48 protein-coding genes, 5 tRNA genes and 1 pseudogene (1 of these 54 cut by a window edge) are annotated in these 57,671 nt (G+C 55.3%); 31 read left to right on the top strand and 23 right to left on the bottom strand.

From position 1 onward, the window contains the following. Both LAO76_16290 and LAO76_16285 read left to right on the top strand, forming a co-directional pair. A protein-coding gene (locus tag LAO76_16290; protein ID MBZ5492484.1) for an enoyl-CoA hydratase/isomerase family protein crosses the window boundary here: on the top strand, positions 1-319 show its end. Its footprint begins 446 nt before the window's first position; only the last 319 of its 765 coding nucleotides appear in the window; its start codon lies off the left edge, out of view; the stop codon is at positions 317-319. A 295-nt stretch (positions 320-614) separates the two neighbouring features. Next, positions 615-1,019, top strand: coding sequence for a hypothetical protein (locus LAO76_16285; protein ID MBZ5492483.1), 405 nt, complete (start codon positions 615-617; stop codon positions 1,017-1,019). Here LAO76_16285 and LAO76_16280 read toward each other — a convergent pair. From LAO76_16280 to LAO76_16265, 4 genes are all read right to left on the bottom strand, one after another. Beyond that, the gene (locus tag LAO76_16280) at positions 922-1,671 is read right to left on the bottom strand and encodes a hypothetical protein (protein ID MBZ5492482.1); all 750 of its coding nucleotides are present in this window, start codon (positions 1,669-1,671) and stop codon (positions 922-924) included. The two genes, LAO76_16285 and LAO76_16280, sit on opposite strands and share 98 nt — an antisense overlap. 382 nt (positions 1,672-2,053) lie before the next feature. Next, on the bottom strand, positions 2,054-3,109 hold the full coding sequence (locus LAO76_16275; GenBank protein MBZ5492481.1) for a dihydrodipicolinate synthase family protein: 1,056 nt from the start codon (positions 3,107-3,109) through the stop codon (positions 2,054-2,056). Between the two features lie 225 nt (positions 3,110-3,334). Then, entirely contained in the window at positions 3,335-3,850 is a 516-nt protein-coding gene (locus tag LAO76_16270; GenBank protein ID MBZ5492480.1) for a hypothetical protein, read from the bottom strand. Then, complete coding sequence (locus LAO76_16265; GenBank protein ID MBZ5492479.1) at positions 3,847-4,587, bottom strand: hypothetical protein; 741 nt, start codon at positions 4,585-4,587, stop codon at positions 3,847-3,849. Before LAO76_16265 ends, LAO76_16270 begins: the two co-directional genes overlap by 4 nt. An 802-nt stretch (positions 4,588-5,389) precedes the next feature. On the opposite strand from LAO76_16265, the gene LAO76_16260 reads away from it, so the two are divergent. The 4 genes and pseudogenes from LAO76_16260 to LAO76_16245 all read left to right on the top strand — a co-directional run bounded on the left by LAO76_16260 (position 5,390) and on the right by LAO76_16245 (position 7,918). Continuing rightward, positions 5,390-5,466 (top strand) — tRNA-Pro (locus LAO76_16260). Between the two features lie 141 nt (positions 5,467-5,607). Next, positions 5,608-6,381, top strand: coding sequence for an ATP-binding cassette domain-containing protein (locus LAO76_16255; GenBank protein MBZ5492478.1), 774 nt, complete (start codon positions 5,608-5,610; stop codon positions 6,379-6,381). A 4-nt stretch (positions 6,382-6,385) separates the two neighbouring features. Further along, positions 6,386-7,040 (top strand): annotated as a pseudogene (locus LAO76_16250) (ABC transporter permease). Further along, complete coding sequence (locus tag LAO76_16245; GenBank protein MBZ5492477.1) at positions 7,040-7,918, top strand: ABC transporter substrate-binding protein; 879 nt, start codon at positions 7,040-7,042, stop codon at positions 7,916-7,918. Before LAO76_16250 ends, LAO76_16245 begins: the two are co-directional and overlap by 1 nt. Positions 7,919-7,945: 27 nt before the next feature. Here the strand turns inward: LAO76_16245 and LAO76_16240 are convergent, their stop codons facing one another. After that, positions 7,946-8,401: a hypothetical protein gene (locus LAO76_16240; GenBank protein ID MBZ5492476.1), complete on the bottom strand. Its 456-nt coding sequence runs from the start codon at positions 8,399-8,401 to the stop codon at positions 7,946-7,948. Positions 8,402-8,628: 227 nt separating this feature from the next. Between LAO76_16240 and LAO76_16235 the strand changes: the two genes are divergently transcribed. Beyond that, on the top strand, positions 8,629-9,186 hold the full coding sequence (locus tag LAO76_16235) for a TetR family transcriptional regulator (GenBank protein MBZ5492475.1): 558 nt from the start codon (positions 8,629-8,631) through the stop codon (positions 9,184-9,186). A 107-nt stretch (positions 9,187-9,293) separates the two neighbouring features. Here the strand turns inward: LAO76_16235 and LAO76_16230 are convergent. The 5 genes from LAO76_16230 to LAO76_16210 form a co-directional block, all read right to left on the bottom strand. Beyond that, positions 9,294-9,368, bottom strand: a tRNA-Cys gene (locus LAO76_16230). Positions 9,369-9,447: 79 nt separating this feature from the next. Then, positions 9,448-9,522: transfer RNA gene (locus LAO76_16225), tRNA-Gly, on the bottom strand. A gap of 279 nt (positions 9,523-9,801) precedes the next feature. Then, on the bottom strand, positions 9,802-10,506 hold the full coding sequence (locus tag LAO76_16220) for an ABC transporter ATP-binding protein (protein ID MBZ5492474.1): 705 nt from the start codon (positions 10,504-10,506) through the stop codon (positions 9,802-9,804). A gap of 303 nt (positions 10,507-10,809) precedes the next feature. Next, a complete protein-coding gene (locus LAO76_16215) occupies positions 10,810-11,226 on the bottom strand; it encodes a response regulator (GenBank protein ID MBZ5492473.1) in 417 nt (138 codons plus the stop codon). Positions 11,227-11,468: 242 nt separating this feature from the next. Continuing rightward, positions 11,469-12,389: a PhzF family phenazine biosynthesis protein gene (locus LAO76_16210; GenBank protein ID MBZ5492472.1), complete on the bottom strand. Its 921-nt coding sequence runs from the start codon at positions 12,387-12,389 to the stop codon at positions 11,469-11,471. Between the two features lie 262 nt (positions 12,390-12,651). On the opposite strand from LAO76_16210, the gene LAO76_16205 reads away from it, so the two are divergent. From LAO76_16205 to LAO76_16175, 7 genes are all read left to right on the top strand, one after another. Beyond that, entirely contained in the window at positions 12,652-13,278 is a 627-nt protein-coding gene (locus LAO76_16205; GenBank protein MBZ5492471.1) for a hypothetical protein, read from the top strand. A gap of 31 nt (positions 13,279-13,309) precedes the next feature. Then, positions 13,310-14,140, top strand: coding sequence for an ATP-binding cassette domain-containing protein (locus LAO76_16200; protein MBZ5492470.1), 831 nt, complete (start codon positions 13,310-13,312; stop codon positions 14,138-14,140). Then, a complete protein-coding gene (locus tag LAO76_16195) occupies positions 14,082-14,921 on the top strand; it encodes an ABC transporter permease (GenBank protein MBZ5492469.1) in 840 nt (279 codons plus the stop codon). The genes LAO76_16200 and LAO76_16195 overlap by 59 nt, the downstream gene beginning before the upstream one ends. 220 nt (positions 14,922-15,141) lie before the next feature. Next, positions 15,142-17,598: an ADOP family duplicated permease gene (locus tag LAO76_16190; GenBank protein ID MBZ5492468.1), complete on the top strand. Its 2,457-nt coding sequence runs from the start codon at positions 15,142-15,144 to the stop codon at positions 17,596-17,598. Between the two features lie 201 nt (positions 17,599-17,799). Further along, positions 17,800-17,896, top strand: a tRNA-Sec gene (locus LAO76_16185). Positions 17,897-18,232: 336 nt separating this feature from the next. After that, positions 18,233-18,631, top strand: a complete 399-nt coding sequence (locus tag LAO76_16180; GenBank protein MBZ5492467.1) for a hypothetical protein — start codon at positions 18,233-18,235, stop codon at positions 18,629-18,631. 154 nt (positions 18,632-18,785) lie between these two features. Beyond that, positions 18,786-19,676: a hypothetical protein gene (locus tag LAO76_16175; GenBank protein ID MBZ5492466.1), complete on the top strand. Its 891-nt coding sequence runs from the start codon at positions 18,786-18,788 to the stop codon at positions 19,674-19,676. 47 nt (positions 19,677-19,723) lie between these two features. Here LAO76_16175 and LAO76_16170 read toward each other — a convergent pair whose 3' ends face one another. Then, positions 19,724-20,158 (bottom strand): hypothetical protein, encoded by a 435-nt coding sequence (locus LAO76_16170; protein MBZ5492465.1) that lies wholly within the window; start codon positions 20,156-20,158, stop codon positions 19,724-19,726. A gap of 194 nt (positions 20,159-20,352) precedes the next feature. Between LAO76_16170 and LAO76_16165 the strand changes: the two genes are divergently transcribed. Beyond that, complete coding sequence (locus tag LAO76_16165; GenBank protein ID MBZ5492464.1) at positions 20,353-20,739, top strand: metallopeptidase family protein; 387 nt, start codon at positions 20,353-20,355, stop codon at positions 20,737-20,739. A gap of 33 nt (positions 20,740-20,772) precedes the next feature. Here LAO76_16165 and LAO76_16160 read toward each other — a convergent pair whose 3' ends face one another. Continuing rightward, positions 20,773-20,940 carry a hypothetical protein gene (locus LAO76_16160; GenBank protein MBZ5492463.1) on the bottom strand — a complete coding sequence of 56 codons (168 nt, stop codon included), beginning with the start codon at positions 20,938-20,940 and terminating at the stop codon, positions 20,773-20,775. A 360-nt stretch (positions 20,941-21,300) separates the two neighbouring features. After that, entirely contained in the window at positions 21,301-21,942 is a 642-nt protein-coding gene (locus LAO76_16155; GenBank protein ID MBZ5492462.1) for an ankyrin repeat domain-containing protein, read from the bottom strand. Between the two features lie 283 nt (positions 21,943-22,225). Between LAO76_16155 and LAO76_16150 the strand changes: the two genes are divergently transcribed. From LAO76_16150 to LAO76_16140, 3 genes are all read left to right on the top strand, one after another. Beyond that, positions 22,226-23,965: an amidase gene (locus tag LAO76_16150; GenBank protein ID MBZ5492461.1), complete on the top strand. Its 1,740-nt coding sequence runs from the start codon at positions 22,226-22,228 to the stop codon at positions 23,963-23,965. A gap of 217 nt (positions 23,966-24,182) precedes the next feature. Continuing rightward, complete coding sequence (locus tag LAO76_16145) at positions 24,183-25,322, top strand: M48 family metalloprotease (protein ID MBZ5492460.1); 1,140 nt, start codon at positions 24,183-24,185, stop codon at positions 25,320-25,322. Between the two features lie 198 nt (positions 25,323-25,520). Then, positions 25,521-25,760 (top strand): hypothetical protein, encoded by a 240-nt coding sequence (locus tag LAO76_16140; protein ID MBZ5492459.1) that lies wholly within the window; start codon positions 25,521-25,523, stop codon positions 25,758-25,760. Positions 25,761-25,864: 104 nt separating this feature from the next. Here LAO76_16140 and LAO76_16135 read toward each other — a convergent pair whose 3' ends face one another. Then, positions 25,865-26,407 (bottom strand): MmcB family DNA repair protein, encoded by a 543-nt coding sequence (locus tag LAO76_16135; protein ID MBZ5492458.1) that lies wholly within the window; start codon positions 26,405-26,407, stop codon positions 25,865-25,867. 250 nt (positions 26,408-26,657) lie between these two features. On the opposite strand from LAO76_16135, the gene LAO76_16130 reads away from it, so the two are divergent. Further along, positions 26,658-26,975 carry a hypothetical protein gene (locus LAO76_16130; protein MBZ5492457.1) on the top strand — a complete coding sequence of 106 codons (318 nt, stop codon included), beginning with the start codon at positions 26,658-26,660 and terminating at the stop codon, positions 26,973-26,975. A 235-nt stretch (positions 26,976-27,210) separates the two neighbouring features. Here LAO76_16130 and LAO76_16125 read toward each other — a convergent pair whose 3' ends face one another. Next, the gene (locus tag LAO76_16125) at positions 27,211-29,361 is read right to left on the bottom strand and encodes a cytochrome C peroxidase (protein MBZ5492456.1); all 2,151 of its coding nucleotides are present in this window, start codon (positions 29,359-29,361) and stop codon (positions 27,211-27,213) included. 716 nt (positions 29,362-30,077) lie between these two features. Further along, positions 30,078-30,254: a hypothetical protein gene (locus LAO76_16120; protein ID MBZ5492455.1), complete on the bottom strand. Its 177-nt coding sequence runs from the start codon at positions 30,252-30,254 to the stop codon at positions 30,078-30,080. A 354-nt stretch (positions 30,255-30,608) separates the two neighbouring features. Here LAO76_16120 and LAO76_16115 point away from each other — a divergent pair, with 354 nt between their 5' ends. From LAO76_16115 to LAO76_16095, 5 genes are all read left to right on the top strand, one after another. Next, positions 30,609-33,071, top strand: a complete 2,463-nt coding sequence (locus tag LAO76_16115; GenBank protein ID MBZ5492454.1) for a hypothetical protein — start codon at positions 30,609-30,611, stop codon at positions 33,069-33,071. Next, entirely contained in the window at positions 33,017-36,427 is a 3,411-nt protein-coding gene (locus LAO76_16110) for a hypothetical protein (GenBank protein MBZ5492453.1), read from the top strand. Before LAO76_16115 ends, LAO76_16110 begins: the two co-directional genes overlap by 55 nt. A gap of 107 nt (positions 36,428-36,534) precedes the next feature. Beyond that, on the top strand, positions 36,535-37,068 hold the full coding sequence (locus LAO76_16105) for an SMI1/KNR4 family protein (protein MBZ5492452.1): 534 nt from the start codon (positions 36,535-36,537) through the stop codon (positions 37,066-37,068). Between the two features lie 293 nt (positions 37,069-37,361). After that, entirely contained in the window at positions 37,362-38,030 is a 669-nt protein-coding gene (locus LAO76_16100; protein ID MBZ5492451.1) for a hypothetical protein, read from the top strand. A gap of 298 nt (positions 38,031-38,328) precedes the next feature. Further along, the gene (locus LAO76_16095; GenBank protein MBZ5492450.1) at positions 38,329-38,604 is read left to right on the top strand and encodes a hypothetical protein; all 276 of its coding nucleotides are present in this window, start codon (positions 38,329-38,331) and stop codon (positions 38,602-38,604) included. A 138-nt stretch (positions 38,605-38,742) separates the two neighbouring features. Here the strand turns inward: LAO76_16095 and LAO76_16090 are convergent, their stop codons facing one another. Then, complete coding sequence (locus LAO76_16090) at positions 38,743-39,645, bottom strand: glutaminyl-peptide cyclotransferase (GenBank protein MBZ5492449.1); 903 nt, start codon at positions 39,643-39,645, stop codon at positions 38,743-38,745. A gap of 174 nt (positions 39,646-39,819) precedes the next feature. On the opposite strand from LAO76_16090, the gene purH reads away from it, so the two are divergent. The 3 genes from purH (at position 39,820) to LAO76_16075 (ending at position 45,647) form a co-directional block, all read left to right on the top strand. Further along, positions 39,820-41,394, top strand: a complete 1,575-nt coding sequence (gene purH, locus LAO76_16085) for a bifunctional phosphoribosylaminoimidazolecarboxamide formyltransferase/IMP cyclohydrolase (GenBank protein ID MBZ5492448.1) — start codon at positions 39,820-39,822, stop codon at positions 41,392-41,394. A gap of 121 nt (positions 41,395-41,515) precedes the next feature. Then, on the top strand, positions 41,516-43,645 hold the full coding sequence (locus LAO76_16080; protein ID MBZ5492447.1) for a tetratricopeptide repeat protein: 2,130 nt from the start codon (positions 41,516-41,518) through the stop codon (positions 43,643-43,645). Positions 43,646-44,624: 979 nt separating this feature from the next. After that, positions 44,625-45,647 (top strand): hypothetical protein, encoded by a 1,023-nt coding sequence (locus tag LAO76_16075; GenBank protein MBZ5492446.1) that lies wholly within the window; start codon positions 44,625-44,627, stop codon positions 45,645-45,647. Positions 45,648-45,962: 315 nt separating this feature from the next. Here LAO76_16075 and LAO76_16070 read toward each other — a convergent pair whose 3' ends face one another. Further along, entirely contained in the window at positions 45,963-46,724 is a 762-nt protein-coding gene (locus tag LAO76_16070) for a S9 family peptidase (GenBank protein MBZ5492445.1), read from the bottom strand. After that, positions 46,721-47,116 carry a nuclear transport factor 2 family protein gene (locus tag LAO76_16065; GenBank protein ID MBZ5492444.1) on the bottom strand — a complete coding sequence of 132 codons (396 nt, stop codon included), beginning with the start codon at positions 47,114-47,116 and terminating at the stop codon, positions 46,721-46,723. Before LAO76_16065 ends, LAO76_16070 begins: the two co-directional genes overlap by 4 nt. A gap of 196 nt (positions 47,117-47,312) precedes the next feature. Here LAO76_16065 and LAO76_16060 point away from each other — a divergent pair, with 196 nt between their 5' ends. Together LAO76_16060 and LAO76_16055 are read left to right on the top strand one after the other, a co-directional pair. Next, positions 47,313-48,533, top strand: coding sequence for an NAD(P)/FAD-dependent oxidoreductase (locus LAO76_16060; GenBank protein MBZ5492443.1), 1,221 nt, complete (start codon positions 47,313-47,315; stop codon positions 48,531-48,533). A gap of 212 nt (positions 48,534-48,745) precedes the next feature. Continuing rightward, a complete protein-coding gene (locus tag LAO76_16055; protein MBZ5492442.1) occupies positions 48,746-51,082 on the top strand; it encodes an aminotransferase class I/II-fold pyridoxal phosphate-dependent enzyme in 2,337 nt (778 codons plus the stop codon). A 17-nt stretch (positions 51,083-51,099) separates the two neighbouring features. On the opposite strand, the gene LAO76_16050 is transcribed toward LAO76_16055, so the two are convergent. The 3 genes from LAO76_16050 to LAO76_16040 form a co-directional block, all read right to left on the bottom strand. Then, the gene (locus LAO76_16050) at positions 51,100-52,527 is read right to left on the bottom strand and encodes an NAD-dependent succinate-semialdehyde dehydrogenase (GenBank protein MBZ5492441.1); all 1,428 of its coding nucleotides are present in this window, start codon (positions 52,525-52,527) and stop codon (positions 51,100-51,102) included. A gap of 203 nt (positions 52,528-52,730) precedes the next feature. Further along, positions 52,731-54,773: a hypothetical protein gene (locus LAO76_16045; GenBank protein ID MBZ5492440.1), complete on the bottom strand. Its 2,043-nt coding sequence runs from the start codon at positions 54,771-54,773 to the stop codon at positions 52,731-52,733. Further along, positions 54,770-55,510, bottom strand: a complete 741-nt coding sequence (locus LAO76_16040; GenBank protein ID MBZ5492439.1) for a DUF305 domain-containing protein — start codon at positions 55,508-55,510, stop codon at positions 54,770-54,772. The genes LAO76_16045 and LAO76_16040 overlap by 4 nt, the downstream gene beginning before the upstream one ends. A 172-nt stretch (positions 55,511-55,682) precedes the next feature. On the opposite strand from LAO76_16040, the gene LAO76_16035 reads away from it, so the two are divergent. After that, positions 55,683-55,772, top strand: a tRNA-Ser gene (locus LAO76_16035). A 128-nt stretch (positions 55,773-55,900) separates the two neighbouring features. On the opposite strand, the gene LAO76_16030 is transcribed toward LAO76_16035, so the two are convergent. After that, positions 55,901-56,386, bottom strand: coding sequence for a hypothetical protein (locus tag LAO76_16030; GenBank protein ID MBZ5492438.1), 486 nt, complete (start codon positions 56,384-56,386; stop codon positions 55,901-55,903). An 846-nt stretch (positions 56,387-57,232) separates the two neighbouring features. Here LAO76_16030 and LAO76_16025 point away from each other — a divergent pair. Further along, complete coding sequence (locus tag LAO76_16025; protein ID MBZ5492437.1) at positions 57,233-57,592, top strand: hypothetical protein; 360 nt, start codon at positions 57,233-57,235, stop codon at positions 57,590-57,592. The last annotated feature ends 79 nt before the right edge of the window (positions 57,593-57,671 follow it).

Raw genomic sequence — 57,671 nt, 5'->3', positions numbered from 1 at the left:
GCGGCGATCGATTTCAGAGAAAGCGGCGTTTGAACTGGTAGTTATGGGCGAAACAATTTCCGCCGCGCGCGCACATGAGCTTGGCTTGGTGCATCGCGTTTTTGCCGACGACCATTTTTCAGCCGAGGTCCAAAGTTACCTCGCGAAGCTGACGGCAAAGTCGGCTTCAGCCGTCATGCTCTCCAAGCGGCTTCTCTATAACATGGACTCGATGTCCTTTGAATCGGCGTTGCAGGCCGGGGTTGAGATCAATGCGATTGCCCGCCAGACAGAAGATTGCCGCCATGGGGTTGAGAAATTTCTGAAAAAGAAAACCTGATTTTCAGGATTTCCGATGGCATTTCCTTGGATGGCAAAGGAAGGGCGATACCCTTCCAGCAGTAGAATCATAGATGATCGCGAAACGGTAGATTTTATAAGGGCTTCAGGACCGAAGGCGGGAAAAATCGCATACGCCCAGCAGATGGTTACCCAGCATCCCAATTCTTATTTTCAGAACAGAAGCTAAAAATGCTGCCGGAAGACGCCGCTTGTGCTATGTTTTTTATAACAACAATCCCCCGTTGCTGCAAAACCTTATATCGAACCGGGTAGTCATCAGGTGATTGCGCGCCATGATTTTTAAAGCTGCTGAAGATTTTAAAAAACGCACGTTAAGCGCACTGCCTTCGTTGCTGGAAAAAGTGGCCTATATCTGTTCGCTGCAGACCGGCGGCGGAAGTTATATGCACTGGGGCTTTACGCGCACCTATGGCAACCGTCCCACGCAGGACGCCATTTATGCCGCCCACTTGGAAACCGCGCAGGCCCTGAGCCACGTGCCTGTGCGTGAGATTTTCCAGGAATACCAGAAAGCCGTCGCCCGGTCCGGATCAGTGGCTGACATTCTTAACCCGGACTCATTCGTGCTGAAAGCGCCGGTTAACGGCGACGCAATTCTTTCGGCTCACTTGCGTTTACTTCAGGATTCTGTTGTTGCTCTCGCTCTTGAGGAGCGTACCACTCACCAAGTCGCATAGCCACGCCTATCACCTGGCCTACTACTTCAGCTTCCTGAGGGTGCTTGAGTATCCGCGCAGGCACTGGTGAAAGCGGATGGGACTGCAGCACAATCTCGCCCCGACGCACGGAGCACCAGCAGCACACGTGGCCATCGCGGGTTTCCACCAGGTAAATCGGGCGCTCCAGCTCTGAGCGCCATTTCTTTTCTTCCACGCGAGTGCGCTCCTCATCCACCTGAATAAATGAACCCGGCAGCAGCAGCGGATACATCGTGAGGTCTTCCGTGCCGATGTAAGCGTAGATAAATTTTTTCTTGGCGATTTCCTGCAGATATAACATGGGGATGGGCCCCCATTTCTGGATCATGCGGCCCAGGTCACTCGTGCGTAGAAGATCAAAGCCCGGATCGACCCGGATGGGAAGTTCCACGGTACCCTGGGCTTCAGCAATTTCCACGCGATGCGTCTTGCCGGGGCGGCAAATGGCAAAATCGGCCGCCGTGGAACTCAGGTCCACGCCATACAGGCGAAGCAACTCCGTGAAATCTGCGCGATAAATCACGGATAAAACATAGAGCCTGAAAATACTGGGGATCACGCCCTTGGTTTCAATATCAGATAGTCGGCTGGGATTGATGACGAATTCTTCAATGCCCCTGATTTCAGCCAAGGAAGTACTGGAGAGCTCCACATCCCGAAGGGTGAGGCCCATTTGCTCACGTAAGTCGCGTAACTTCTTGCCAGCTGACAACACTTTTGTATGTCCTCAAACTTGTTCCACTATTTGCCGGGCCCGACTTCTGCAAAAGTACAACAAGAGAAATTTCTAATCGTTCACGCCGGAAGATTATAAGTGTAGTGGCAATGCACCCTGAAGCTGCCCTCTAGTTTAACCCTAACAATGCCAACTTGGGTAAAGAAACCGCTTCGGGTTTAGGAATAGATGAAAGCACCCACCTATCAAATGGTTCTTTAAGCTGGTGACGATAACATTTTCCTTCGATAAATGCATGGAAATACGAATTGTGGCTGAATTTTCTTTTCCTCTTATGCTAATTCCTGAAGGAATTCATCATAGTTTCAATTTCCATCTTCTGCGCTTGTGTGGGAGGAAGCAACGGCAGCCGCGGCAGTCCACCATAATAGCCATTCAGGTCCATGGCATATTTAATTGCCGGGATTCCGAGTTCGGAAACCACGCGTTTTGTCGCCGGAGTCAGGCTGATCTGTTTTGACCGGGCAAGCTCAATATCGTTGTCCTTAAAAGCAGCATGGATTTCAAAACAAATTGTTGGCGCGGGTGCGGCAAATCCCAGCACGCCGCCGCTGGCGCCGGCCAGCAATGAGTCCAGCAATGTGTGCGCCGCTCCCACCAGCACCTGAAATCCAACTTCCTTGCCGCGTGTCTTGATCCTGGGCCGGGCGGCGACGGCAACGTCAGACCCGCCATTTAACTGGCTCACACTCACCATTTGGCCGCCATTATCGCCGGTAGCCGGGGCGGCCAGCATGCGCGCCGTAACCGCCTGTTGCACTTCTGTGACGGTGGCAGTGCGCTTGATGTGACGCGTGGCCTGCACCATGGCCGCCACTTTCTCCACGTTGCCGCTTGATTCCTTGATGCCAATAATGTTCGGATGCTCCGCCAGCGCCGTAATCACTTCCAGAGGCAGATCATAGGCCGTGAACGGCGGCACCGTATAGAGCAGCACGGGCAGCGGAGACTTGTCCGCCACGGTGCGATAAAAGGCCAGCATTGCTTCCGGCTTCATCTGGGGACGATAAAAATGCGGGGTGCGCACCAGCGCCACGTCATAGTTCAGTTTTGCCGCGAGCTCCGTAAGGCGCAGCGTTTCAATCACTGACTCAGCACCCGTACCGGCGATGAGCACTTTTTCCGGAGACGCTACCTCAGCCGTAATGCGCAGCACTTCGCGCCGCTCATCATCGCTCAGCATAACGGCTTCACCGGTGGAACCCAGCACCACCATACCCGCAATCGGCGTGCGGGAATAGCGGTCAATATTGTGTTCAATTTTCTTGTAGTAAACCGCTCCGTCAGGGTAGAACGGCGTGGTCACGGCGGGGAAAATGCCTTGGAGAAGCATGCGTCTATTCTAAATGTAAAGACCTAACCATCAACGGGCTAAGGAGCACTAGGGGACTTCATTTACGCGGAGCCGACAGAAGGCTCAGATCTATACTTCTTTTGTTTTTGGTTGTTGCAATTTCACGGAAATCACAGGGAACCTGGCCGGGTGTTCTTCCCTGCTTTTTCCGGTTACAGAAAAAAGCCCCGCGCTTGCCGCACAGGGCTTATTTTGCCGAAAAAGTTAAATAGCGTTGGCCAACGGGATGGCATTCTGCGTTTGCAGATCGCCGAGCCGGCGGACGTTCTCGCGCAAGGTCTGGTACTTGGGGACCAGCATTGCCGGAGTCAGCTGCAATGACGGCATGGCATATTCCAGAGACAGTTTGAACATAGCCAGCATGCACTGCACGCGGATCTGCGCTGCCAGGTCCATTACCTGCTCGGCCGTAGAGGCCACTTCAGGCGTGGGACTAAGGCGAGCGTTCTCACTCTCATGCAAGACCGTGGAAGCGTTGGACGCGATCCTGGCCACGTAGCGCACGGTCACCCGGATGCGATGACGCTTGAGACGGATAAATTTTGAGTGTGGCAGCTTTTCCTTGATGAAAAGCTCATCGTCGCGGTCCAGCAGGGTGTGAAACGCGGCTAAATCCACCGGGCGAAGCGATTGCACCGCCTGTTTTCTGCGGGTGCGCACCGCCATGTAAAACAACACGACGGCGCACAACGCAAGCGCAAGTACGATCACGGTTATCATCTATTAATTAACTCCGTCACTGCCTGATTCCACTGCTCCAACTGGGCCTTCTTGGGAAGCTCACCGCTGCCGGTGGCACGTTCCGGAAACATCAGGTAGCCAAGCCAGATAAGAAGGCTGAAGTTGAAAGAAAAACTGCGTACCACACTGAAAATCTGCGCTGCCGCGCCACTGTGATGTGTCATCAACGTCACGTTGATCAGCTCTACGGCTACACACGTTCCCAAGCCCAGGGCAATCCCGAATTCATTCTGGCGCCAATGCAATCCAAACGCACTGGAAGACAGGAACAGGAACATGATCAGGCCCAATTCAATAATGCGAGTCCCGTCCGTCGCCACCATCAGAACGCGAGCGATGCTTCTAGCGCTGAGTGACTGTTCGTAGATCGCCCCACAAGCCAATAGAACAAGGGCGACCACCGCCACGCGAAATATCAAGATAGCCAGCTTGCGCAAAGCCGCATGCGGCGCAAAAATATTCGTGAATATCTCGCGCACCACTGCTAGCCCCAGAATGATGCAAATCCCCTCACAAATCCAAAAGGTATAAAAATACACAATACCCGTTCCGTAAATCGAGAACGTCGCTCCGGTCCTTAATAAGTTAAAGAAAATGTAAGCAACAAAGACTGGGTACTTTTGCCATGCTCTCTTCACCAACAAGCCCCCTGCCAGGAGTAGTTGCAGAGCAATGCTTGCAATCCATAAATCGTGAATGAGCGACCCTAACGGCATAGTGCTTCCAAGAGCATACCGCGTTAGTAAGCCATGAAACAAGCTTTTCTTGCCGTTAGCGCCGACTGCCTACATTACTCTTGTTACCTCATGACGCCCACTGGACAAGGAGCAGGCATGCAACTGGCTGGGGGTACAGGTGGGTAAGGATCTGGGCCTTCAAATTGCCTGCTGGTGGCGATTGCGGTTAAGGGAGTTGCGCTCGCGGCGAACACGATGAGCGCGAAAGCTGCGAAGCGTGCGGTTTGTTTCAACATTTAAAGAAATCTCCTTAAAAGATTCAACTGAGTTTGCTAGAAAGCCGCTATCCACAACAATCTATTGGGTTTATTTAGGAATTTCCGAATCCGGAAAAGCTTGTTCCCAAATTGGGAATGTGAGGGGAGTGGTGGTATCCGTTCAATCATTAGAGTCCATTTAGCGGAAAAGAATGGGCTTACGGAGGGCCCATATGGGAAGGGGGCCCATGGCATCTTTACGGTGACTCATCCTAATAAACAGGAGAGTACGAATAGTGTTATGAACGAATGTGGAGCGAATTTAAACGACTCCCAAATAATGCAAGGAGCGTCCGCGAAAAGCAGTGCGTATCGCCGAGAAAAATGACGCTTGGCGCGGGCGCTTTCTGGTTTTCGTAACACGGGCGGCAAAAGCTTTGTAAGTTTGCCCGGAGATCGAACGAGAGAGTTTATTCCGGAAACCGGACGATGGAACTAAAAGCAAGAAACTTCTAGATCAAAATCGGGCAAATCCCGATATCAAGAAAATCGGTTAGAATGGAAATCTCCCTGCTTCATTCTGTCGGGGCGTAGCGCAGCCTGGTAGCGCACCTGCCTTGGGCGCAGGGGGTCACAGGTTCAAATCCTGTCGCCCCGACCAATTCCCATCTCTCATCTCTTCCGGAAATCATCCTCGGAGGCTCCCGGCAACCACTTCAATCCTTCAGCAAAGTGAACTCGGTGGCAGCTTGCCGCTTAACCGCGTAAATCCACGGCCAATCTGTTACGCTTTCCGCTGCCAATGAATGCTTCCCCGGCAGCGGCCATTGAATTCGTCAATGTCTCTTACCGCATTAACGGTAATCGCGCGCTTATCTCTAATCTCAATCTTTCCATCCGCCGCGGTGAAACGCTCATGCTGCTGGGGCGCAGCGGCTCCGGAAAAACGACAACGCTCAAGCTGATCAACCGCCTCTTAGAGCAAAGTGAAGGCAAGGTCCTTGTCGATGGCCGCTCCACCACCGATTGGGACGTGATTCGGCTTCGCCGTCACATTGGTTATGCCATCCAGGAAGCCGGGCTTTTCCCGCATTACACCGTAAAAGATAACGTCGGGCTGGTTCCCCGGCTGGAGCGCTGGGACGCTGCGCGCACTGACGCGCGTGTGCGTGAAGTATTGCAACTCGTGGGGCTGCCCTTTGGTGAATATTCAGATCGTTATCCTGAGCAGCTCTCCGGCGGGCAGCGACAGCGTGTTGGCTTGGCCCGGGCGCTCGCTGCGGATCCTGAAATCTTGCTGATGGATGAACCTTTTGGCGCTCTTGACCCCATCACGCGCGCGGAGTTGCAGCACGAATTCGTGCAGCTCAAAAAAACGCTGAGCAAAACCATTGTCTTTGTAACGCATGACGTTGCGGAAGCCTTGATGCTGGGTGACCGCATCGCCCTCATTGATTCCGGAAAGCTCAAAGGTGTTTTTGCGCCTGCTGATTTTTTGCACTCTCCAGACGAATCTGTTCAACCGTATGTCAATGCATTCCGGGCCACGCAGCAAATATTGAACTCCGGAGCCTAGCGCCATGTCGTCGCTTCCAGATTTCTTTGTCGCCCACAAGCGTGAAATGCTCACGCTTACCGGCGAGCATCTCTGGCTGGTTGGGATCTCCATGCTGCTGGCCGTGGCCATTGGCGTGCCGCTGGGAATCCTGCTGAGCCGGCGGCCGGCGTTGAAGTCTTTAATCCTGGGCGCCAACAACATCATGCAAACCATTCCCAGCCTGGCGCTCTTTGGACTTTTGCTGCCGGTGCCGTGGATCGGCGCACGCGCTGATAGGCTGGCGATCCTTGCGCTCACGCTCTATGCGCTGCTTCCCGTGGTACGCAACACTTATACCGGAATCGCCGGAGTTGATCCGCCGGTGGCGCGAAGCAGCCATTGCCATGGGACTTACGCCGCGGCAATTGCTCTGGCAGGTGGAGTTGCCGCTGGCTTCCAACGTAATCGTCGCGGGGATTCGCACTGCAACGGTCATCACGGTGGGCGTGGCGACGATTGCCGCCGCCATTGGCGCTGGCGGGCTGGGTGAATTTATTTTTCGCGGACTCGCCATGGTGGACAACAATGTGATCCTGGCCGGCGCAATTCCCGCCGCGCTCATGGCGCTATGCGCAGATTTTGTGCTCGGCCTTATCCAGCGGTCGTTAGTGCGGAGACCGGTCCGGACACACCACTAATGGACCGCCGCAGCTTTCTCGCCGCGCTTGCTCTGCTGCTGTCCGGCTGCGCGCCGAAAAATTCAACGCTCACGGTCGGCTCCAAGAATTTCACTGAGCAACTGGTCCTGGGCGAACTGCTGGCGCAATATCTTGCGCGCTTCTGCACGTTCCCTATCGATCGGCGCTTCTATCTGGCCGGAACTTATATCTGTCATCAGGCGCTGCTCGCCGGACGCATTGATATGTACGTTGAATACACCGGAACGGCGCTCGTCGCCATCTTGAAAGAAAAGCCGGTCTCCGATCACGCCGCGGTCTTCAATACCGTGAAAGAGCTTTACTCACGGCGATTCGGGCTGGAGGTCTTGCCCTCACTCGGTTTCGACAACACCTTTGCCATGGTCATGCGCGGCAATGACGCGCGCCGTCTGCGCCTGAAAACTCTTTCCGACGCTGCGGCCATCTCGTCTCAACTACGGCTGGGCGTCGGTTATGAATTTCTTGAGCGGCCCGATGGCTACAAAGGTCTGGCTGCCAAATATGGCTTGAAATTCGCAGAAGCGCCGCGCGTGATGGATTTAGGCTTGCTCTATCGCGCATTGCAGAACAATCAGGTGGATATTGTGGCGGGATCAAATACTGACGGCCTGATCGCCGCGCTGGATCTCGTTGTGCTGGAAGATGACCAACACTATTTTCCGCCCTATGACGCGGTGCCGATTGTGCGCAGAGAAACGCTTGAGCGTCATCCTGAAGTTGCGACGGCTCTACAAAAGCTGAGCGGACGAATCAGCGCTGAAGATATGCGCCGCATGAACTATGCGGTGGATGGAGAAAAGAAGGACGCGGCAGCAGTCGTAAAAGAATTTCTGGCCCAAAGCGCCCAGCTTTCCTGATCACTGGCCGCCGCTGAAGCTGACATCTCAGGCGAAGATCGCTTCTCCCTGCGCCAATTGATCGCACGCGGAACAAAAGCTGGCATACCATTCCCTGATAAATGCCCGCACAAAATCACTGTAATTATTTGCAGAGAACATGGGTACGACCCCAGTGATTTCCGCCCAGGTATGCACCCGGGTTCGTCCATCGGGCTGAGCTTCAAACCTAACCCACTGCTCCATTGTATGGCCCAGCGCGTGGTCAATCCAGGCAATCTGCTCCGGCGGTGTGCAGATCGTAATAACATGATCAATGGTCGTCTCGACCGGTCGCACAATATCGATCTTCATCCGGCTTCCCGGCGTCCATGGCCTGCCTTTGGTCCAGCGAATGTCACCGTAAATATTGGAAAACCGGGGCCAAAAGCGATAATCGCAAAACAAATTCCAGGCGAGCGCGGGACTTGCCTGGGTGAATCCTGTGTACTCCAGATACTCCATCTACTTCTTACTACCTCAAAGCGGGATTTAGAACACTAGACGAGGGCGCCGAACACGGCCGGCAGGAAACAGCTTGAGAACAACGCACGCGGCCCGTCCCGGAGCGTGCCGGAACGATTTGATAAGAACGGCGCCGTGGGCCAAATCCCACGGCCAGGGGGAATTGGACTGTTAATAGTACAGCGTTAGTGTAACATTGTGCAAGTTATTGAGCAGGGGTGAAACGAATGCCGCGCACGGCGGATCAGTCCCTAGAAGCGAAAATTATAAAAGCCGCCCACCGTCTCTGGCGGCTGCATGGGGCCAAGAGCCTTACGCTGCGGGCCGTTGCCGTTGCCGCTGGAACCACCACCACAACAGTTTACAAACGCTTCCGCAACAAAGAAGCGCTCTTGCTGGCCCTGGCTGAGCTGGTGCAGGCAAGGATCACCGAAAGGACTACCTCGGCGCCTACCATTGAAGAGTGCTACCGGCGTTTTCTTAAATTTGCTGACCAGCATCCGCACGAGTATCGCCTGCTATGGGGGCCAGCGTGGTCAGAGCTGCTGGGCCCGGGACGCCCGCGTCCGATCAAGGAATGGCTGCTGGAGAAATTCGCCGCGCGCTTCGGCGGCAAACCAAAAGATTATGTTCTGAGCTATTACGCGCTGTTTCTTTTGGTGCACGGGACGGCCAGCCTGCTCATCGTAACGCGCAACCGGCGGACCAAAAAGGAGATGATTGATAGCTGCCTGGCGATCTGTGACGCCCTGGTCGCGAATGTGGAAGTTTTGCGGCGCAAATAGGTGCAGCCAGATCCCCGCTGAAGCCAGCTTCACGAATTACAGCGAGATTGCCGGCAAATCCGCACAGACGCTCATGGTCAAAGGCAAAGCAAGTTCAATTGGGAGATTGGAGGCGCGGGTCGGAATCGAACCGACGCATAAAGGTTTTGCAGACCTCTCCCTTACCACTTGGGTACCGCGCCCTGAATTGAATGCCCGCTTATGCTGGCCCTGAGAGCATACCCCCTCTCTGGTGCGTGGGGCAACCGCGAGAAAAAATCATGGAGCGGGAGACGGGAGTTGAACCCGCGACTTCGACCTTGGCAAGGTCGCACTCTACCACTGAGTTACTCCCGCTCAGAGGATGAAGACATTATAACGTGCTGAAAAATCAGGGTCAATTAGTCATGTCGCTGCGCTCCAAACCGCTCGAGAGTTTCGTTTTCCGCGTTATTACCGTGCGCCTTTGGCTGGCGGCTCGGCGTGCACGGGCCTCGCCGCTGCAACCTTCGTCAATTGAGCGTCTACGGGCATGGGCGAACCGCGAGCCGGCTAGCGCGGCGAGCGGTGTATGGCAGGAGCAAACAGATTTGGAGGCAAACGAAATCGCAAGCGGGTTGGAGCGCACAGACAAAATCAATGCCTGCTTGCCCACTGCGGATCTTCCTGCTCGCTGACAATTAACCCATCGCGCATATGAATGATGCGGTCGCCGATTTCGGCTGCCTCGGGATTATGCGTGATCATCAGCACGGTCTGGCCGAATTGCTTGTTCGCGTCACGCAGCATCTTCAACACAATGTCAGAGTTCTTGGAATCCAGGTTGCCGGTAGGTTCGTCGGCCAGGATCAGGGCAGGCCCATTCACCACGGCCCGCGCCAGTGCCACCCGCTGCTGTTCTCCCCCGGAAAGCTCGGATGGACGATGGTCGAGCCGCCCGGCGATGCCCAGCATCTGCGTGACCTGGTCGAAGAGTTTTTTGTCCAAGCCGTTTTTGCCGGCGATCTCACGGGCAATCTCTATATTTCCCTTGGCGGAAAGAGTGGGCAACAGGTTGAATTTCTGGAAGACGAAGCCGATCTTCTGTTTGCGCATTTCCGTGCGCTGCGCGTCAGAAAGCTGGGCAAAATCCGCGCCATCAATTGTCACGCGGCCCGATGTCGCGCGCGTGAGGCCGCCCAGAATATAAAAGAGCGTTGATTTACCGCTGCCTGAAGGGCCGACGATAGTGACAAATTCACCCTTCTCCACGCTAAAGCTTACGCCTCTAAGCGCGGGCACATCGACTTTGCCGATGCGGTAAACCTTGGTTACGTTTTCAGCTTGGATGATCGGGGCCACTCAGTCGATATTACCAGACCGCGCACTGAGAGAAACGGAGCAAGCAGCGACAAAGCGCGACATTATATTCTGTCGCTGCGCTCCAAACCGCCGGTGAGTCGATCATCTGGTTGATTTTCTACCGCTCCCGACGCGAGCGGATCGGCGTGATCGGGCCTCGCCGCTTAATTCCACATAAGATTATCGCTGCGATCCAAACCGCTGGTGAGTCGATCATCTGGTTGATTTTCTACCGCTCCGACGCAAGCGGATCGGCGTGATCGGGCCTCGCCGCCCTTATTCCGAATGACATTCTCGTTTACGCTAACTTGCTGCCTGCATCCTGACGGGCTCAGGCGCTGGTCCGCGCTTGGGTCCACGCTTCTTCACTAGCATCAGGCGTATGCGTTCCAGCAGTTCAATGGGGGCGTACATGCCTTTAGGCAAAAACAGATCGGCGCGGGTATCTTTCTCATAGAAACGCGTCTTGCCGGAAAAAAGAATGGCCGGAGTGCAGGCGGAAAGCTCTTTGATCTTTGCCACCAGCTCCGCGCCATCCAGGCCAGGCATTTGCAGGTCACTCAGGACCAGGTCAACGCCGCCCTGCTTAAAGGCATCCAGCGCCTGTTGGCCATTGCTGCACGCCAGCACGCGGTAGCCCCGCGTCTCCAGCATCAATTTTCGAATGGAAAGCGCCTGCTCGTTGTCGTCCACACACAAGATCGTTCTTTTCGGTCGCATCTTTCTTCCCCCTGGAATTTTCCGTCGCTGACCGGCGTAAGGCGTTCACGGAAGTTTTTACGGCTGGGTGTTTGTTACTTTGGTTCAGGAACTGTACGGCATCCGAAATGGGAAAGGCAAGTAACCGAAACGCCAACAGGTGGAAAATTCTGTGGAGAACTTTTCTGAGTTTGAAATCGTGACCGAAAAGCGCGGAAAATAGACCGCTTGCTGCATGGATCGTCTGCAAAAATAAATTTTGCCTACAAAATAAATTCTCCGCGCGCCACTTCCGCAACGTGTCCGCCCACGCGCACGTTGACGATCTTGTCGCCATTTCGTCCAGCGCTGAAAAATATCCGGCTGCGGCGCTTCATTTCCACGCCTTGCTCCATCAGCACCTGTTGGTCGGCGGGGACTACGCCATATTGCACCGCCCATGCGGCACATGGGCCGGCAGCCGAGCCCGTCGCGGGATCTTCACCGTTATAAAAAATCATGCGCGATTGCAGCTTGGCTTCAGGGTTCAGGGTTTCACGCGAGACAAAATAAAAGAATTTTGCGTCGGACTTGTCCAGATAAGCTTTCATGCTGGCCCACGCGGGCGAGAGCTTTTGCAGGACTGCGAGAGATTTCAGCGGAACAATTGCGAATGCATTACCTGTGCTGACGGTCTGAATTGGCAGATCATCCGCAATATCATTGACGGAGAGCCCTGCGGCGCGGGCCACATCTTCACGCGAATGCTTGGTTTTGAATTCCGGGTCGCGTTGCGTCATCATGCCGAAGGGCAGGCCATCACGTGTGGAGAAGCGCACCGGAATGCGGCCAACGTTCAGGTCCAGCGCAATTTCTTCCGCGTTGCCATTCCCCCGCGATGCATCATTTCGAAGCGCTTCATTCCGCAAAACCATGGCCGTGCCCAGCGTGGGATGTCCTGCAAAAGGAAGCTCTTCACTTGTGGTGAAGATACGCACACGGATGCCGCGTTCCCGTTCTGTGGCGGCATCGCGCGGCAGGATAAAGGTGGTTTCAGAGAGATTGGTCTCTTTCGCGAGGGCTTGCATCTCCGCGTCGGAGAGACCACTGCCGTCGGCAAAGACGGCAAGCTGGTTACCCTCCAGCGGCACTGAGGTAAAAACATCCACCTGCACAAACGGCAAACGGCGTTTGGTATTTGACATTGGACTCATGCAACTCTACCCTCAGGATTCAAGATTTCAATATTAAGGACCGCTCATCGAGAACACAATTGCCGGAAATACACTCAGGAACAATTGCCAACAATGCCAAAACTGCCAAACAGTGAAAATTGAAAACCTGATTTGCGTATGTCTATCGTTAACAACGAACAGCGTTGTGCCGCCTGAACTTCAGTTTGGATTCTTTGGCGGTCTTGGCATTTTTGGCAATCGCTCAGCTCGGCCAGTTCTCCTTACTTAAACCATGAAGTCTCTCCGCAAATTGCTGGCTCGCACTCCTTTTTACGGCGTATACAAATCGCTGGGCCATTATCCTGACTACTGGTACTGGAAGCTGCGCGGCGAGCCGATCCGCTCTCCGCATCTGCTCAAGCAGCGCACTGTCCGCGAATATGCGCAGCGATACGGCCTGCGCGTGCTGGTTGAGACCGGCACTTACTACGGCGAGATGGTGGCTGCCATGAAAAATCGCTTTGCGGAAATCCATTCCGTGGAGTTTGATTCCGCGCTGGCGCAGCGCGCCGCAAAAAAGTTTTCCAGAGCGTCGCACGTGCATATTCATGAAGGCGACAGCCAAGAGGTGGTGCCGGAACTGCTGAAGTCGCTGAAGGAACCTGCGCTGTTCTGGCTGGACGCCGGCTATTATGGCTGGGCCGGCCTCCAGGGCGACAAGCAGCGGCTGACATCAGAGCTGGAGGCGATCCTGAGCGATCAGCGTTTCGGCCACGTGATCCTGATGGACGACGCGCGCGGCCTCAACGGACGGAACGGCTCACCCACCGTCCCGCAACTCAAGCAGCAGATTGAAGCAGAGTTTCCGGGACGAAGCGTAGAGGTGAAGTACGACATCCTGCGAATCACGCCGCGCTAGCCAGCCGCGGAGAATACAATTGTCAGGGTAGATGACTGACGACGGCACACCTCAAAAACCCGCGTCGATAACGGCGGTGGAGACAATCGGTCTCACACGGCATTTTGGTCCACTCACGGCCGTAGATAAACTGGATCTATCGGTTTCGCCCGGATGTATCTTCGGCCTGCTCGGTCCCAATGGCGCGGGAAAAACCACAACCATAAAAATGCTCACCACCATGCTCGCGCCCAGCGCCGGAAAGGCGCTGGTGGCTGGCTTTGACGTCGTCAAGAATCCAGTGCAGGTAAGAAGGGTGATCGGGTATGTCTCGCAGATGCTCTCCGCTGACGGAGCTCTCACCGGATATGAGAATCTGCTGCTATTTGCGCGGATCTATGGTATTCCCCAACGCGAGCGGAAGGCGCGAATCCTGGAAGCTCTGGACTTCATGGACCTGGCCGAGGCGGGCAACATGCTTGTTCGAAACTATTCCGGCGGCATGATCCGTCGCCTGGAGATTGCGCAGTCCATGCTGCACCGTCCGCCCGTGCTTTTTCTGGATGAACCCACGATTGGGCTTGATCCCGTGGCTCGCCATGCGGTGTGGCAGCATCTGCGTGACCTGCGCGACCGGTTTGGCACCACGATTCTCATGACCACTCACGACATGGAGGAAGCGGACCATCTCTGCGAGTTGATCGCCATCATGCATGGCGGGCGAGTGGTTGTGACCGGCTCTCCGGATTCCTTGAAGGCCAGGGTTGCGCCTGATGCGGACCTGGATGACGTGTTTCTCCATTTTGCAGGAGGTTTAGTCGAAGATGGCGGAGGCTATCGAGACAGCGCTCAAATCCGGCGAACAGCGCGCCGCCTGGGATAGACGCGCAACCATCGCCGATTTTCTGCGGGACACCATGGCGCTTGCCGACGTGGAGTTGCGCAAGTTGCGCCGCGATCCCGCAGAGTTGCTTACGCGGGCCATCCAGCCGGCATTATGGTTGTTGGTCTTCGGCCAGGTGTTTGGCCGGCTCAAAGCCATTCCTACCGGTTCTCTGGATTACCTGACATTTATGGCGCCCGGCATTCTGGCCCAGAGCGTCTTGTTTATTGCGATTTTCTATGGCATCAGCGTGATATGGGAAAGGGACCTCGGCATCCTGCAAAAACTGCTGGTGAGCCCCGCCCCGCGAACGGCCCTGGTGCTGGGCAAAGCGCTTTCTGCCGGCGTCAGAGGCTTGGCCCAGGGAATCATCATTTATATTCTGGCCCTGCTGCTTGGTATCCACCTGGACTTCTCTGTCTGGCACATCATGGGTGTTATTCTTTTCATTATTTTGGGGTCTGCACTGTTTTCCACTTTTTCTCTCGCCGTTGCCTGTCTCGTCAAGACGCGTGAACGATTCATGGGCATTGGCCAGGTCCTCACTATGCCTCTCTTTTTTGCCAGCAATGCCATCTATCCCATCGCCAGCATGCCTGCCTGGGTGCGGGCGGTCGCCCGCGTGAATCCTCTGAGTTACCAGGTTGATGGGCTGCGTTCGCTCATGGTCCGCGGAGGCCAGCCAATCTTCGGCGTCGGTCTGGATGCTGTGGTCCTTTTACTTGTCTTCAGCGCACTGGTTCTTATGACCGCACGTCTGTATCCGAATGTGGCCAGCTAAAATAGCACGGATCATTTTGGGCCGGCTTGCTGACGCAAATGGCCTCTCTGTCGTAGGCGCGATTGTGATGGATTTGTTCTGGCTTCCGTTCGAACGAACATGGATCTCAAACCTGTAAAATCGCTGCTTCTCTAGTGATCCCTTATACGTCTAACCTAAATCAGCAAGAGCGTTGCGCCGTTCAGGCGACATTGATAACCTGATCCATCAAGGGATTCCCATGTCTTTTCTTCGCGATTTGAAAGTTGCCATACGTTCTTTGGCGCATGCACGCGCATTGTGGTTCACCGTGGCCATCACTCTGGCTCTGGGCATCGGTGCGAACGCGGCGATATTCAGCGTTATTCGTGGCGTGCTGCTGCGGCCCTTGGCCAATCGCGACGAAGACCGCCTGCTTTACGTGCGCCAGAGCGCTCCGGGAATTGGCGCGGACAATACCACCTTCTCAGTGCCGGAAATCAATGACATAGGCAGTGGGCTGAAGAGCATCAAGGAACTCGGCACTTTTTCCGCGATCGATTTCACTATTGTTGGACTGGGTGAGCCGCGAGAGATCCGCGCTGGTGTGGTTGACGGAAATTATTTTGAGGTCATGGGACTGCGTCCGGTGCTTGGCCGCCTGCTCACTCCCAACGATGACGGTCCCAACGCGGCGGGGGCGGCTGTACTGACATACCGGTTCTGGGTGAACTCGCTGCACTCTGATCGTGGCGTGATCGGGAAAGTGGTCAAGCTTGGAGGCTTTGAAGGCAGCCGTTCCGCCACGATCGTGGGCGTTTTGGAGCCGTCAGTTCCTTATCCGGTTGAAACCGAGATGATTGCCAACATCGTGACCAGCCCGCATCATCTTTCGGCGACCATGGTGACCGGCCGCGAGCATCGCATGACCGAGGTATTTGCGCGCCTTGCTCCGGGCGCCGATCTGGACGCTGCGCGAGCGGAATTGCGTACAGTGCACGCGGCCATGGTGTCCGCGCATCCTGAAGTTTACAAGCCCGGCGACCATTATCAGATTGAAGTGACGCGCATGCATGACCAGATCAACTCACGCGCACGGACGATTCTCTGGGTGCTGTTCGCCGCATCCGGCCTGCTGTTTGTGATTGCATGCTCCAACGTGGCCAACCTTATTCTGGCGCGGGCCGTGCGTCGCGAACCGGAGATGGCGATTCGCGCCGCGCTGGGAGCAACCACCAGCGCGTTCAGACGGTCGCTGCTGGCGGAAGGAATTGTGCTGTGCGGCAGCGGCGCTCTGGCGGGGATGGCCATTGCCGCGCCGATGGTCGCCGTGCTGGCTAAATATGCTTCAAGGTTTTCAGTGCGCGCCCTCGATCTTACCCTTGACTTCAGCATGGTTTGGATTGGCGTTGCGCTTGCGATGATTGCCGCAGTTTTCCTGGCGTTTGTGCCTCGCCTGCCTTCGCCGGATACTTCTGCAGGATTCAGCTTGGCAAGCAGTGTGCGCGTGAGCGGAGGAAGCAGCCGGCGGCTCGGCATTTTTGCCGTAACACAAATTACGGCATCATTTCTTTTGCTGGCAGGAGCGGGCGCGCTGGTAAAAACTCTTCTGGTGTTGGAGAAAACGCAGCCTCCGTTTGAAACAGCTCACGTCCTGGCGGTGAATCTGCCCGTGATGGCGGAAGGCAAAACACCGGACCAGGTGCGGGATTTTTACCGTGAAGTGTCACGACGCGTGAGCACGCTGCCGGGAGTGCAACATGTTTCTTCAGGCTTCGGTGTTCCCTGGCGCGATGGCCGCGCTCTGAGCATCAGCTTCACCTTCTCTGTCGAAGGCGCGCGACGCGACAACAGCGAGGACCTGCGTGCACGCTTCCGGTCGATTTCGCCAGGATTCTTTGAAACATTGGGCGTGCCGGTCGTGGAAGGCCGCGACTTCAGGGACACAGACCGTGACGGCGCAGAGCGCGTGGTGATCATCAGTCGCAGTGTCGCTCAGCGGCTCTTTCCCGGGCGCGAGGCCGTGGACCGTCATCTGCAATGGACGGACGGCGTGATGAAGTTTATCGGCATCAGCACGGAGCCGCGGCGAATCATCGGCGTGGTGCCTGACGTGGACGATGAAAACATCATCCCGCAACCGGCCATGACGGTCTATCAACCGTCAGCGCAGGAAGGCTTTAATGGGCGTCTCTTTGTGCGCGCGCAAAATGATCCCTATGCGCTCGTTCCAACCATCACGCGGACAATCCATGACATGTCAGCAGATCAGCCCGTGGAGCGAGCCAGCTCGCTCGAAGACGTGCGCGCGGAAGTGCTGACGCCAGACCGCCTCAATGCCATTGTATTCGGCGGATTTGCCACGCTGGCGCTGTTGATTTCCGTTGTGGGCGTGGCGGGCGTTCTCGCTTTTTCTGTAAGCGGCCGCACGCGCGAGTTCGGAATCCGTCAGGCGCTGGGCGCGCAGCCGCGCAGCATTCTCGCCAAGGTGCTCTCCGAGGGGCTGGTGATTGCCAGCGCGGGCGTAGTCGCGGGAGTTGTAGTTGGCTTTGCCCTGGAACGAACCATCGGTAAGTACATTGGCGTGGTGCAATTGCCAGGTGTGCTGCCATTGATCGCGTCCGCTGCGGTGATTCTGGCTGCAGCCGTAATCGCATCTGCGTTGCCGGCTGCTCGCGCTGCACGAGTTGATCCGGCGGAGGCACTGCGATCAGAGTAATTTGCGGTCAGCAGTCAGTACTCAGCCAAGACGGTTTTACCGCAAAAAACGCAAAGTACGCAAAGTGCGCTGGGGGGATCGGTAGGTCTTGGTTTTCCGATCATTCGATCACCAGATCACGCGCGATCCCCCCGATGTTTCTTTCCGTGTCCTCGTGCCTCCGTGGTGGATGGAAATCTTTCCTGTACACTGATGCAACGCGGAAGCGCATGGGGTCCGGTGACCCTTCCGGTCTTCAAAACCGGCGAGAGTTAGCTTTGCTGGCTCTGGTGAGTTCGACTCTCACACGCTTCCGCCAAACCAACATCCTTATCTAAGAGATCCTTCGGCTCGCGTTGCTAGCTCAGGATTTCGCCTGCGGACTCTCCCCTTCGCAAATAACGCTCAGAGTCACGCCCGCAACCCGGCTCAAGTTCGACTCTCACACGCTTCCGCCATACTTTGTTTTCAATGGCTTAAGATCAACGCACGCCGCTCGCCAACCAGCGGTGCGGACATTTGCCAGCCGACCGTGCCTGAATGGCCATATTCTGCCATGTCCTTCGGTGGCAAGAAAGCGCACTTCATCGTTCCTTTCATTTGGGTAGATTGCTACCATTCAGCTTTAAACAAGTCAGGCCGGAGCAATATAAGGATGAAGAATCAGAGACGCGTTCGTTCACCCAGGTTTGTTGTGCCCAATAACGAGCAGGCGATTGTTTCAGTTGGCGCTGAAAAACTCAAAGGCACTCTTCATATGCTGTCCCTTACTGGTGGTACGGTTCGCATGGACAAGCGATTCGCTTCCGGCACATTCGCTGACATCGGGATACAAACTGCTTCCGGAACTTTCTCCGCTGCGATTGAGCTTTTGCCTATGGCGCGCAACAATGCGCAAGCTTTCCGCTTCATCGCCATGGGTCCTGTAGCTCGCAGCCGGTTAAATGACGGCCTGAGCAAAATGCGCGCGCAAGGATTCGCAGTAGAGAAAACTCCCTTGGACCAATTCCGTAGCCTGGCGCGACGCGTGCTCTCTGTTCGTTCCGCCAAATAAATTCTGCATCGTTACTTTCTCACGACGCCGTTAGTCTTCATCGGATAACGGAACCATCTACCACGCATTGAGTGCGCCTCGTCCCGCCTTTTCTCGCTTCGTTCGACGACCGGGATATAATCTCTGCCGCAGCGCCGTTGCAAAAGAGGTCCTGATGCTTTCATCACCAAATTTCTGGATGTGTTTTGCCGGGCTCCTCTATCTTGCCGCCGGAGTTTTCATCCTTCGCAAAGAACTCGGCGCGGCGCGCGGATGGGACAAGCTCATCGCACTGAGCCCGGTCTTCATCGCCGTTTCGCTTGCCGTATTTGCGCCGGAGCATTTCCGCGGCCCACAGTTTGTCCAGAATATGGTCCCACGCTGGATGCCGGGGCCGCACCGGCCCTGGGTGTATTTAGTGGGATGCGCGCTGCTCGCCGCGGCCACCAGCCTTACCGTGCGCAAGTTCATGCGCTTGTCGTCCACGCTGCTCGGGTTGATGTTCTTTCTTTTTGTCTGCATGCTTTATCTGCCGTCCGCCCTCAGGCATCCTACAAGTCGATTCGCGTGGATCTTCGTCTTCAGAGATCTCTCATTTTGTGCGGGCGCATGGGCGCTTGCCGGACTGCTTAGCCGCGCGTCTTCGCCGCAAGTAGCAAAATGTAAGATCATATTTTCGCGCCTCGTCCTGGCGATTGCCGCAGTCTTCTATGCCGTGCAACATTTTCTTTATCCACGGTCCGTGCCAGATATTCCTTTGGAAAAACTCACGCCTTCCTGGGTCCCCTTCCCCAGCGCTTGGGGATATCTTGGAGGAGCGGTTCTGCTGGCCGCCGGAATCGCCCTCGCCCTGAACATAAAACCTCGCACCGCGGCAATCTCAATTGGCGCATGGATGGCCGCCGTTACTTTGTTCCTGTATCTCCCTACTCTGATTCTCGCCGTCATTGGTTCGACGCAGGAGATCAATGAAGCATTAAATTACTTCGCGGACACATTGCTCTACGCCGGAGCGGCCCTCGCACTGGCATCGGCCTTGCCGCGCGATGGCAAAAGAGCGGCCTGACAAAGCGCCCGTACTTGACCAGTGCAGCGCCAGGTTTTCAAGATCCCCTACGCCGCGCGGGAAGTGTTCCACATTACGTTCACGATCCACCAGCGAGCCCCGTCATCGAGCAGTTGGATACTGTTCACGCCGTGTTCAAAAGGTGGTCCGTCCGGGCTGCGGAGAGAGTCATAGAAGCTCAGCACGTGGGCGAAGTGGCCAATTGTTTCAGTCTGGCGGCTCGTTTCCCTCTCCCAGAAATCTTCCCGCGCAAATATGGGATCCACGCGGCGAATAAAATCTTCAGTACTCAGCAAACGCACGCTGGCCTTTTCTCCCGCAATGGAGACAACCGGCATCAACTGCCCGCCCGGCAGGATAAGTGACCGAAAGCGGTCCCAGTCTCGCGGCTGTCCCACCGCTCCGGAAACAGTTTCATAGAAGGCGTGCAGAATGGCATCGAGCGTAGCAACGTCGGACGGGCGGGGTGCAGGAGTGGACATATTCTTCCTTTGTATCAGACTGAATGACGCATGGCGGAATAAGTGTTGAGAGAATCTCTTTGTTCTTCATTTTCCTTATCGTCGATTCCCAATCCGCGTTTATCCGCAGTAAGGTTTTTACGAATCTTCGCGCCTCCGCGGTAAGGTTTTGCCTTTACGCGCCTTGCCGCTTGTCCTGGTGGTAAAGTTAGCTCATGGTCGGCGACACAAATCCTGAAAGCTTTGAGCAGATTGTAGAGTGGGCATACACCACCCTGCCCCAGAAGATCAGGCGTCTGCCGGATTTTCCAGGTATTCAAGTGGTTGACGAGCCTCCTCCGGAGGTATTCAAGGAGATGGCGGACCGGGAGAAATGGCGCCACGGAACTGAGTTGTTGGGCCTGTACAGCGGCATCTTCAGGACAAAACGGTCATTCGCCCAGTTGCAGTATGCCCCGGAACTGATCTTTGTTTTTCGCGGCCCCATTCTGCGCTGTTCAAAAGGAGATCTGCGGGCGGAAGTAAAACAGGTGGTCTGGCATGAAGTTGCGCACTGGCTCGGCTATGAAACCGAAGAACAAGTGGAAGCTCTGGGGTTATGAGATGTTTCGACAGTTATCTGCCCTGACCAACGGCTAGGGATCGTTCCGGTGGACCATTCCGAGAATTCCGCCGACGATCAGACCTAGCGTCCCGACCATCAACACGACAAAGAGGTTCCCCGACACAAGCGATAGCAGCCACCCCAGAGCTACTCCGACCACAATTCCGGTGACTACAAACTTAAAGATATTCTTCGCCACGGACTCTCCGGTTGGACAATGATAAAACTGAGAAAAAACAACGCTATTCTGGCAAATAAATGAATCCTCGCGCTGGCATTTTGTCCACGGACTGTACTCGCCCATCGCAGCCGTACAAGACCACTTTGGCCCCATAAACGTCGCCAGGGGCCGAACACATTCGGAGATCGGACAACCCAGGGTCTGACTGTGGCACTTTTGGCTGCATTCCTCTTCCTGAGGGTGGTCCACAATGAAGGAAAATGTCCTTTTCTGTCCAACCAGGTCCCCCCCGCAGGTCGAGCTCACATGTGTTAACGAAATATGAATTTTGATTTTCCTGGCATGCTGCAAATTCCCGGACTGGGCATGGCTGGACGCTTAAGGCGTCCCGGCCCGCAGCGCGGCAAGCATCGCCGTATCGGCGCGCACCTGCTCGGATTCCAGCCACTCGGGCTCAACCGTTGCCCCGGCTGAGACGAGAAGCGCGGCCACCTCGCACTGCTTCCCTTGGTTTCCTGCCGGTGGGTTGTAGCGGCCATAGACTGCCCATCCCAGCGGCGTCGAATTATATTTTTCGTCCTTGAGGTCTAGATCGGAGCCACTGATCAGCCTTTCCGCCAGCCGATGCTCACCCAGCAGCGCCGCCCAATGAAGAGCGGTCTCCCCAAAGAGTCCGCGTAGTTCAGGCCTTGCTCCCGCATCCAGCAACCTCAGGCCTACCTCTTCCGCCGCAAGGCTCGCGGCCCCGATAAGAGGAGTATCGCTCTTCTTGCCATCCTCACGGTCTCTCTGAAAGTCGAGGTCCGCTCCGGCCTGGATGAGCGCTTCAACCAGTGGCAGCTCCTTGCCCTTTTGCAGCGCGCCCTCAAACAGCATGTCTGAGACATAGTGGAGCGGATGCGTAAGGATGCAATCGTTCTCTCCCCAGCGGATAAGTTCATTGCCACGCGAGGGATCCTCGATAAGCAGACGCCGCAAGGTGTCAGCGTCTCCGTTTCGGATGGCTGTCTTCATGTCCATGGCATTCGCCATTATATTGCGGCTTGCCCGATCTTTTTCAGTCTGATGCCTGTTGAAACCTTTCCTAAACGTACTCGGCAGCCTTGATAAAGCCGACCGCTTTTTCCAAGTAATCCTCGGAGTTAGATTCTTCAGTGAAGTTGATGTACCCGGGAATCAATACAGCAGTATGCCCCACACGACGCCCGAATGTCATTAGTCCAAACCTGTACCGTTTCCGCGCCATTCGCGTGCTTCCGCATTAGACAAACTCACTCCGCCAGTGCAGAATGTTTCCCTCATCATGAACCTCACCACTGATCGCCGTTCGTTCCTCGCGTATTTTTCCTCGCTTGGGTTGACCTCAACGCTTTTTCCCGGCGTCTTATGGGCGCGTCTCTCTGAAGCAAAGCCGTCTGACGCAACGCTTTCGGAAACGCCTGCGCCCCCACTGACCAAAGACATGCTGCGCGATGCCGCAGCAGTCGCCGGACTTGAGTTCACTGACGAGCAGTTGGACAAGATGCTCAAGGGCACCAGCGAGAACACGGTGAAGCTGCGCGACTTGCGCAAGATCGAAATCGACAACAGCGTTGCTCCGCCGCTCTACTTCAACCCGGTGCTTCCGGGAATGAAGATTGATCGCACGCGCCGTCCGTTCCGCGCAAGCGCGCCGCCTCGCGTGCAGCGGCCACCCAACTTGGAAGACGTGGCCTTCTGGCCGGTGACGAGCCTGAGCGAGCTGGTCCGCACGCGGCAGGTGACTTCCGTAGAGCTCACTGAGATGTATCTGGCCCGCGCCAAGCGCTACACCCCGAAGCTCAAATGTTTTGTCACCATCACGGATGATCTGGCGCTGCGCGAAGCGCGCGAGGCCGATAAGGAAATTGCCGCGGGCAAATATCGCGGGCCGCTACACGGCATCCCCTATGGAATCAAAGACCTGTTCGCGGTGAAAGGATATCCCACAACCTGGGGAGCGGCGCCGTTCAAAGACCGCATCATTGATATGGACGCGACCGTGGTCGCGCGGCTGCGCGAAGCCGGCGCCGTGCTCCTTGGCAAGCTTGCCACTGGAGAATTGGCGCTCGATGACATCTGGTTCGCGGGACAGACGATGAACCCGTGGGACACATCGATGGGATCGCAAGGTTCGTCCGCTGGGCCGGGATCGGCAACCGCCGGCGGATTAGTGGGCTTTTCCATTGGCACGGAAACATTGGGCTCGATCCTTGCGCCGTCGGCCATTTGCGGCGTGACGGGGCTGCGCCCGACGTTTGGACGTGTCAGCCGGTACGGCGCGATGGCGCTGAGCTGGAGCATGGACAAGACCGGCCCCATGTGCCGCTCAGTGGAAGATTGCGCGCTGGTGCTCAACGCCATTCAAGGCGCGGACAATCTTGACCTTGCCGCCGTGGACGTGCCCTTTAACTGGGACGCCACGCTCGATGTTCGCAAGCTGCGCGTTGCATACCTGAAGGCCGCGTTTGAAAATACGCGCCAGACGCCGCAAGTTGAGGCCAATGATCACGCCGCGCTGGATAAGATTCGCAGCCTGGGAATCGAACTGGCGGAGTTCAAGCTTCCTGAAAATCCAAAGCTTGATCCTTCGGCCATCCTCAACGCTGAAGGAATTTCCGCATTGCGTGATCCTGTGGAGACGCATCCAGATCAGCTCGCGCGCCCGGATCGCATCGCCGGCCAAAATGCTTATCGCCTTTATCCCGCGGCGGACTACGTGAACGCAAATCGCGCACGCATGCTGCTGATGCAGGAGATGGACAAGCTCATGGCAAAGATTGACGTCTATCTGCTGCCTTATGACTACGCCGACTACACGCCCAATCCCGTGGCCGACCGCAGCACGGGCATCACCAATCTCACCGGACACCCGAGCGTCACACTGCCACACGGCTTTGATGAGAAGGGCCATCCGACTGGGCTGACGTTTATCGGGAGGCTGTTTGGCGAAGCGCAGATGCTGGCGGTGGCCAAAGCCTATCAGGATTCAACCGGCTGGCATCTCAAACATCCAAAGCTCTGAGAAAGCCAGGGCTTGGAGCCGAAGCTCGATTCATCGCTAGCGCGATGAACGTCTGCCTAAAGGCACGCAATTCGCCAACGAATCGCTACACGCTGATACTGCCAGTGGGCCAGTTCTTCAAACTGACCCACAATCGGGGTTTCGCCCGCTCACGCCCGCTTATCGCCTCGCGGTATAATCATCTTCTCCAATGCTTGGCCGTCGAGGGAGGCAAATCGTGTTCCGCAGAAGATTTTTCCTGGGTTGGGCGCTCCTTCTATCCACCGGCTTTCTATCCGCCATGGCCTTTGCTGCACCGCAAGAGCAGAAGGACCAGAATAAGCAAACTAAAGCCAAGCAAAGCGAAGACAAGCAGGCCGAAGACAAGCAAACGCAAGAAAAGCAAGTCGGAGACGATGACAAGTTCTACCACGGCAAAGGAATCAATGACCTGAATGCCATTGGCAGCCGCAATGTAGGCTGCAATCGCGGACTGGGAAATTGGTACACGCTGGACAGCCAGGTAAGAATGGGCCAGGAGTTTGCCCAGCAGGTGGAACAGACGCAACACCTGATTACCGACCCCGTGGTGAATGAATACGTAAACCGCCTGGGGCAAAACCTTGTGCGCAACTCCGATTCAAAGCTGCCTTTCACCATCAAGGTGCTGGACGTGGAAGATCCCAACGCTTTTGCGCTGCCCGGCGGCTACATGTTTGTGAATGCCGGAAGCATTCTGCTGGCCGACGATGAGGCCGAACTTGCCGGGGTGATGGCGCATGAGATTGGGCATGTTGCGGCCTGCCATGCGGCGCGGGAGTCCACGCGCGGGGCCTTTGCCCAGATTGCGATGATTCCCGTGATCATTATGACTGGAGGCATTGCGGGGATTGGAGCCAATGAGGCCGCGAACTTTGGGATCCCGGCTGTCTTCAGCAAGTTTGGCCGCAACTTTGAGGCCCAGGCCGACTACCTTGGGATACAGTACGCCTACAAGGCGGGCTACGATCCCAATGGCATGATCGACTTTTTTGAAAAGATACAAGCCATGGAGAAGAGACGCGCGGGCTTCAGGGCCAGGCTTTATGGGGACCATCCGCAAACGCCGGACCGGATCGCGCAATCGCAGCGCGAGATTGGCTCCATTCTGCCGCCACGCGACCAGTACATTGTAAGCAGCTCGGACTTTGAGCAAGCCAAGAAGCGGCTGGCGCTGGTGATGAAACACAAGCTGCAAAAAGACGGCAAGGAAGAGCAGAAACCAGACCTGCGCCGCACGGCTGGAAGCAAGAACCCGAACGATACATCCCCTGACCAAAACGGTAAGAGCCAGGACGATGACCGTCCGGTGATCAAGCGCAAGCCCAGCGACAAGTAAGCCGTTTATCCTTAACGGCCTTGCGGCTTCGATGCGGGTTGATTCCCGACGATAAAGCGGTTGCTTATGGGCGATTGGCCCCACGCAGAAGCTGCCGACGAGCGCAACCGAAGCAGCGCGAGCATCATCTAAATTTGTGACTGCCGTTCTCGCACGCGCCCAACCTCTCACGGCGGCAGGTTCAAGCTGGAGATCCTTATGGAAGGCGCCGGTTCCGGAGACGATCTTCTTCCTGGTGCATTCTGCAGCCAGAGCGGCATTTATCAGGTGATCCACAGCGCGCATCGGCAGCCGCACAAAGTCCTGCTGCGGGCGCGCGATCTGTTCCCGCGATGTAAGGTTTGCGGTGACGCAGTGCGCTTCCGGCTGCTAAAGCAAATCAGTACGCTATCGCCACCGCGAGCAAAACGCGTGCGCAAGAAAAGCGCGGGGCGCTAATCTGAACAACCGATCTAAACAGTGATCGCCACAATGAATCGTAGCAAATGCTCTGCGGCCAGGTTTGATTCGCGTTTCTTCGCGTTGATTCGCGGCTGGTTCGGTCACACCAGATGCACATTTGGCTCGGCTTCAGGCGCGACGACGCCTTCCGGCAGGCGTCCACCGTTGTATTCAGCCAGCCGGTTCTTCCACTTTAGAAAATCCGTGATCGTCTGCGGCTCAATGCGGACTTCCACGCGGCGCAGGCTGGCCAGCAGCAAATTCATTTCCCACATCAGGCCGGTCTGGCTGCGCTGGGCCTGGCGGCACGGCTTCACCGCCATGCGAACTTCGCGTCCTTTGCATTCCAGCAGTCCCCATTTTGGCGGCAGCTCGCCGGCGCAGACAAGGCCTTGCGGCGCGAGATAGAAGCGCTCACAGCCCATGGCCAGCTCAGGATCTTTGCGGAAAGGCTTTTCCTGGTCGGCAAAAAAGTCAGCGCGCGACACCTTGCATTCCACCACCACGGAGCGGCACTTGCCCTTCCAGGCGATCACGTCGGGCGTCTCGCCGCTGGCGCAAGACTGCTCTGACAGGACGATTCCACAACGATATCGGGTGCGAAGCCACTGCTCGGCCATCCGGACAAGCTGCTGATGGGTCATGAATGATGTTGTAACGCAGAATGCGGCGCAGGGAAAGTATTTTGAAAGAGACGGGCTCACCGCGGAGGCGCTGAGACGCGGAGAAAAGCAAAACTTTACCCCAGATTAGTATCGCTCGGTGTTTCAATTTGGATTTTTTGGCAATTCCGCGATTTTGGCAATGTTCCCGAATCCGCTTTTATCCGTGTTAATCCGCAGTCAGTTCCGTTCCGCTCTACCTCCGCGCCTCGATGGTGATATTCTTCGCCCCATGAATCAGCGACAACAAAGTGGCATGGCCAAAGCGCCGGCGATATTGCTTTTGCTGGCTGTGGCGATCTTTGCAGCCGGCGCGGTGCGCTACTATCGGCATGAAAACTTCTCTTTGGCGCAGGCGGGCTATTGCCTGGTTGCGGTGCTGGCATCGCTGGTGGTCCTGCTGGTTTTTGATTACACGCTCCATCATGCCAAGATCGCGGCAGTGATGGTGCTGATTTTCGTCGCCCTGTTTCTGGTGGCCAGCCCGGCGTTTTGTGTGGGTATGGGACTGGGGCTGGCGGGAATGGCGATTGTGCAGAGGCGAGAATAAGACCTTATTACTGATCAACACTGATCCCACTGATCTGAACTTGCCATGATCGCCAAAATCGCAACATTTGAGGATCGGAAGCGGAAGCCTACCGCGGAGGCGCGGACAAAATCAGCTGAGCAAAAATCGCAGGCGAGGGCGCCTGCGCTCCACAATTCATTTCCAATAAAAAAAGAGGCCGCCTTTTTTTGCGACCTCTTAATCAATCAACAGCTTACAAATGTTACAAACCGTTTTACTGGCAGGCTGACGAAGACGCTCCGGCCAATGAATCGCAGAACCTGGCCTGGGGCGCTCCGCCGGCGGCGCCGGTAGCTGGGATAGTGATTGTTTGTTCCGTCAAAACTCCGTTGTTCACCACTGCGCCGTTCGGCACGGTGAGTGAAGGATGATCAAAGGGCGCGCTCTGGCTGCGCACTCGCTCATCGGTAAGCGACTTCAGGAAAGCGACGACCGCAACTTTATCGAGCGGACCAAAGCTTGCCCGTTCAAGATTGGGGTCCATGTCCGCGGACGGGAAATCACCGCGGCGGCTGTAGAAGTCAACCACCTGGCCGAGCGTGGCCTGGCCGCCGTTCACAAAGAATGGAGCGGTCAGTTCGACGTTGCGCAGGCTGGGCGTCTTAACTGCTCCGCCCACAGCAACCGGCGCACCGGCTGGGACTGCAGTTCCGGTGACCTGTCCCATGGAAGCGAGCTGAGCGACTGAGAGCGAGGCTAATCCAGAAGGATCAGAGGCCGCGATTCCCATGTCGTCATCAGTGGGACGAACGCCGATGTTGTGGAAGCCGATGTCATGCCAGCGTCCGCCGGGCAGTTGCTCAACCACCGAGCCGCCGTGGTGCAGAACATTGGATACCGTGGCATCAGTAAACTCAGCGCCGTTGTGGCAATTGATGCAGCCGCCTTTACCTTCAAAGCGATTCAGGCCGAGCTGCTCAAGCGAAGTAAGAGCAGAGCGGTTGCCTTCCATGAACTGGTCAAAGCGTGAGCTATCTGAAACCAGGGTTGACTCATACATCTGGATAGCTACTCCCCAGAACATAGAGAAGTTGTACTCCATCTGTGAGTATTCATCAGTATTTTGTGGCGTACCGTTGAATAGTATGTTGCTATTCGCATCAACTACTACATTAGAGCTCCACCACTTGGGCTGGAAAGCTGCCTTGATCATGGAGATATAGTTTGTAGTCAAGCCGTTGGCAGGAGCCGCGCTCAAGCTGCCGAGAACGCTATCATCTGGGGCGACCTGTTGCAGCGCCAGCGGAGTGAGCATGAGCATCTTCTTGCCCATCTTCACAAACGGACGTCCTGCAGCAGACATTTCAACGTCGCTACCCGGAGGTCCAACAGCCTGCGATGCCAGCGCAGAGTTCGAGAGACGAAGCGTGACCTCGATAGTAGCGTTCGGGTTGCTGGGATCGACCGAGATTAACTTTGCGCTAGGATCACCGGCGCCAAAAGGATTCACGCCGTTAAAGGTCTGTTGCGCGCGGCCGTCCCAGAAATTGCGGTAGTTGAAAACCGCATTGATTACAGGAGGCGCGTTGCGCGGAGTAGAACGGCGCACGTTCAGCGTGCCGCCATTACCGTCAGAGATGCTCCAGACAGGATCGGCGACGCCAGTTTCGTTTTCCGCGGCCTGGCCAAGCACCACATCATTAAAGTTGTTGCGGAACACACCCTGCGACCCCACGATGTTGTTGTTGTCGCGAGTAGAGGTGTGTAGAGGAAAGTCACTCAGGCTGAGAGCATAGTTCGGTCCAAAGCCTGCGTGGAAAGTAGTTGAATCCGCCGCGGGATTGCCGTTGCCATCAACGCGACGCAAGCCAGGATCAGTCTGGTTGGTGGTGCGGCTGTCCGCGCCAGCATTGAAATGGCAGGTAGCGCAGGCTGTCTGGCCGTCGCTGCCAAATTGCATTTCCCAGAAGAAAGCCTTGCCCAGAGCGATGGCCGCGTTCTTGTCCTGGATCAGGTCGGCAAGCTCAGCCGCGGTTGGCCCGGGGACAGTAATGGTTTTTAGCGAAGCAAGGCCACGGCCATCATGACCGCCTGCCCCATTTCCGCCACCACCATTTCCGCCTTTACCACCGCCATTGCCACCATTTCCTCCGCCGCCACCATTTCCACCTTTGCCGCTGCCGGTGCCGCCTCCATTATTGCCGCCGCCACCTTGATCGCCACCGCCATTTCCGCCTTTGCCTTTTTGTCCGCTGGCCTGGACGCCGCCATTTCCACCCCTACCGCCCTGGCCGCCATTGCCGTTGTCTTGACCGCCACCACCTCCGCCGCCTTTGGCAGAGAGATAGGTGACACTGAGTAGTGTGATCGCGCAAAGAGAAAGTATCAGCACGACCAATTTTTTGAGTTTGCTTTGGGAAAGCATTTGAAGCGCTCCTTGTGTGCTCCACTGACCGGACAATGCGTGTGGTGAACAAGATGCTTCGTCGGCTGACGAACACTGCTGCATAGCCAAAGTAAAAACTGGATAAATTAAGCGTGAAGCTGCGGGGCCGGAAACCCAGTTCTTGCCTTACATTGCCTTCAGTGACCTTCAGCGCCGTCGCACCACGGCACTTGTTGAGGGTCCTTGTTTTTTGTGGCTGCCCTACATCCACCGGAAGAATGCACTTCCCGCGGATGACCAAAGCATCCACCCGTCGATACCCGCTCAGAGTGCGCCCGCCAACTTAGGACTTCATTAAGGCCGTATTAAATTCTTTAACAAATCGTATTCCGTTATATTTTTCTGCGCTCCTCCGTACACAATGCAAAACCCTGCACAATCCCCCCCCGATCGCCGGTGCGTCGCGCCTCTGGCCGCGCCAGGAGAGCCTCATCATCAAACATGCTTCAATGTCGGTGCGACGCGGGACAGGCAGGAAGTTCGGCAATAGATAAGCTTCCATTTAGGGCACGGGGACGTGGAGAAGCGTCGCTAGAGAAATGGCTAGGAAATCATTAGGGCAACATAGAAGTTATGCATACTTGAAGTTAGTCAAAGACTACATCTCGCCGGCTCTCAGATGGATTGCTCAATCCTCTTTTATTATTCTCAGTCGCGCCTAGCTGAAACCTTGCCGATATTGTGAGCGAGGTCTCTTATCCGCGATCGGCATCCGCCAGCAGCTTTCCCAGGTTGGGTTTGTGCTTATCTTTTTTTGCGTGCTTCTTGTTCTCCGCGCGCTTCACTGGTGGAGGAGTCCCCAGCACAGCCCGCGACGCCGCCTTTACCGCGCTCGTCGCACTAAATTTCTTGAGCTTCTTCTTTTTTGGCACGATAGCTATTTAACCACGAATGCGCAAAATCACTGGAGGCTTTCCAAAGTGTTAGCCGTTCCGACGTCAAAGAGAACTTTGATTGAAGACTTCCCCATTCGAAATCAATCTCCACGCCACATTGCTCAACACGCCATTTATGTGGATGCCATAAGATTCTTGATCAAGCCAGGCCGCATTTTCAACGCATCCTGCGCCGCCCATTGCCGACTTGTTCGCGTTGCTGTTTACAAACTAGTCACTTGTCGCCCGCTCCCATCCCCATTTATAAAATTTAGCCACACCCCTTAAGAAGTTGGTTCCCTGAATTTCTCCGCGCAACAAGCTACACAAAATCTGCTTCAAGGTGAGTTCATGAAATTTGCCAAGTGGTTACAGCTTTTCGCCATCATTTTTGGAGTCAACACCCTGCTTTTGGCTCAGTCTGCTCCTAACCTTGAGAATGGATTCAAGCCCTATGGGTCCTATGAAGGCAGCCAGCTCGATACAGTGAACCTCATGAACGGCAATGTGATTTTCCACGCGCCGCTGACGCCGGAAACTCCGCAGCGCGGCTCTCTCAAGGTTTCCAACACCCTCTATTCGACGTCGCAAGACTGGCAGGTGGTATGCAACCCCGGCTGCAAGTGGGCCAAAGGCGGAGCCGGGATATTTCTCCAATCCTCGCCCTTCCTGAAGCTGCACCGCACCATCGAGATGAACCATATCTACGACAACCTAGCCGTGCTGTATGCGTACGACTACAGCATCACCAGCGAGAGCGGCAGCGTCCATAAGTTGCACGGGGTAGCCGGCACAGAAGACCAATACGGCGAGCCCACGCAGTTCGATTCAATCGACCTCACTGGTTTTCATCTGGCAATGAGCAATCCCGATGGTTCCACCGGCGTCTTGCAGGATTTCACTGTCACCGATCGAAGCGGGAACAAATTCGAAGGAACATTTGCCGGCGGCCATTGCACCAAGGCGGGAAACTATTTGCTGAGCGGAGGGCTCACCGGAGGAGTTTTCGCACCCATGCAGGACGATGCATCGGTCGGCGAGCAATATTGTTCGGAGTTCGGATTCCCGAGCCTGATAACAGACAGCAATGGCAATCAGATTTCCATGACAGGCACGGGGACTATTGACACTCTCGGGAAGCCGCCTGCTCTGATGGGTGGTCCCGGCGGCAGCACCACGGATTTTTCCGGCTGCGTGAGCCCTTATGCAATCAGCAGCGCCTGGTTCAACAGCTATCAGGACCCGAACGGAGTATCCCAAACGGTAAAAACCTGCTTCTCCTTCGTTCCCATCCAGACGGCTTTCAATGTTTCCGGCGTGGCGGAAGACGCCAGCGATTCCACCTGGCAGTTTGTTGGATTGATGAGCGTAATCCTGCCGAATGGAACATACTGGGGATTCACCTACGATAATTACGGAGAGATAACCTCAATCCACCTGCCGACGGGCGGAAGCATCTCTTACGCATGGACGACGGTCAACTATCTCGGCTGCGGCGGTGGGGCATATCCATACAGTCGCGCTGTCCAAACCCGCACTTTGGATGATGGCCTGGGGCACACCTCCGTTTGGAGGTATAACTGGGGTCCCCTTTCCGGCGGCATGCGTGTGAACACCGTGACAGATCCCGCGGGAAACGATATGGTTCACACTTTCACTGATCTGAGCGCAGCTGCCGGACTGGGGCCTGGCTGCCGCCTTTACGAGACCAGTACGGTTCAATATCAGGGCGCCGCCGGCAGCAACAATAAGCTGCAGCGCGTAGATACCTCATACTCGTCAACCAGCATGTTGACGGACGACGGCACTGGAACTACCCAACTTGGGAACGTTTTTGCCACTGACGTGGTGACCACGGTTTATCCCAGCGGCAAGGTCAAAAAAGTACACAAAGATCCCGATCCCGGCCTGGGAGCAGGGCTGCCCAGCTTCGGCAACGTGATCAAGGAGCTTGATTATGACTGGGGAGCAAACGCACCCGGCCCCGTGTTGCGCGAAACCGACACGATCTTCCAATGGCAGAAGACTGACGCATCCGGCAATCGCCCTTACCTAGCGGCTCATCTTCTCGATCTGCCCGCTTCCACCATCACCATAGACCCGAGTGGGGCAAACCCCAAATCGAGTTGTCCGTTGGCAGTCACCTCGACAGGGACTACGACCACAAACTGCCTGACTGAAACCGATTACGTTTATGACGAACCGGGATATCTGACCACTCCCACGCCGGCCATCACCACCCAGCATGTCGCGGCACCCTGGAGCGTTCGCGGAAATCCGACCACGGTGAGCCATTGGCTCAGTTCCAGCAACAGCTTTATCTCCAGCCACACCAACTGGTTCGACACGGGAGAGCCATATCAGGCGATTGATCCGCTGGGGCATACCACAACCCACAGCTACGACCCATTCTATGTGGGAGGTTATTCCACCCAAACCTGCTCGCCCTCGACCAGCGGTGTGGCACACTGCGTAAGCGGAACCTACGATTTCAACACCGGCCTTCTTACCAGCCTGACCAATGAAAATGCCACGGCACAGGCCAGCGGCAACACCCCCGGTGATGCCGCCCACACCACAACGTTTCAGTATGACCAGCTGCTTCGTCCCAGCAAATCCATTGCTCCGCCTGATCCGGGCAATGGCGGCGCGCAGGCACAAATCACGTTGACCCATTCCGATTCGCTTCCCTGGACGCTGACCCTGCAAAAGTCGGTCACTACCGCGCTCTCAACTCCTCCAGCAGCAGCTATGACGGGTTGGGACGCGTTTTCCAGACCCAGCACGTCCTGCCCAATGGCACATCCACGGTAACTACCACGTTTGATGAAGCGCACAGCCAGACGATCGTAACGAACCCTTACTTCAGCACCGCCGACCCTACATACGGCAGCACGACAACTCTCTCTGACGCGTTGGGCCGGGCCATTCAGATAACGGAGCAGGACGGCAGCATCAAGAAAGTCGATTATGACGTGGTGGCGCTTTCCGGGGCCGCGGGGAATTGCACGCTTACAACTGATGAAGCGAATAAGGTGCGCCGCACCTGCACAGACGGCGTGGGGCGGCTGGTGGAAGTGGATGAGCCGAATGCCGGAGCCGCCGCGACCTATGCGCAGGCCACAATCACCATCGGCGGCATCGGCGAGCAGTCCAATCCTCTTCCCGCAGCTTATGGATCCGGTTATGTCGACATCGGCGGAGTAGAAGGTACTTTCCAAAGTTGTACTGATCCATTGCCGCCCCGGCAGCCTGTTTGCAACACGGCCTATGACCTTGGAACAGTTTCCATCCAGGTTGGGTCCTATCCGGCGAAGAGCGCTAATTTTGGCAACAGCACCACCACGACAGCCACTGTGGCCTACGCTCTAGCTGCGGCTTTTCACAATGACACTGCGGCCCCGGCGGATGGCGCTATTTCACCCACCAACTCAAGCCGCGTTGTGCTTACCGCACGCAATGCTGGTAGCGCTGGAAACTACGCTCTTTCCGCCAGTCCCTTGCAACCCGTGGCCCCGGATTTTTATGGAACACCGTCCGGCGCGAGCTTTACTGGCGGCCGCGATGCCAGCAGCAGCCCCGATACCGGAACCGTCACTATCACGGTAAACGGCACCCCCTACCAGACCACTTACGGCGGGGCTGACAACTTTGCCACTATCGCGCAGAGGCTTGCAAGCCTGATTAGCGCCGGCAGCCTGGCCAATGCTTCAGCTTCCGGCGCGACCGTGACCATCACGGCAAAGTCTGCCGGCCCCGGCGGCGATTACTCATTCACGACCTCTTACTCCTATGACAGCGCGCATTTCGGGCAGCCGTCGTTTATCCCTTCCCCGATCAGCGGGGCAATGGTCGGTGGTTACAATGCCGCGGTTATTGACAACCAGCCCTTCCGCACGTTCTATGCCTATGACGCTCTGGGCAATCTGTTGCGTGTGGACCAGAAAGGCACCGCGCCCTCAGACAGCACACAGTGGCGCACCCGCACATTTACTTACGATTCGCTTTCTCGGCTGCTTACGGCCACTAATCCTGAATCCGGGACGATTACATACTCTTACGATGCGGACGGCAATCTGCTGCAGAAGACCTCGCCCGCGCCCAACCAGACCAGCACGGCGACGCAGACCGTAAGCTACTGCTACGACGAACTGCATCGTGTCACGGGTAAAGGCTACGGCGCGCAGAGTTGTCCACTGGCCACGCCCGTTGTAACTTACGTTTACGACTCCGGCACAAATGCCATTGGCAAACTGACCTCACTCACTGACCAAGCTGGAACAGCCGGCTACACATATGACATTTTGGGAAGACTCACGGCGGAGACGCGGACGCTCATTGGCGCAAATAACACCTCCATCCCCAAAAACCTGAGCTACTCATACAATCTCAACGGTTCACTCAAGACCCTCACGTATCCCAGTGGCAATGTGGTTACTTACACGCCCGATGCTGCCGGTCGAACGCTTTCAGCCATTGACAGCGGCAACGGGATCAACTATGTCACCGGCGCAACATACGGCCCGGACAGCGCGCTTACAGGCTTCATCAGCGGCTACAGCGCAACATTTGCCGGGATCACGAATGCGTCCACTTATAACAAGCGTCTTCAGCCGGTGAACATGTCGGCCAATGCACCCAGCCAGACTGTCTTCTCCATTGGCTATGACTTCCACGTGGGCAACGGAACATCTGGCGTGGATAATGGCAACGTCTTTGGCATCACGAATTACAAAGACACCACACGCAGCCAGACGTTCACGTATGACGCGCTGAACCGGCTCGCCTCGGCCCAGAATGCGGGAACCGACTGCAGCGTCACCGTTCTGGGTGGTCTGAAGAAGTTCTGGGGCAACACCTACGCCTATGACGCCTGGGGCAACCTGCTCAACAAAACCAAGATCGGCACAGCCTGCGCCGGAGAAAACCTCAGCCTCACCGCCGATGCCCACAACTGGATTCACGCCACCGGCGGCTCTGATTACCAGTATGACGCGGCGGGCAACATGACGTTCAACGCTACACCGCCCACGCAGACTTACACCTACGACCAGGAAAACCGACTCACCGGCGCTGCCGGATACGCCTACACCTACGACAGTGACGGCAACCGGGTACGCAAATCAAGCGGCAGCACCGGAACGCTCTACTGGTATATGACGCCAGGAATCGTCGGCGAAAGCGATCTGAGCGGAAACCTGACCGATGAATATGTTTTCTTCGGCGGCGAGCGCGTCGCCCGCAAGAGCACCAACGGCGTTTTCTATTACTTCTCTGATCACCTCAAAACCGCTTCGGTAATTACCGATTCCGCTGGCAACATCAAGAGCGAATCTGATTTCTATCCCTGGGGCGGCGAGCTTCAGTTCGTTGCGAACGACTCCAACCACTACAAATTCATAGGGAAAGAGCGGGATTCAGAAACACAACTCGATTACTTCGGGGCAAGGTATTACTCGAATGGTTTGGGAAGGTGGGTTTCGGCAGATTGGAGCCCGACGCCGATTCCGGTGCCGTATGCCGATTTTGGCGATCCGCAATCGCTAAATCTCTATGGATTCGTCGGAGGAAATCCGGCGAGCAAGGCGGATCCGGACGGACATGATTGGCAGCTGGCGCTCGCCGGTGGAGGGACACTATCAGCCCTTACAGAGAGCGCGCCTCTCTGGGCGAGTAACCCCATCGGATGGACGGTCGTCGGGGTGGCAGCTGTGGCCGCAATCGGATATGTGGCTTATGAGCATTATCACGGCGACAAGGCGCAGCCAAAAGTAGCGGATAAAACCGCGCCCGCTGGAGCTGTGCCTGGAACTCAGACAAAGACAGACACGCAACCGGTAGTGCACGAGGTTGATCCCGCTAAGACTCCTCAAGCTGCAGACCACGTAAGGGATGCCCAAGCAAAGGGACAACCGAAGGTAGTCACGGTTGGCACCCGTGCCGATAAAGCCGCTCGGAGAAGAGATGCGCTAAAAGGTGTTCCTGTAGTTGATGGGAAGCATCGAAATGAGTATCCTCCTGCTTGGTCTGCGGAAGGGGGGCAGGGAGCAGACGTAAGGCACATAGATCCACCCGACAATATGTCAGATGGTGGATCAATGGGGCAAACGGTTAAAGATCTGCCAGAAGGCACAAAAGTAGAAATCAAGATAAAGGATACTCCAAAATGACGCGGTTAGAAGAACTGCTTTCAATCAGTTCGGAAGCTCTAGGAGGGGTGCCACGGAACCGACATCTCTGTTTTGAGGATTATGTTTTGGGAACCGAGCTCTTACAACTGCTAGAGCAGAAAAATGGATTTTATGCTTTTGAGCAAGCTTTGCATGTTTTTCCGCTTGAATCTGATGTAACAAATACGATGACCATGGAAGATTGGAATTCGAAGACGCTCTGGTTGAGCTCTTACAAAGGATTGGCAGACGGTCTCTTATTTTTTGGGGAGGATATTTTTGGAGACCAATTTTGTTTGGCGAAAGAGAAAGAAGGCGTCCTACGATTTGACGCGGAAAGAGGCGAAGGGACTGTTATCAGCGATTCACTCGAAAGTTGGGCTGATCTCCTTCTTTCGAACTACCACGTAGAGACAGGCTGGCCACTTGCAAGTGAATGGCAAAAACAGAATGGTCCACTTCAGCTTGGAGATAGATTGCAGCCAAAGGTGCCTTTTATCTGTGGCGGGGATTACTCGGTACAAAACCTGTCGCCGGGTGATGCAGTTCAAGGAATGTTATTCAAGGGTGAACTTGCAGTGAAACTCAAAAACCTGCCAGATGGCACGGCCATTGAGCTTCACGTGAAGGGCGACAAATGATGGCGGTAATGCGTCCCGTCTTTCCTGCTTTCGCTTCATGCCTGAGACGTGCGGACCTGCGCTAAGCGGGTGCTATAAAAGAGAATATTCGTGAAAGTTTGCGATTAGATGGCGGTTCATGCCGAAAGGATTGCGCTGCTTTCATTGCCAGTAGTTCAACGGAACCTTTTCATCTGTAGTTGCGTCGCCGCAATTTATTTCCCAAGATACTTGGTATCATGCAGCATTTACATGTCATCCGAATACTAATTTTCATAACCGCCGTAATCGTTTGGCCCAATTTGAGTGCCGCTATGAGTTCAGACACTGAGCTTTTTCTGATTGACGAGAGCGTCTTGAGCGGGCGGGTTATTCCTGCAATCTCAGATTTCCTTGTTCATGGTGATTCCACTGCCGCGAAACAACTTGTTCGCGAGGCGATATCAAGTCAGCAATTCCAGACAACGCTCAGGAGCCCTGCCACTGGCGATCGGATGACTGCGGAGTATCTCGCCAATGGCAGCAAAGAGTTGTTGGAGGGACAATTCCCTAAAGAAATGCTCGATGACACGGGCGAGATAATACGAGATCGGGAGGCAATCCGCAGACGACAGACCGAGACAATCCTTAACCCTTTTCTCGTTCTTTTCATTTGTTCTTGGTCCCGAAATGGGCGTCAAATTCGTATTGCCTTGAGTCATGGCCAGCTCACGGATTATCTTCGGTCAAAATCGCGCTGGATGGATGATATGCTGGGGTCTTCCAATGAACTTCTATGGAATGCACCAGAGATGCCCTTTTCTATTGGAGGCGAGGCCAAACTTCTCACAAAGGAGGAAGCGAGGATATTATTAGGCAAACTTAGAACTGTACCACCACCCTTACATGGCTCCGAGCTCATTGAAGAATATGAAGCCCTTAGGCAACTCTTGCAAATCGCAGCGCGGAATCCTCGTTTTCGCGTGTTAATTCGAACGACCTAGTGCTGAGTCCATGTGCGGGACACGAACAATCCAATTGCGGGGAGCCTGGCTTGGAACAAAGCACGGCAATGAACAATGGCGAGAGGCACAACAATTGGAAGGGAGGGATTATCAAAAAAAAGTTTAACGACAGAATGAATGCAACATCACAAGCATGTAGCGATGGATCAGCAACTATCGCTGATTGCTCTCCTGCCCGACGGTGGTGCTAGAAACTTTTCCTCGTCCCAAGCCAGTTAACCGCCTCGCTGCATTTCTCCGTAGTCTCCGCGCCCTCTGTGGTTGATAATAGGATCAAATGGACGAGCGAGATTTTTTCGACGAAAAAGAATCCAAGAAACCCCACACGCTCACGTGTCCGCACTGCCGCCAGGCTGGCGAGTATGAACTCTCATGGCTGGTGCGGACCAAGAAGAAGCAGCTTTCCGGACGCGCCGACGAGCGTGACCGCGCCAAGTTCGCCAAGGCGCAGTCTTACATGGTCCGTCGCGACGACATGGTCATGTGCAAGAACATCCGCTGCCGCAAGCGCTTTGAAGTTGCCGGAGTGCAGTCGGTCGCGTTCCTGAATTAGAAGCAGGCGCAAGTGCTCGCAGCCATCGGGAGAATACTCAGGTAAGGGTCTCGAACGGTTTCGGCATCCGGCGCATGTCCAGAAATCTGAAATTCCTGCCGACGGATCTTTCGCCCCTCATCCAAAGAATTCCTGCGCTCATCTCCCCGATTTAAAACTCTTCGGCACCAATTGAATTTCAAGACGGTGGTTTAAATTCCCGCTCCACAGCCGTGCCTTATGAGCGGGTTTAACACTCTTCGGCATCAGTTGAATTTCAAAAATGTTTGGCCACAATTTGCCGGTCACAAACAGTCGCTTATGAATTGAATCGTAGGCTATGCCGTTCAGCACCGCGCCATCCTGGCGGCGGTAAACAGGGCTGAGCAGGCCCGTGAGATCAATCCATCCCACCACTTTGCCGCTCTGCGGAGAGATGCGGGCAATCCGATCAGTCTGCCACACGTTGGCAAAGAGTTGGCCTTCCACAAACTCCAACTCATTCAATTGCTCAACGGGAGTAGCGCCGTCGCGCACGGTGAAACGCCGTTTTTCTTTGAGCGTTGTGGCGTCAAGCACGCGGATCTCGGCTGTGCCGTCGCTCATAAAAAGCTCATTGCCCCTTGAGGCCAGCCCCCAGCCTTCACCGGGATAAGAAAACTGGCGCAGCAGTTTGAAGTCGCTCAGGTTATAGACAAAGCCAATGTGCGACTGCCACGTAAGCTGAATCACTTTGTCTTTCACAATGGCAATGCCTTCACCAAAGTATTCGCCGGGCATGTCCACATGCCGCACCACTTCCCCGGTTTCCAGGCGGACTTTTCGTAGTGACGATCGTCCGTTCAGTCCCGTGCCTTCATAGAAAAAGCCGTCATGGTAAACCAGCCCCTGGGTAAAAGCGGCGGGATCGTGTGGATAGTCGCGAATGACTTTGAACGTGTATTCAGGCGGACGTCGCGGCCCAGGCGCGTGAGACGACTGGCCGCCAATAAATTGCGCTGGTATGGTGAACACCAAAGCTATAGTCAGGACTTTGCGAATCAGATTCCCCCAAGGTGCCATTAAAAAATAGCGGAGAGCATCCTCTATATTAGGTGACATTTTCTCGTAGCGTTGGTGTGTGACATTATTTTGGAGCATCTTCATGTCCCTTCCCCCAGTTGCGCGCACTCGTTTCGCGCTGATACCTTATTCTTTAGTCCTTTCATCCCTTCCCAAGGAACAACGGAAACAAAAGTGCCCAAAATTCAGCGTGCAATCCTTAGTGTTACTGATAAAACCGGGCTGGTGGAGTTTGCCCAGAAACTGGCCGCACTCAACGTGGAACTGGTTTCCACTGGAGGCACGGCCAAGCTGCTCCGGGAAGCCGGCATCACCGTGAAAGACATCTCCGATCTCACTGGCTTTCCTGAGATGATGGATGGCCGGGTAAAAACTCTCCACCCCAAGGTTCACGGCGGAATCCTGCATATCCGCGGCAATGCCGGCCACGTTGCGGCGGCCAAAGAGCACGGCATATTGCCGATTGACATGGTCGTGGTCAATCTGTACGCGTTTGAGAAAACCGCCTCCAAACCTGGCGTGCACTTTGACGAGGTGATCGAAAACATCGACATCGGTGGCCCGTCGATGGTGCGTTCCGCGGCTAAGAATTTTCGTGACGTGGCGATTGTGACCTCGCCCTCTGACTACGCAGCCATCGCGCAGGAAATGGCCAGTTCCGGCGGAGAACTTGGGTTGGCGACGCGCTGGCGGCTGGCGCAGAAAGCGTTTGCCACCACCGCAGCTTATGACAGCGCGATTGCCGCCACCCTGGCCGGCACTTCCCTGAGTGAAAACGCCAAGGACTTTCAGCTTCCTGCATCAACCGCCAATAATGACTTCCCTGCTGTCCTGCGCTTTGGACTGAACAAAGCCATGGATCTGCGTTACGGAGAGAACCCGCACCAGCGCGCGGCCATGTATTCAGATGGCTCAGGCGCGGGCGTGGCCAACAGCAAACAGCTTCAGGGCAAGGAACTTTCATTCAACAACATTGTGGATTTGCAAGCGGCGTGGGACTTGGCGCAGGAATTCGAGGAAACTGCATGCGCCATCATCAAACACACAAATCCTTCAGGCTGCTCCACGGGAAAGACCTTGGTTGAAGCTTACCTTCGCGCCAAAGAAACTGATCCGGTTTCGGCCTTTGGCGGCGTGATCGGCGTGAACTGTGTGATTGATGGCACAGCCGCGGAAGAGATGGCCAAACTTTTCTTCGAGGCCATTGCCGCGCCTGGTTATTCACCGGAAGCGAAGGAAAAATTTGCGGCCAAAAAGAACCTCCGTCTGGTCGAGGTAAAACCAAGTACGCAAAAGTTTGCCATGAAGCAGGTTTCCGGCGGCATGCTGGTGCAGGATGCGGACATAAGGCCTTTGACTCAAGCCGATCTTAAGGTCGCTACCACGCGCCAGCCCACTCCAGAAGAGGTGCGCGCTCTGCTGTTTGCCTGGAAAGTCTGCAAACATGTGAAATCAAATGCCATTGTTTATGCCCGGGAAGGTCAGACTGTAGGCGTGGGAGCAGGCCAGATGTCCCGTGTGGATTCATGCAAGATCGGCGCCATGAAAGCGATCTTACCTTTGCAGGGTACAGTGGCCGCTTCAGACGCCTTTTTCCCGTTTCCGGACGGTGTGGAAGAGATTGCCAAAGCCGGGGCCACGGCCATCATCCAGCCCGGCGGCTCCATGCGCGACCAGGAGGTCATTGACGCGGCGAACCGCCTGGGGCTGGCTATGGTGCTCACAGGTGTGCGCCACTTCCGTCACTAGTCAAGATTTGTAATCTGCTGCCGAAAGGGCGGAACTAAGGTCTAGAATTAGAAGAGGTGAATAGGCGCTACCGGAAATGGCGCCTGTGCATCCAATTAAAAAGGTGTTTTCGGTTCGCTCTATGACTTTCATAAAAAATCGCATTTTTCTCTCCGGGCTGCTTCTGCTCACAACCACCAGCGTATTTGCCCAGCAGAACGCGCCAAAGTCTCAGCCGCCTGCTAAAGCTGCGCCAGCAAAGAAAAATGCCGCTCCCGCACAGCAGGCGCCGGCTGCCAAGACCACACCCGAGCAGCCCAAAGCGGACAAGAAGCCTGACCAGGCCGCCGCTTACTATCATTTCTCCCTGGCGCACATGTATGAGGAAATGATGGCGATGTACGGGCGGTCGGAATTCGCCACCAAAGCCATTGAAGAGTACCGGCTGGCCATCGAGAACGATCCTTCTTCAGAATATTTGAATGCGTCGCTGGCGGAACTCTACGCCAAGACCGGACGCATCCGCGACGCTGTGCTGGAAGCCCAGGAAATCATCAAGCGCGACCCTAATAATCTGGAGGCCCATAAGCTTCTGGGACGAATCTATCTGCGCTCGTTGGGCGATCTGCAGCCAGGAACGCAGTCGAGTGAAGTGCTCAACCTGGCCATCGAGCAATACCAAGCCATTACCAAGATTGAGCCCAAGAATGCCGACAACCACCTGCTGCTGGGGCGGCTGTACTTCCTGAACAAAGACGCGGTAAAAGCTGAAAGCGAATTCAAGTCTGCACTCAGTCTCGATCCCAATTCTGAAGAAGCTATTACCAATCTGGCTTTCCTCTATAACGATGAAGGCGCAAACAATAAAGCCGCCGATTTGTTGAAGACCGTGCCGGAAGGCCAGCGCTCCGCCAAAATTTACTCCGCTCTGGGAACGACCTACGAGCAGCAAAAAGATTACAAGAATGCCATCGCCTCATTCCGTCAGGCCCTGGCCATGGACAAGGAAAATCTGGATGCCATGCGCGGTCTGGCCCAGAACCTTGCTAATGACAATCAGATTGATGCCGCGCTGGACGAATATCGCACGATTCAGGATGCTGATCCGCAGGACGCCACCGCCGCATTGCGGGTCGCTGAAATCTACCGCCGCCAGGGCAAGTTTGATCTGGCCATGGAGAACCTGAAGAAGGCAGCCGCGCTGGTGCAGGATTCGCTGGAAATTCCTTATAACGAAGCGTTGATCCTGGAAGCGCAGGGCAAGTATGAAGATGCAGCCTCTGTTCTTCAGAAGCTGGTGGCGCATCCGCTGCCGGCAAATGCGCGCGCCGGTGACAAGAGCAATCGCGCGCTGTTTCTGGAACGGCTCGGCAACGTCTATCGCGAAGCCGGCCGGCCTTTGCTGTCGCTGGATACTTTCCGCAAGATCATCGATCTGGGCGGGGACGAAGCGGCGCGCGGCTATCAGGACGTAATCGATTCTTATCGTGACCAGAAGCAGTGGAGTGAGGCAACAAAGACCGCGCAGGAAGCAGTGAAAAAGCTGCCGAATGATAAAGGTCTGAAGTTGACGCTGGCGCAGCAGATGGCCGATAACGGCAAAGCCGATGAGAGCGTGCAACTGGCCAAGTCCGTGCTCAAGGGCGGGCCGGAAGATCGCGACTCCTACATCATGCTCTCTCAGATCTACATGCGCCTGAAGCGCTGGAAGGATTCTGAAGACGCGATTGCCCAGGCAGAGAAGCTGGCAACGCGCCCGGAAGAGAAGGAGTATATCCGCTTCCTGCAAGGCTCTATTTACGAGCGCCAGAAAAAGTATGACCAGGCGGAGCAGGCTTTCCGCCAGGTCCTGCAACAGAATCCCAGCAATAGCATGGCGCTGAACTATCTTGGCTACATGCTGGCTGATCGCAACAGCCATCTTGAAGAAGCGATCACCCTGATCAAGAAGGCCCTGGATCTCGATCCACAAAACAGCGCTTACCTTGATTCACTCGGCTGGGCCTATTTCCGGCTTGGTAACTATGACCAGGCAGAAGAAAACCTGCGCCGCGCCGCCGATAAAACTCCGAATGATCCCACCGTGCAAGACCATCTGGGCGAACTCTATGCGCGCACCAACCGATTCAAGCTGGCGGCTGCCCACTGGGAACGCGCGCTGGACGAATGGAACAAATCCGTGCCCGCAGATGTTGACCAGCAGGACGTTGTCCGCGTTACCAAGAAGCTGGAAAGCACAAAAGTAAAGCTGGCTCAGCAGACGCAGAAGTAACAAAGTTTTTTGCACACATATCAGCCCCTGCGCTGTTTTCGACTTTAGAAACGGCCCGGGGGCCGATTGCTTTAGGGGGCAATCTATACAGGTGGCTTCAACGGTTTTACTCGGGATTACCTCGCGACCAATTCAGAAGAACAGCTCAGGCAGTTTTGCGCTCTCTTAGCCGCAATTCCACATTGCCTTCTATTTGCTGCAAGGTATAACTCTTGGCGCAAGTAGAGCACAGCCAGAAGTTCTCAATTGTCTTGTGATTTGAGTTCCGGTCTGTATAAAAACCAAAAAATCTGCCTCCGTCGAGTCGCATCAGCGTTTTGGCGCACTCCGGATTGGCACACTTCGAAATCATGAGTCAGTGGCGGCTGCTAATTTCTTAGACGTTATTTAGCAATGCAATGTCGCCCGCAATCGCAAGCTCCTGCATTCATTCCCAAGATCCCAAGATATGGTTGCCAATTCAACTGGCAAATTTGACAGCGATATCCCGCAATCACAGGCAACTCATTTCTCTTATGTCGAAAGCTCACAATTGCCGGGGAAAAATTACGAGTCTCTGCTCTCCAGAGCTCGATTACCTGTTTGCTTTCAATCACCGTTCTGGCAATCCACTTGCCTTATTCCATAGGGAAAATTGAACGGGGATTCATTCCAATGGAGAAAATAATTTTGCCGCCACAAGAATCAAGCAAAAAGTCCGGTCGGGTTCCGTTTCTCAGTGGAGAAATGGTTCCAGTTTCCGGCATATGGCGGCCAGACCATACACGCTGTCCCAACTCTGGAGATATCTGGCTGCGCAAACAAACCCCCTTTCCGCCGTGTCCCGGCTGTAGTTCCTCCGCCGGGTTCGCATTAATAGAGGAGGTCCTGCACATCTCAGAAGATCCTGACTTCCAGTAGCCCAAAGCCGGGATTCATCGTACCAGTGTGGTTTTGCTTTCGCCTCCGGCTATAATTTCTCCGTCCGCCAGGAGGCGAAATGAAACGGGGTATCGCGTTCGCACTTGCCAGTTCGCTGTTGTTCTCTCTTTCCACACCTTGCTTTGCCGATTTTCAATACACAGAAACCACCAAAATCACCGGAGGCGCGGCCGCCGGCGCCATGAAGTTCGTCGGCGTCTTCAGCAAAGACGCGCGACAGGCCACCCAAGGCACCAACGTTACCATCAGCTTCAAGGGCAACAAAATGAGGCGTGAAGACAGCCTCGGCCAGATTGAAATCATCGACCTCGATGGCCGCAGCATCACCCAGATTGACACCAAAAAGAAAACCTATTCCACCATCACCTTTGACGAGATGAAGGCCCGCATGGAAGAAGCCCGCAAGAAGGCCGCCGCCGAGCAAGCCAAGCGCAACAAGGAGCAGCCTAGCCAGGTAAAAATTGTTCCCAAAGTCACTATCACTCCGGGTACCGGCTCCAAAAAAATACTCGACTACAACGCCAAAGAAACCAAGATGCGCGTGGACATGGAGATGACCTCCGACGATCCCAAAGCCAAGGGCCAGACCGCGAACATGTGGGTTGATTCTGATTCCTACATCGCGCCGGTCAAGGGCTATGACGAAGTAAAGCGCTTCTATCAACGCATGGCCAAGGAATTGGACTGGCTTCCCGGGACCATGATGGGCGGCAACGCACAGATCGCTCCCGCGATGGTCGAATACCGCAAGAGCGCCACAGCCTTGAGCGGCATGCCCTTGTTTTCACTGGTCAGCGTCGGGATGGCCGGCCAGCCCGGCGCGCCCCAGCAGGCTTCCCACGACGATCAGAAATCCAGCGGCAACCCGATCACCGGCGGCATCGGCGGCCTCTTCGGCAAGAAAAAGAAGAAAGATGATGCAGCCCAGGATGACCAATCCAACGCAAAGCCCAGTGGCGCACCAGGTTCACTGATGGATACCACCAGTGAAGTCACTTCGGTTTCCACCAGCGCCGTTGACGCAAACTTGTTCAAAGTACCCGAGGGCTATAAACAGGTTGAAGCCAAAAACGTGCAGTAAGGATTTTGAAGTTACTGAGGTTGAAAGTCCGCGTTTGTCCCAGCAACCGGCGCACCATATCGAGAGGGGTGCGCCGTTGCTGCGGATTCAATGCCCCCTGCACTCTTCTGCGTCTCGAATGGCACCTGCCGCGTTGAACTCACTCGTCGCGCCAAAGAACTGCTGATGTTGAGCCGCCAATCTCGCAACGCTGAGAAAATATTTGCTGCTAATTTAGCCGCATCCGCACAACCTAAATCAGATTCGCGTTTTTCGCGTGGATTCGCGGCTAAGTTTTCTGATCTGCGTTTGTCTGCGAAATCTGCGGCAAAGAGCTTACCCGGCAAAAAACTTCTTTATCCGCTTCCAATATTTCTGCACGATCATCTCCGTGCTCAGGTGTCCTCCACGCGCAAACGAATTAAGTTTCACTCCGGTCCGGTCAGCGAACTTCTTGACTGATTTATAAGGAACGTAGGGATCGTCTTTGGCGTGGAACATCATGATCTTTTCCGGGTCGATCTCCTTCACATGGTGCGCAGGATTGTAAAATCTGCCGCCGTGCAGCTTGCGCCAGTTGCTGTCTGAAAGACGATAACCATTGCCAAACGCCTCGCGGATATACGCGGCATAGTTGCGATTGGAAGTCTCCAGCCTTTCTTCTTTCGCAAGAATCGCCCAGTCCACCACAGGACAATTGGCAATCACCATTTTCACTCGATCATCGAGCGAGGCAAGAATGGCCGCTGCGCCGCCAAAACTTCCGCCAATCACAAAGATTTCATCCGGCTTCAAGTCAAACCGCTTGCCGAAAGTCAGTTCGCAAACGCCCTTGGGCAGTTCGTCAATCACGTCAAGAATGTCCCGCTCAGGAGATTTTTGCAGAAACTTACCGCCGCTCTCCCACGATCCCCGGTATCGCGGATAGAAGACCCAATAGCCTTTTGCCGTCAGGAATTCCATTAACGTCTGTTTCCTCGGAATTCCCGGCATCCCGTCGCACAGGATGATGACTTTCTGTTTCTTACCTGCTCGCTTGGGCGGCAGAAATTCCGCCACGATCTCTTTCTTGAATCTCGTTCTGAAAGCCCAGCTCATTTGCCCTCAATCGCGTCCCACACCTTTTTAGTATCCACGTTCTGGGTGTACTTCACGATTTTTCCGTCCTTGAAATTCCATATGTGGGCAAAAACCGCATCCATCACGCCCCCGGACTTCTTGTACGTCCCAAGATATCTGCCGGTCACAATGATGGTGTCTCCGGCGTCATAAAACTGGTCCACCTCCGCGCGGTAGCCTTCCCACTCCGTAGCCAGGCGGGCAAATACGTTTTTCCCTACCTCTTCCATGCTGTGGTACGTCCCGGCATAGGGAAAGCCGGCAGCCTCAGTCCATTCAAAGCGCGGGGCCAGCGCGGATTGGAGGTTCCTCGCAATTTGTTCGGCGTCGCCTTTATATATACCTTGGATCGTTTCCAGGTTTGTCTTCATGAGCCACCTCTTTTGCACCCGCAGCACAAAGAAAACAGGCGGGTTGCGGTTTTCTTGGGTAAAAATCTCATGAATTCTAATCTTTTTTCTAAGAATTTTGTAACGCTTATCCCATTTTGGGAACGATAATAAGCACAAGGCTGAACTGATAGCCGGGTTCGGATCGCAACGGACACTGGCCGGGGAAAAAAATTCCATGTATGACGCGATTATCGTTGGCGCGCGCTGCGCCGGCGCTCCTACCGCTCTGTTATTGGCACGCAAGGGTTACAAAGTCCTGCTGCTCGATCGGGGGACCTTTCCCAGCGATATGCCGTTCTCCAACCATTACGTGCACCAGACCGGATCTGCCCGGCTGAAGCGCTGGGGCCTGCTGGATACGCTGAAAGCCTCCAATTGCCCGCCGATTTTGACCAACCATTTTGATTATGGCGCATTCTCGCTTACAGGCTCACCCGTTCCCGCGGAAGGCGGAGTTACTGAGGCGTTTGCGCCGCGCCGCATCAGGCTTGATCCCATCCTGGTCGATGCCGCCGTGAAATCCGGGGCGGAGCTGCGCGAAGGCTTTTCCGCCCAGGAAGTGCTTTTTGAAGATGGCCGTGTCGTTGGCATTCGCGGCCATGAAAAAAATGGCCCCATGGTTACAGAGAAAGCGCGCATCACCATTGGCGCCGATGGCATGTTCAGCATGGTGGCCAAGGCCGTCGAAGCCCCTGAGTACAAGACCGGTCCCGCGCTGGAAGGTTCCTGGTACGCCTATTACAGCGGTGTTCCGATGGTCGGCTGGCATCTGTGGCTGCGTCCCGGCAATGTGATTTTTGCTTACAACACCAATGACAATCTTTCCCTCATCGGCGTGGCGTTTGCCGCCCGTGATCTCCCTACGGTCCGCACCAACATTGAAAAGCACCACAGCGCCGTCATCGCCCAGCACGCGCCGGAGTTGTGGGAACGGATACAGGCCGGCAAGCGCGAATCGCGCTACGTGGGCGGCGCAATTCCCAGCCACGTCCGTAAGCCTTATGGCCCTGGATGGGCGCTGGTGGGCGATGCGGGCTATCAGAAAGATCCCTGCACGGCTTCCGGAATCACAGATGCGTTCGGCAGCGCTGAGTGGCTGGCCGAGGCCATTCATGCAGGCTTCAGCGGCCGCCAGCCTCTGGAAGATGCGCTGGCTGCCTATGAGCAGACACGTAACAACACTGAGCTGCCCTACTTTGATTTGACAACGCAGCTGGCGGCCCTGGAGCCGCCTCCGCCGGAGGTGCAACAGCTTCTGGAGGCCCTGCGGGAAAATCCTGAGCAGCGCAGCCGGTTCTTTGGAATGCTGGCGCATACCGTGCCGGTGCCGGAATTTTTTTCGCCGGAAAATATGCAGGCCATCTTCAGCAAACAGAAGCAGGCTGCAACTTCCTGATTGTCAATGGCCGTGAACGCTCGTATTGCGATGGAAATTTTGCAACGTTCGTTCACTTTGCTTCACAACTATAAAACGCCGCTAATCTGATCGATGATTGCGGTTGGACTCTTCAAGGCTGAAGCAGCTCGTTCACGCAAGAAGAGTTCGCAGATTCACAATCAGCTCGCTAAATCGAACGACCAGGAAAGCCACTACTCGCAAGGAGCAGCATGGAGATCGCAATTTTTGGCGCTGGAATCGCCGGCTTGATGAGCGCAATTACTTTGCGCGCTCAAGGCCACCACTGCCAGATTTACGAGCGCATGCGCCAGGGCCAGGAAACTGGCATGGGCTTCATCCTCATGCCGGAAGGCATTGATTGTCTCCAGAGTTTTGGCGTGGACCTGACCGGCGAAAACAGCGGCGCTCCGCTGCAGCGTTATTTTTGCCGCAGCTCCAGCGGGCAGATACTCTATGAACAGCCCTTGCCGTCAGGCACGCGCAGCATCCGCCGCCGCCAATTGATTGACGCCCTGATGCGCGCTTTACCGTCCGGAAGCACTCCCCTGTTTGACGCCGAGCTTGCAGCGCTCGACTTTGACGATGCGGGCAACGTGACGCAGGCGCGCCTAAATACCGGCACACACGTTAAAGCCGATCTCTATGTCAGCGCGGAAGGAATCCGCTCTCGCGCGCGTCATGCCCTGTTCCCCGCTTGGCCTGCCACGCAGGCGCAGGTGCTTGAGATCGTTGGCATGGTGAAGTGTAAGAGCACCGTGCGCTGGGCCAGCAACAACTTTAATAAATTCCATGCCGTCAGCGGCGGCATTGCGCTAGGCACGTTGGCAGTCGACTCTGAGCACCTGATCTGGTACCTGCAATTTGATTCCCAGCGCTTTCCCCAGCCTGCGGAAGATGCTGCGAGTTTCGCCGAAACGCGCAAGAAATTTGTCAGCTCCCTCGTCGGAGAGTGGGCGGACCCGATTCCCCACCTTCTCAGCATCGCGGATTTTTTCCGCACCCATCTTTGGCGTCCGCTGGATACAGATCTGGTCCCCGCTTTTTATCGCGGAAATCTGGTGCTCGTGGGCGACGCTGCTCATCCTCTTTCACCCTTTACCAGTCAGGGCGTTTCTTCCGCGGTGGCAGACGCTGTGGCTCTGGCGGAAAATCTTCGTCCACAGAACGTGAAAGCGCCATCTGATCTGGAGCACGCGCTGTCCCGCTATTCAACGGAGCGGCGCGAGCAGTGCGCGCCCTATGTGGCCAAAGGCCGTGAGTTGACGCGTCACTTCCTTACTCCGGAAATCGGCAGCACCATTCTGCTGCCCATAGCGGAACCCGACCATGCGCAGCCCGGCTCGTTTTCAGACAACATCGTCCGGCTTGATCTTCTGCGCGAACGCGCGTTCAACATGCGTTGGGCACAGCAGCCTGTTGACGTGATCCCGCTCACCGCTGCCGATCCTGACTTTCCGGTCTGTCCTGCGATTCAGGAACAGCTTGTGCGTTACGTCCGTGATGGCGTGCTTAGCTACGGACCTCCCGAGGGGCTGCCGCAGTTCCGTGAATCGATTGCGCGCTGGATGAACGAAACTCGGCAGATGGCTTGCAAAGCAGAAGAGATATTCGCCACAGACAGCGCTGCATCTGGCATGGCCGTGCTGGCCCGGGCAAGCTTGGCAGCCGGGGACGAAGTTCTTATTCCCGATCCCGTGGATTTTCTTCTGCACCACACCGTGCAGCGCGCCGGAGCTGTGCCTGTTCGCGTAAGGGTAGAGCTGGGCACCAGCGCGGAAGACTTCATTCGCGGCATGGAGTCCCGCCTTACGGCGCGCACGCGCATGCTCTGGCTTTGCAATCCTCACAATCCGCTGGGCGTGGTGTATTCGCGCGAGTGGCAGCAGCGCGTTGCTGAATGGGCCATCTCTCGCGGCTTGCGGATTGTTTCAGACGAAATCTGGTCTGACATTGTTTACGCTCCGCACCACCATGTCAGCCTGGCGTCGATCTCGCCGGAGATTGCCCGCAACACCGTAACGGTTTATGGCTTCTCCAAGAACTTTGCTTTGGCCGGGCTGCGTGTCGGCTGCCTGATCTGCACGGACTCGCAATGGCGCAAAGAAATCGTCGCCGCCTCAGACGCTGAAAGCACCGTCTATGGTGTCTCGGTGTTGTCGCAGATTGCCGTCGTCGCCGCGCTCAACGACGGTCGTGAGTGGCTCGCACAATTTGTCCAGCATCTGCAGGCACAGCGTGATTACGTTATCGGCCGTTTGGCAAAATGGCCGGGTGTAACAGCGCAGCCGCCTCAAGGGACCTATGTGGTGTTTCCAAACGTAAGCAGCATGAGTGACAATTCAGAAACACTGTGCCAGCAACTGCGTGAACGAGCCCGCGTTGCGCTGGTTCCGGGCGCGCCGCGATGGTTTGGCCCCGGCGCCAGCGGACATCTCCGTATCTGCTTTGCTACTTCACGGCGTATTCTGCAGGAAGCCTTTGACCGGTTGGAACCTGTCGTCAAGCAAATCGCAAATGACCGCCACTTGGTCAAAATTATTCACTGAGCGCAAACAATTCCGCTCTATTCCGTGCGGCTTTTTCCCAAATCCGCTTTCTGAATGCAAACCGACTTTACATTCACAAATTCCATGATGCCGTGATGGCTCAGTTCGCGTCCATAACCTGAATGCTTCACGCCGCCAAAAGGAATACGCGGATCAGAGGCCACCATTCCATTGATAAAGGCCAGCCCTGACTCAATCTCATTGATGAACATGTCGCGCTCCTTCGCGTCGTTGGTCCACGCGCACGCGCCCAATCCAAAGATGGAATTGTTGGCAATCTCAATCGCCTCGCCCATGTCAGTCGCGCGATAGAGCGATGCCACCGGGCCAAAGAGCTCGTCGTCGAAAGCCGGCGAGCCTTGTGGAATATCCGTCAGGACAGTTGGCGCAAAGAAATTACCTTTGCGATCGATCCGCTTTCCTCCCAGCAGAACGCGGGCGCCCATCTCGATTGTTTTTTGCACCTGCTGTTCCAAGCCCTTCAGGACGTCTTCGGTCGCCAGCGGCCCAACATCAGTAGAGGCCTCCATGGGATCCCCAACTTTGAGTGACGCCATGCGCGCCACAAATTTCTTTTCAAATTGCTCCGCAATCTGCTGATGAACAATGAACCGCTTCGCCGCGATGCATGATTGTCCATTGTTGATCACCCTGGCCTGCACTGCGGTTTCCACCGCTTTGTCCAAATCCGCACTGGGCATCACGATAAACGGATCACTGCCGCCAAGCTCCAGAACGCACTTCTTGATGGCCTTTCCGGCTGCCGTGGCTACGCTGCTTCCCGCGCCCACGCTGCCGGTGAGTGTGGCGGCGGCAATGCGACGGTCGGCGATAATGTTGTTCACGCGGTCTGGGCCGATCAGCAATGTCTGAAAAGCGCCTTCAGGGAATCCGGCACGGCGGAAAATATCTTCAATGGCAAGCGCGCACTGCGGCACATTGGAAGCGTGCTTCAGCAATCCAACGTTACCGGCCATGAGCGCGGGTGCGGCAAAGCGAAACACCTGCCAGAAGGGAAAATTCCACGGCATTACGGCCAGGACTGGACCGATCGGCTGGTAGCGCACAAAGCTGCGCGTGGCATTAGTCTTGGCCTCTTCGTCGGCCAGGAACCGCTCTGCATTGTCAGCATAGAAGCGGCAGCCAAAAGCGCTTTTCTCCGCTTCCTGCACAGCCGATATCAGCGTCTTGCCCATCTCCTGGGTCATCATCCGGCCAAAAGTATCTTTTTCGTGTTCCAGGATCTCCGCTGCGCGCATCATCATGGCGGCGCGCTGAGCAAAAGGGACTTTGCGATAATCGCGAAAAGTCCTGGCAGCAAGAGCGATCTTGTTTTCAACTACATCATCGGAGTGCTGCTCAAATTCCCGCAGCAATTCACCGGTCAGGGGGCTTACGCTGGAGACAGTCCGGCGCGGCAGCTCAATCACTTTTTGGGTACTCATGGCATCTCTCCCCTTATGATTATTTCATTTTGGATGCCGTCCGAGCCTGGAATGCTTCCGGGGCAATGGCTTCTTTCAGCCCAGATGTGTTAACCGTCAATGAGGATATCGAAGCGAGTGACAACCAGTCTTAACACTTCTTTTGACACCGCAAAAAACTTTGGCGGCCCGTTCTCATGAACGAGCCGCCGAGCCTCTATATTTTACGCTGCCGGATGCTCCAAAATCTCAGCCAAAGCCTTTAGCCGCGTCGTATCCGCCGGGCTTTTCGCCGAGCCGGCGTCACTCGCCAACGACGACGCCATGCCTTTCAACTTCGCCACCGCACCATTGCTCATGTGTGAGCTCTCCGCGCTCTGGATTGCCTTTTGCAGAGCGGTGATTTTATCCGCTGGCAACGCTTGCGACCGGGACAACTGGTCCACATATGCCTTGGCGACAACCAGCTTTGCCGGCCACTCGATTTTTTGCTGGTTCTGCACATTCAGCTCGCTTACGCGGACGGTCTTTGCAGCATCAATCTCATTCTGCGTCAAAAATTTGCTCGGCGTCAGTTCAAACACGTCCAGGCCGCGCGCAATCTCTGAACCATAAATGTAGCCGTTGTACCAATATGCTGACCAGTCGCCGCCCAGCACCAGCACCTTCGGATCGATAGGTCCACGATCAAAGTAGGCAATTTCATATGGGTGCGCCGCGTCTGTGAAGTCCACGACGGAGATGCCTCCCTGATACCAGGCTTGTACCTCTATATCGCGGCCAGGCACTGGAACCAGCGAGCCGTTGTGCGCCACACAGTTTTCTGAGTCACTCTGCGCGGCGGGCATTTTGTAATAGCTCTCAAAAGTTAACTTATCATTATTCAAACCAAAGATCGCGTCCGCGCCCCATACATTCGGATCGTTCGGACGGCACCGCGCCCCCAAACCGCCGCCCCATTCATCAGTAAACAGCACTTTGCTTCCATCGTTTGAGAAAGAAGCCGAATGCCAGTACGAATAGTTCGGGTCGTTCACCGCGTCCACACGCTTGGGATTCACGGGATCTTTAATATCGAGCAAAATTCCATTTCCGGAGCATGCGCCCGCCGCCAACCCGATCGCCGAATATACGGTGATGTCGTGGCACTGGTTTGTCTCCTTCGGCTTCTCCGGGCCTTTCTTGCCATGAGTGCCGCCGTTGGTCAGGCTATTGATCGCGCCTGTCCGGGCGTCCATGAACACGCGCGGGTTCGATACCACTTTCGCGTCCTGCGGCGAAGCCACCGGGACCTTGATCACGTCGATGCGAAACAGTGCCGTATTCGGGTCTTTGTCCGGCTCTTCTCCTGAGCATCCAGCCAGTTCCTCTGGCCTGCGCACAAACGATGTGCCTGACACGTAGATATAAACATTGTCTTTGTCATTGGGATCCACGACCAGCGTATGTGTGTGCGACCCGCGGCACGTCTGCACCGCCGCCACCTGCCGGGGATTCTTGATGTCAGAAATATCAAAGATTCTCACGCCGCGGAAGCGGTCTTTCTGCGCTGACGGCACTGGGCGTTTCTTCGGTTTTGGCTCGCCCGCCGGGGGTGCAGGATCGGGAGGGAAGCCCTGCACGCCGCAATCCAGGCGTCCGTTTGGCTGCTCCACAGACATGAAAAGCAGGTTCTTATACACCGATACATCACCCTGTCCACCAGGGCACACCAGCGAGGTCACCAGTGTGGTCTTTGCCGGATTGGAAATGTCAAAGATATTTACGCCATAAAAATTTCCCTGAAACAAGTGGTTGCCCTGGAACGCAAGATCGGAGTTCGCGAAAGCCAGCTGGGCAATGACCAAACGCATGGGGGCTGGCGCCTTTGCCAGATTAGGCGAGTTGAGCTGCGCCAGCATCTTCTGCACTTTGGGATCATCTGGATTGTTAGTCCCGAGTTGAAATGCGGCCGGCTTTTTAACGAGCTGAAGGTGTTTGATCCCCATGGCTGCTTCGCCCGCGTTGTAGAGGCCCGGGGCCAGCTTTGCGCGCGGATCGTTTGTATCCGACCCCTTCATGCCCGGTTGCAGCACAGGAGCCGGCTCCGGAGCAAATGGATTCTTGTCCTCTTCATCTGGTTCCGCTGCGGAAGGTGTGGGCGAAGGCGTCTGTACCGCCGGCGTGGGTGAAGGCGTCTGCGCTTGCGCCCGCAGCCGGCTCACGCCGGGAAATAAAATCATTGCAGCCACCGCCACGCAAAACACAAAACTGGGCACTCGGTTCATTGTTTCTCCTCTGGAGTTTTCTTGTCTAACATCCCTTGCATAATTCTGATTTCGGCTCGCTGGCCACTGTCCACATCGGTTGCGAAGTCAAACAGCTCGGCATCCTGTCCCGCGCCTGCGGTATCGAACAGGTCCTTAACCATGGTTAATGCGCCGTTGTGGTGCTGAATCATCCCGGTTAAAAATAAATGGTCAAACTCGGCGCCCTTCGCCTTTCGTAGCGCCGTCATTTGCTCCGCTGTAAGCATGCCGGGCATGAGCGGCATCGGATGGCGAGACATGTCCATGTCCTTCATTCCCGGCATCGCCATGGAAGCTGGTTCCCCACGGGCCGCCAGCCATCGCTTCATAAAGTTGATCTCGCTGGACTGTGAACTGCTGATGCGCGCTCCCAGCAACTGCAAGTCCTTATTTTCCGTATGCGACGGAATCAGCGCCGTCATCTCCACGGCTTGCGCATGGTGCATGATCATGCCTTGCATGAACTCCACTTCCGCTTGCGACCGCGGCGGCAGCTTTCCCGTTGTAGACGGCGGCAGCCTCTTACTCGGTTTTCCGGGCGATCCCGGCTGGACCACTACTGGCCCCGGCGCACCTTTCTGCTCAGCGTGCGCATCATTGCAAAAGAAACCTGCTAGAGTGCCCACCGCCGCGACCACGCTACACGACAATGCAAGTGTTCGCGCAGACCGGAGCCTGCACAAACGATACGGCCAGTTCGGAACGTTGCTAAGCATCTGGGTTTGGAGTGAACGAAAACCTTGCACGAAATATTAACATTTTCAAAGCTTCTGCCCACCAAAAGCGACGTGTCCGGCCCATCGGTTCCAGTTCCCTGAGTACCAGGTAATGATCGCTTATGCCAGCGGCGATTTCCGAGTGCTGGTAAACTGTTGATACCAATCACGCGGAGGGATGTGTGAGCGGTTGAAACAGACGGTCTTGAAAACCGTTATACCTGAAAGGGTATCGGGGGTTCGAATCCCTCTCCCTCCGCCAGATGCTATATTTGGGGATCGATCCCATCTCGATTCTGAGTATTTAGCCTTCGGGATCAGGAATATAATGTGAAGAGGATCATCAGGATGATCCCCTTCTTCTTAGTATGTCGGTAACAGTTTTAGCCGTCACTCAGCTTTTCTAAAAATATCGACGCCCCAATAGCAACCTCTTGTCCGGCACTGTTGCATTGTAGCTCGCAAATAATAAGTGCCAGTCTGCTGCGGCGCGAATGCAAATATGGGAACGCCATGACTGTTGCTAACCATTTCGATCGCAACGACAGAGCGGTTTTGATTAAATAATGTGAAGTCCAGATCCGAACAATCCTTGTCACACACTCCAATGAACAGATAAGCTCTCCCAGCCTGTAAACGGTAGGGAATTTCTGCCGACGTAGAACCTCCCCACAAAATCCCTACCTTCCTTGCATTGTCAGCATCGGGAATAATGGCGTAGCCGAGAGCCAGCGTTGCCGTAACTCTGTCCAACCTGTTCTCAATATCACTTACGTATACAGACTCATTCTGGCCGGCTGCAGCCGCAGACGCAATGGTCGGGCCGAAGAGCAACGCACATATAACTATACTTGGAACTAACCTTGCTAGCCTCATACAAACCTCCTTGCGAGGCAAGAATGAGTCAGTATCGAATGGAGGCCAACTCATCCTTCTCTTGCTTGCATGCTATGCGATTGCCGTGCGCACATATGTGACCATCATCACCCAGTGCAGTGATTGGAAAATTACGATATGTGAATTTCTGACATTGGAGTGTGCCGCCGCAGATTAAGATAGCTCTTAGACGTGTAAGTTGAGGCATTTTTGGAGGCGTCTGAGCCTGTAACTGAAATCCTGCGCGCAGAGCGCGAAGGCCCCAGCGAATCGGAATATAACTGAAAGCCCTCAGATTGCTCGAACGCCCAAGAAATTCCGATCTTGTCGGGGGCTGTTCTCACCTGCGCCACGCCAAAAGATTGTTGCCATTCCAATATTCTATTAATATTCCACTTCTGCAGAGCAATAGAATGAAAAGCGCACAACCGACCTTGATGATTGCTGGCAAACCATCGATACCAGAAAACTTGTAAGCTCGTTCGGCCATGTGTCCCACCTGTGACCCCCATGAGCGTAATGGAGGCGGGATTTGCACACAAGCAACAACGTGCAGCAAACAGCGGAAGACCTGCACAGGGAGAAATGTGCCGAAGACTCAACACCGTAAGAATGGAACAGGACTGGATTGCCCTTCTATGCCATTTAAGGGACTTAACAGGGCAAAATTCCAGAAATCGTCCGTTATTCCCCGCGCCAGAACTTTTCAAGGCTACTTCAGCTTGCCGCGCTTGAGTGGGTGCCAGCAGTTCCCGACTTGGGATAGCCGAGCACGAAAACCCGCTTGCCCAACGGTGCGACGTCGCTCGAGGTTTACACTTAGCAGCAAAGAAAGGAGTTCTATCCATGAAACATCATCTGGCGATAAGGTTTTCCACGATCTTCCTGACAGCCCTCCTATTCACAGGAATTGCCGCTGCTCAGACCAAACAGGATAAGTCCGCACCTGCAGCAAAAACGATCACAGGATCAGGTTGCGTTGAAGCAGGCGTGGAAGCTGGGTGCCTGGTGCTCAAAGACACAAAGACTGGGACACTTTTCAATCTTTTCTTTAAAGGTACGCCGCCGAGCATCAACACTGCCATCCGTTTTACGGGCAAGGCGCATGAAGGTCCGACCACGTGCCAGCAGGGAACGCCGGTGGACGTAACAAAATTTACCGTGATCCGGCAGAGTTGCTCCGCTGCGGGCAAAACCAAAAAGTAAATTGCGTGTGATAAGAGGGGGCTGCTGCGGCAGTCTCCTCTCTGTTCAGAGACACAGTTCAACTCACCTTTCAGTACTT

Source organism: Terriglobia bacterium, assembly GCA_020072645.1.
Taxonomy (GTDB): Bacteria; Acidobacteriota; Terriglobia; order Terriglobales; family Acidobacteriaceae; genus Angelobacter.
This window is presented reverse-complemented; position numbering and strand designations above follow the sequence as displayed.

What these genes read in the sequence shown, in the direction of transcription:
- LAO76_16040 (MBZ5492439.1), bottom strand. Translation starts at nt 55,510, where the DNA reads ATGCTTAGCAACGTTCCGAACTGGCCGTATCGTTTGTGCAGGCTCCGG.
- LAO76_16170 (MBZ5492465.1), bottom strand. Translation starts at nt 20,158, where the DNA reads ATGTCCACTCCTGCACCCCGCCCGTCCGACGTTGCTACGCTCGATGCC.
- LAO76_16275 (MBZ5492481.1), bottom strand. Translation starts at nt 3,109, where the DNA reads ATGCTTCTCCAAGGCATTTTCCCCGCCGTGACCACGCCGTTCTACCCT.
- LAO76_16030 (MBZ5492438.1), bottom strand. Translation starts at nt 56,386, where the DNA reads ATGAGGCTAGCAAGGTTAGTTCCAAGTATAGTTATATGTGCGTTGCTC.
- LAO76_16270 (MBZ5492480.1), bottom strand. Translation starts at nt 3,850, where the DNA reads ATGATAACCGTGATCGTACTTGCGCTTGCGTTGTGCGCCGTCGTGTTG.
- LAO76_16245 (MBZ5492477.1), top strand. Translation starts at nt 7,040, where the DNA reads ATGGACCGCCGCAGCTTTCTCGCCGCGCTTGCTCTGCTGCTGTCCGGC.
- LAO76_16190 (MBZ5492468.1), top strand. Translation starts at nt 15,142, where the DNA reads ATGTCTTTTCTTCGCGATTTGAAAGTTGCCATACGTTCTTTGGCGCAT.
- LAO76_16115 (MBZ5492454.1), top strand. Translation starts at nt 30,609, where the DNA reads ATGAAATTTGCCAAGTGGTTACAGCTTTTCGCCATCATTTTTGGAGTC.
- LAO76_16200 (MBZ5492470.1), top strand. Translation starts at nt 13,310, where the DNA reads ATGACTGACGACGGCACACCTCAAAAACCCGCGTCGATAACGGCGGTG.
- LAO76_16180 (MBZ5492467.1), top strand. Translation starts at nt 18,233, where the DNA reads ATGAAGAATCAGAGACGCGTTCGTTCACCCAGGTTTGTTGTGCCCAAT.
- LAO76_16210 (MBZ5492472.1), bottom strand. Translation starts at nt 12,389, where the DNA reads ATGTCAAATACCAAACGCCGTTTGCCGTTTGTGCAGGTGGATGTTTTT.
- LAO76_16255 (MBZ5492478.1), top strand. Translation starts at nt 5,608, where the DNA reads ATGAATGCTTCCCCGGCAGCGGCCATTGAATTCGTCAATGTCTCTTAC.
- LAO76_16130 (MBZ5492457.1), top strand. Translation starts at nt 26,658, where the DNA reads ATGAATCAGCGACAACAAAGTGGCATGGCCAAAGCGCCGGCGATATTG.
- LAO76_16205 (MBZ5492471.1), top strand. Translation starts at nt 12,652, where the DNA reads ATGAAGTCTCTCCGCAAATTGCTGGCTCGCACTCCTTTTTACGGCGTA.
- LAO76_16195 (MBZ5492469.1), top strand. Translation starts at nt 14,082, where the DNA reads ATGGCGGAGGCTATCGAGACAGCGCTCAAATCCGGCGAACAGCGCGCC.
- LAO76_16100 (MBZ5492451.1), top strand. Translation starts at nt 37,362, where the DNA reads ATGAGTTCAGACACTGAGCTTTTTCTGATTGACGAGAGCGTCTTGAGC.
- LAO76_16060 (MBZ5492443.1), top strand. Translation starts at nt 47,313, where the DNA reads ATGTATGACGCGATTATCGTTGGCGCGCGCTGCGCCGGCGCTCCTACC.
- LAO76_16080 (MBZ5492447.1), top strand. Translation starts at nt 41,516, where the DNA reads ATGACTTTCATAAAAAATCGCATTTTTCTCTCCGGGCTGCTTCTGCTC.
- LAO76_16095 (MBZ5492450.1), top strand. Translation starts at nt 38,329, where the DNA reads ATGGACGAGCGAGATTTTTTCGACGAAAAAGAATCCAAGAAACCCCAC.
- LAO76_16055 (MBZ5492442.1), top strand. Translation starts at nt 48,746, where the DNA reads ATGGAGATCGCAATTTTTGGCGCTGGAATCGCCGGCTTGATGAGCGCA.
- LAO76_16150 (MBZ5492461.1), top strand. Translation starts at nt 22,226, where the DNA reads ATGAACCTCACCACTGATCGCCGTTCGTTCCTCGCGTATTTTTCCTCG.
- LAO76_16140 (MBZ5492459.1), top strand. Translation starts at nt 25,521, where the DNA reads ATGGAAGGCGCCGGTTCCGGAGACGATCTTCTTCCTGGTGCATTCTGC.
- LAO76_16155 (MBZ5492462.1), bottom strand. Translation starts at nt 21,942, where the DNA reads ATGGACATGAAGACAGCCATCCGAAACGGAGACGCTGACACCTTGCGG.
- LAO76_16175 (MBZ5492466.1), top strand. Translation starts at nt 18,786, where the DNA reads ATGCTTTCATCACCAAATTTCTGGATGTGTTTTGCCGGGCTCCTCTAT.
- LAO76_16215 (MBZ5492473.1), bottom strand. Translation starts at nt 11,226, where the DNA reads ATGCGACCGAAAAGAACGATCTTGTGTGTGGACGACAACGAGCAGGCG.
- LAO76_16065 (MBZ5492444.1), bottom strand. Translation starts at nt 47,116, where the DNA reads ATGAAGACAAACCTGGAAACGATCCAAGGTATATATAAAGGCGACGCC.
- LAO76_16050 (MBZ5492441.1), bottom strand. Translation starts at nt 52,527, where the DNA reads ATGAGTACCCAAAAAGTGATTGAGCTGCCGCGCCGGACTGTCTCCAGC.
- LAO76_16285 (MBZ5492483.1), top strand. Translation starts at nt 615, where the DNA reads ATGATTTTTAAAGCTGCTGAAGATTTTAAAAAACGCACGTTAAGCGCA.
- LAO76_16235 (MBZ5492475.1), top strand. Translation starts at nt 8,629, where the DNA reads ATGCCGCGCACGGCGGATCAGTCCCTAGAAGCGAAAATTATAAAAGCC.
- LAO76_16075 (MBZ5492446.1), top strand. Translation starts at nt 44,625, where the DNA reads ATGAAACGGGGTATCGCGTTCGCACTTGCCAGTTCGCTGTTGTTCTCT.
- LAO76_16070 (MBZ5492445.1), bottom strand. Translation starts at nt 46,724, where the DNA reads ATGAGCTGGGCTTTCAGAACGAGATTCAAGAAAGAGATCGTGGCGGAA.
- LAO76_16045 (MBZ5492440.1), bottom strand. Translation starts at nt 54,773, where the DNA reads ATGAACCGAGTGCCCAGTTTTGTGTTTTGCGTGGCGGTGGCTGCAATG.
- LAO76_16165 (MBZ5492464.1), top strand. Translation starts at nt 20,353, where the DNA reads ATGGTCGGCGACACAAATCCTGAAAGCTTTGAGCAGATTGTAGAGTGG.
- LAO76_16135 (MBZ5492458.1), bottom strand. Translation starts at nt 26,407, where the DNA reads ATGACCCATCAGCAGCTTGTCCGGATGGCCGAGCAGTGGCTTCGCACC.
- LAO76_16025 (MBZ5492437.1), top strand. Translation starts at nt 57,233, where the DNA reads ATGAAACATCATCTGGCGATAAGGTTTTCCACGATCTTCCTGACAGCC.
- LAO76_16090 (MBZ5492449.1), bottom strand. Translation starts at nt 39,645, where the DNA reads ATGGCACCTTGGGGGAATCTGATTCGCAAAGTCCTGACTATAGCTTTG.
- LAO76_16240 (MBZ5492476.1), bottom strand. Translation starts at nt 8,401, where the DNA reads ATGGAGTATCTGGAGTACACAGGATTCACCCAGGCAAGTCCCGCGCTC.
- LAO76_16125 (MBZ5492456.1), bottom strand. Translation starts at nt 29,361, where the DNA reads ATGCTTTCCCAAAGCAAACTCAAAAAATTGGTCGTGCTGATACTTTCT.
- LAO76_16265 (MBZ5492479.1), bottom strand. Translation starts at nt 4,587, where the DNA reads ATGCCGTTAGGGTCGCTCATTCACGATTTATGGATTGCAAGCATTGCT.